This window comes from Rhizobium aureum, from assembly GCF_030182495.1.
Lineage (GTDB): Bacteria > Pseudomonadota > Alphaproteobacteria > Rhizobiales > Rhizobiaceae > Rhizobium > Rhizobium tropici_C.
In genome coordinates, this window is the sequence record NZ_JAQJCI010000006.1 from 114,444 (window position 1) to 171,288 (window position 56,845).

Here is a 56,845-nt window from a genome sequence, read left to right on the forward strand (position 1 = left end):
GTGGACTCGAACCTTCATCTGGTTTGCCCGGCCGTCGGCGGCCAGATGTATCTGCTCGGCACCGACAGGCTGGGACGTGACGTGCTGTCGCGCATCATCTATGGCGCGCGCATATCCCTGACGATCGGGTTGATCGGCATTTCAATCAGTTTTCTGCTCGGCATCGTCATCGGCGGGCTTGCCGGCTATCATGGCGGCCTTTTCGATCTTCTCGTGCAGCGCGTGATCGAGGTGCTGCAGTCGCTGCCGAGCCTGCCCTTGTGGATGGCGCTTGCGGCGATCATGCCGGTAAGCTGGAGCCCGATCATCGTCTACTTCGGCATCACCATCATCCTCGGCATCCTGGATTGGACAGGCCTTGCGCGCGCCGTACGCTCCAAGCTTTTATCCTTGCGCGAGGAGGACTACGTGCTTGCCGCGCAACTGATGGGAGCAAGCACGCCCCGCATCATCGGCCGTCACCTCGTCCCCGGCTTCATGTCGCACCTGATCGCTACCGCAACAATTTCGGTGCCGAGCATGATTCTCGGCGAAACTGCCCTAAGTTTCCTTGGATTGGGCCTTCGTCCGCCGATCACGAGTTGGGGCATCCTGTTGACCGAGGCCAAGAACGTCAGCGTGATCGCCTTCTATCCATGGCTTCTTTTTCCGATGATCCCGGTGATATTGGTTATTCTGGCGTTCAACTTTTTAGGAGACGGGTTGCGTGATGCCGCCGATCCCTACAAATAGCAGGGTGAATGGCGAAGACAGGATTGCAATTCGACGAGCGGTCGCGGATGTCGTTTGCCGACAAACCGCGTTATGACTTTTACCCCCAGAGGTTTTGCCAATGAAGCGGCGCTTAGAAGATGCTCGAATCCTCATGTACAGCCACGACACGTTCGGTCTCGGTCACCTGCGGCGATGCCGGACGATCGCGCATGCACTCGTGGAGGATTATCGCGGGCTGAACGTGCTGATTATCTCTGGCGCGACGATTGCCGGGGCATTCGATTATCGGTCCCGTGTGGATTTCGTCAAAGTGCCGAGCGTGATCAAGCTGCGTGACGGCGAATACACGTCTATGGCGAGCCATGTCGCGTTGCAGGAAACGCTGAAGATGCGGCAGTCGATCATCCGTCATACGGCGGAAACCTTTCAGCCGGATGTTTTCATCGTCGACAAGGAGCCGTTGGGCCTCAAGGGCGAGGTCGAGGAGACCCTGACCTATCTCAAGGCGCGTGGTACGACGCTTGTTCTCGGCATGCGCGATGTCATGGACGCACCGCACCTGTTGGAGGCGGAGTGGAAGAAAAACAACGTGCTGCAGAAGATCGATCAGTTCTACGACAGCGTCTGGGTCTACGGGCCGCCGGATTTCCATGATCCCCTTATCGGGCTCGATGTGCCAGCGGGCGTGCGGCGGAAGATGGAGTTCGTCGGCTTTCTGCAGCGTAGCGTTTCCACTCTGGGCACGAAATCCGAACATGTGCCCGACGAGGACTATATCCTGGTGACGACTGGCGGCGGCGGCGATGGTGCCGATCTCGTCAGCGATGTGGTTGCCGCGTTCGAACAGGACAGCTCCCTCACGCAGAAGACGCTGATCGTCCTCGGCCCCTATATGCCCGCCAAGGAGCGCGGCCAGCTCCTGGAGCGCGCCAGCAAGATCGATTGTCTGCAGGTGATCGAGTTCGACAACAAAATGGAAGAGCTGATTGCCGGCGCCAAGGCCGTTGTCGCCATGGGCGGTTACAACACCTATTGCGAGATCCTCTCCTTCGATAAGCCGGCGCTGATCATTCCGCGCACGCGTCCACGCGAGGAACAGCTGATCCGCGCCCAGCGCGCCAGCGAACTCGGCCTCGTCGATATGCTGCTGCCGGAGGAATCCGCCGATCCGAGGCAGCTTGCCGCCGCCCTGAAGCGCCTGCCGAACCGCGCGCCGCCTTCGGCAAGCAGCAGTAATATGCGCCTTGAAGGCCTGGTGCATATTTCGCGCACCATCGGCGAGTGGTTCGATGATCGCGAGCGCTATACGCCGCTGTCGATCGTTGCAGAATAGAGCATCGGAAGCCGTCGATGCGGAAGAAAATCCTGGTGGTCCTCAAGGGCTATCCTCGCCTGTCGGAAACCTTCATTGCGCAGGAGCTGCTTGGCCTGGAAAGGGCCGGCTTCGACCTGACGCTGATTTCGATGCGCAAGCCGACGGACAAGAAGCGTCATCCAGTCCATGACGAAATCAAGGCGCGCGTCGTCTATCTGCCGGAATATCTGCACAACGAACCGCTGAGGGTGCTGCGGGCCTTCTTTGCAGGCATCGGCAAGCCGGGCTTCAGGCCGCTCGTGAAGCAATTCTGGGCCGACTTGAAGCGGGACATTACCCCAAACCGCGTGCGGCGCTTCGGCCAGGCATTGGTTCTGGCGCATGAATGGCCAGACGGTGGCGAATGGCTGCATGCGCATTTCATCCATACGCCGGCTTCGGTGACCTCCTATGCCAGCATCATGACCGGCATTCCCTGGACCTGCTCGGCGCATGCCAAGGATATCTGGACGTCGCCGGACTGGGAGCTTTCTGAAAAGCTCGACCGAGCCCGCTGGGCGGTGACCTGCACGCGCACCGGCTTCGAGCACATGCGCGATCTGATCCAGGCGGATGACAAGGTCTATCTCAGCTATCATGGCCTGGATCTCGATCGCTTCGCTCCCTTCGCCGGCGAACATTCCGATCGGAACGGCACGGATGCTTCCGACCCCGCCTTCATTCTCAGCGTCGGGCGCGCAGTGGAGAAAAAGGGATACGATGTCTTGCTGAAGGCACTGGCGCTGCTGCCTGGCGATCTCAACTGGCGCTTTACCCATATCGGCGGCGGCGATGGGCTGGCAAAGCTGAAGGCATTGGCCGACACGCTCGGCATTGCCGATCGCATCACCTGGAAGGGCGCGCTGGCCCAGGAGGATGTGCTTGCCCATTATCGTCAGGCCGATATCTTTGCGCTTGCCTGCCGCATTGCGGCCGACGGCGATCGCGACGGCCTGCCGAACGTGCTCGTGGAAGCATCGAGCCAGCGTCTCCCCTGCGTTTCCACCAATGTTTCCGGCGTTCCCGAATTGATCGACGATGGCGAAAGCGGTCTTGTCGTTCCATCCGAGAATCCGCAAGCCCTTGCCGCGGCGCTGGAAGCTGCCATTCGCAATCCCGCGCTACGCCGCGGGCTGGGAGAGGCAGCCGAAAGGCGGGTGCGCGAGCATTTCGACTATCATGCCAGCATCCGGCAATTGACGCGGCTGTTCGAGGAACAGTGGCAAAGGGAAGATCAATGGCGGAAATCCGCATGACGGCCCCGCATTCCCAGCCTTTGCGCGTTTTCTTCTACGTTCAGCATCTGCTCGGCATCGGCCATCTGGCGCGCGCCAGCCGCATTGCCAGCGCCCTGGCGAAGGATGGCTGTGAGGTGACTGTTGTCACCGGCGGCATACCGGTGAGCGGTTTCCCCGCGGCGGATGTCACCTCGGTCACATTGCCGGCCGTCGTCGCTAGCAGCGCCGGGTTTTCCGGGCTGGCCGATCAGGCCGGCAATCCCGTCGGCGAAGATTTTCTGTCGCGTCGTCGCGATCTGCTGCTGGATGCTTTCCGGCAGGCTGCCCCCGATGTTGTCGTCATCGAGGCCTTTCCGTTCGGCCGCAGACAGATGCGTTTCGAGCTTCTGCCGCTGCTCGATGCCGTTGCCAAGGCAGATCCGAAACCGAGGCTTTACACATCGGTGCGCGATATTCTGCAGCAACAGAAGAAACCGGGCCGGGACGAGGAGACCGTCGGCCTGCTTCGCGACCACTTCGATGGCGTGCTCGTTCATGGCGATCCGCATTTTGTCCGGCTGGAAGAAACCTTTCCCCTGACCGAGGCGATCGCCGACAAGATTGCCTATACCGGTCTTGTCGCACCCGCCTTGCCGCCGGAGCCTGTCGAAACCTTCGATATCGTCGTATCGGCCGGCGGCGGCGCTGTCGGGCTTGATCTGATCCGCGCATCGCTGGAGGCGGCAAGCCGCGTGGCGACCGATCGCCGCTGGCTTCTGATTGCCGGGCCGAACCTGCCCGAACAGGATTATGCCGATCTCGCCAGGCGCGCGCCGGGCAATGTCGCGCTCGTTCGCTTCCGCAAGGATTTTCCGTCTCTGCTGCGGGGGGCGGAGCTGTCGATCTCGCAAGCCGGCTATAATACCGTCGGCGATCTTCTCGTTGCCGGTTGCCGCGCCATTCTGGTCCCCTTCACGGCCGGCGGCGAAACGGAGCAATCCGTCCGGGCCGAGCGGCTGGAAAGGCTGGGCTTGGCATTGGCTCTGCCGGAGGCGGGATTGACGAGCGAATTGCTGGTCGCAGCCGTGAAAACCGCGCTGTCGCGCCCCAAGCCGAGCAACCCGGACATCGATCTTGGCGGCGCCGCCAGAACCTCGGCTATCCTGCGTCGAACCATATAGGGAAAAGCCGCGGCTGATATCGGAGGCATCCTGTCGTTTTATCCTCCTGGATTCCTGCAATCTTGTGATATAAATCGAAAAATCGATGAATCGGGAGGAGCGTGGACGAAGGACCGGGCGGTTCCCCTTTTCACAATGGGGCCACGTATCCGCAACGAAATCTTCCCGCATCTCTGCAACATCGGTGCCGGCATCAGGCCGGCGTTGGGCGTTGAATCTGAAAGCCTGCAGTAAGCAATGGAAAAAAGCCTAGCGCGTTACATTTGGTCGAACACCCGGCTGGAGCAGGTCTGGATACTGCTGGTGGTTGCGGCGTCGATGATTCCGTACTTTCTGTCCTTCGACCTGCCGAAGCAGATCGTCAACGGACCGATCCAGGGCAAGGGCTTCGAACATCCCGGCGATACGCAGACGTTCATGCACATTGCCTTCAACATGCCGCTGATCGGCCATGTCGAAGTCTTTCAGGGCGTCCAGCTGACCCGCATGTGGATGCTTGTTGCGTTGAGCATGGTGTTTCTGGCGCTTGTCGTGCTCAACGGCCTCTTCAAGCTCTATATCAATACCTATAAGGGGCGGCTCGGTGAGCGCATGCTGCGACGCATCCGCTTCGAACTGATCGATCGCGTGCTGCGGTTCCCTCCGAGCCATTTCAAGCGGGTGAAGCCGGCGGAAATCGCCACCATGATCAAGGACGAAGTGGAGCCGATGGGCGGCTTCACCGGCGATGCCTTCGTCCAGCCCGCTCTTCTCGGTGGCCAGGCGGTGACGGCGCTCGTCTTCATCATCATGCAGAATTTCTGGCTCGGCATGATCGCCGCGGCCATCGTCGCCGTACAGGCGATCGTCATTCCCCGCATGCGCAAGCGGCTTCTGGAGCTTGGCCGCCAGCGCCAGCTGACGGCGCGCGAGCTTTCCGGCCGCGTTGGCGAAATCGTCGATGGTATCGGCACCATCCACGCCAACGATACCACCAACCTTGAGCGCGCGGACATAGCTCACCGGCTCGGATTGATCTTCTCGATCCGCTATGATCTCTACCAGTGGAAGTTCCTGGTCAAATTCATCAATAACTTCCTCGCTCAGGTGACGCCGTTCCTGTTTTATCTGATCGGCGGTTTCCTGGCCTTGCAGGGCCGCCTGGACATTGGCCAGCTCGTTGCCGTCATCAATGCCTATAAGGATTTGCCGGGACCGCTGAAGGAACTGATCGACTGGGACCAGTCGCGTCAGGACGTTCAGGTCAAATACAATCAGGTGGTCGAACAGTTCAGCGTCGATCATCTGATCGATCCGAAAATCCAGGCGGTTTCGCACGTGCCCGCCGGCCGCATCACCCATTCTCTCGTCGCGACCAATCTGACCATCGTCGATGACAGCGGCGCGCGCGTGCTGGACCACGTTTCGGTTGAAATTCATCCCGGCGAAAGGGTAGCGATAGTTGGCGACAGCGGGGCGGGAGGCGAATATCTGGCGGAAGCATTCGGGCGCCTGATCTGGCCGGACAGCGGCCGCATCTCGATCGATGGCCGCGATATCCTGGAACTGCCGGAATCGGTAACCGGACGACGTATTGCCTACGCCTCGTCCGAGACCTTCTTCTTCCACGGCACGTTGCGCAGCAATCTGCTTTATGGCCTCAAGCATGCGCCACTCATCGCTCCCGTCTATACCGACGATGAGGCCACAAAGGCCAAATGGCGTGTGACCGAAGCGCGGCGCGCGGCCAATCCGGAATTCGATCTCAATAGCGACTGGGTCGATTATGCGGCTGCCGGTGCCACCGGGCCGGATGATATCTATTCGGTGATCCGTCCGGTTCTCGATGCCGTTGCCATGTCGCAGGATATTTTCGACATGGCGCTGCGCTCGAATGTCGATGCGGCAGCACATGAAGATCTGACATCGCGCATCGTCGAGCTGCGTCAGGCATTGCGGTTGCGGCTTGAGGAAGAGAAGCTGGAGGACCTCGTCGTTCCCTTCCAGTTCGATGTTTATAATCCGCAGGCGACGGTCGGCGAAAATCTGTTGTTCGGTACGCTGAAGCGGCCGCAGATGACCAATCGCAAGCTGGCGGCACATCCCTATTTCCAGCAGATATTCGCCGAGACGGGTCTGGTATCGGATTTGTACGATATGGGTCTGGAAATCGCCGAAAACGCTGTCGAGCTTTTCACCGACCTGCCGCCGGACCATCCGTTCTTCCAGCAGCTGACCTTCATGACGGCGGAGGATATTCCGACCTATGAGGCGCTGCTTCAGAAGCTGAACGGCAAGGGATATGAGGCGGCGACCGACGATGAACGCGCGGCCATCATCCGCCTGAGCTTCTCCTATATCGAACCGCGTCACCGCTTCGGTCTTCTGACACAGATGCTGATGGAAAAGATCGTCCATGCACGGGCGAAATTCTACGAGAACATACCAGCCGATCTTGCCAGGGTCATCGAGCGTTATGATCCGGAGCGCTTTACCGCGTCGGCGACCTTGATGGACAACGTGCTGTTCGGCCGCATCGCCCATCAGCAGGCCAATGCGCCCGAGCGTATCCACCAGATCATGTATGATGTCTTCGGTCGTCTCGGCATGCATGACAGCGTCCTGTCGATCGGCCTGGATTTCGATGTCGGCTCGGGCGGCAAGCGCCTGACGAATGTGCAGCGCCAGAAGCTCAATCTTGGCCGTGCTCTTTTAAAACGTGCGGACTACATCATCTGCAATCGTCCGCTGCCGGCGCTCGATCATCGCGTTCAGGAACAGATTGCAAGAGCCATCCTGGGCACATTCGACAGCGACGGATATGCGCCGGCCATCATCTGGGTGCTGTCCAACCCGAGTTTCGCCGAGTTGTTCGATCGTGTTTTGGTCTTCGACCATGGGAGTCTTGTCGAAAGTGGGTCAAGCACCGATCTTTTAGAGAAAAACGGTATGTTCAAAGAACTGTTATCGTAATATCCTATCTCGACAGTGGCGTCTGGGGCCGAACACTGGGGGTACCGAAGCTCATGCTTCTGAAAGACGAAGTTGAAATGCTGAAGCGAGTGCCGATTTTTTCGCGCATCGCGCCCGCGAAATTGAAACTCTTGGCGTTTACGTCCGATCGCGTCAGCTATAATGCTGGCCAAACCCTGTTTCATCAAGGTGATCAGGGAGATGCCGCCTATGTTGTTCTTTCCGGAACTGCTGATATTCTCGTCGATAGCCCGGCCGGCGAGATCAAGGTCGCCGAAGTCGACGTGAATTCCATCGTCGGCGAAATCGCAATCCTCTGTGACGTCTCCCGTACCGCCACGGTAAAGGCCACGTCCAGGCTTGAAGCACTGAAGATCAGCAAGGAGCATTTTCTGAAGCTGCTCAGCGATTTTCCGGAAATGGCTGTCGAGATCATGCGCGTGCTTGCCGACCGTCTCAACCATACGACCTCGGAACTGACCGCCGTCCGCAGCCGCCTCAACCAGCCGCAGTCGATGGCGACGCATTGAGATTGCAGATGGTGTAGAGCGCGCTACGGGCCGGCGCCGAAAAAGGCGAGCCGGGTAAGCGCCGTATAGTGCGATTCCGACACCATCAGAGCGACGAAGACAAGCACCAGGACCGGCGGGACCAGGATGGCGTAGATCAGCGCGAGACGCTCCCAGGCCATGTGCATGAAAATGGCGACGATCAGCCCGGCTTTCAGGATCATGAACAGCAGGATCAGGGACCATCTCAGATAGCCCTGAATGCCGAGATAATCGACAAGGTAGGAGAAGGTGCTGAGGACGAAAAGCAGTCCCCAGACCACCATGTACAGCTTTATCGGATGCTGCTGCCCGGAATGTGTCTGCGTCTCAGCCATGATGCCATCCTCACCACAGATAGAAGAATGCAAAGATGAATACCCAGACCAGATCGACGAAGTGCCAGTATAGTCCCGTGATCTCGACGATCTCGTAACTGCCCTTGCGGCTGGTGAAGAACCCCCGCCTTTCCTGGTCGAAATCTCCCCGCCATACCTTGCGCGCCATGATCAGGAGAAAGAGGACTCCGATCGAGACGTGGGTGCCGTGGAAGCCGGTGATCATGAAGAAGGACGAACCGAACTGCGCCGCTCCCCATGGGTTTTCCCAGGGGCGGACTCCCTCCCTGATCAGCTTGGTCCATTCGAATGCCTGCATCCCGACGAATGTCGCGCCGAGAACTGCGGTTGCCAACATCAGAGCGGCGGTCTTGCGGCGATCACGGCGGTATCCGAAGTTGACGGCCATCGCCATCGTGCCGCTGCTGCTGATGAGAATGAAGGTCATGATGGCAATCAGAATCAGCGGGATTTCCTTGCCTCCGATCGTCAGCGCGAAAACCTCGCTGGGATTGGGCCAGGCGACGATGGTCGACATGCGCGCCGTCATATAGGCCAGGAGGAAACAGCCGAAAATGAAGGTGTCGCTGAGGAGGAAGATCCACATCATCGCCTTGCCCCAGGAGACGTTCTTGAACGCCCGCTGGTCCGATGAAAGGTCAGCCGCGACGCCGCGCAGTCCCACGGGTTGCAGAAGTGGTTCGCTTGTTGGTCTTTCTATGGATTCGGTCATCATCGAGGCTCCTCAACTGACCAACTGACGGCAGAGATCGACGAAACTATTTGCCCAGCCGGCAAAGAGCGCAAAAAGGATCAGCCAGATGACGAGCATGAAATGCCAATAGATGGCGCAGAGATCCACGCTCAGGCGGATTCTCGCCGATACGGTGTTTGTCCAAGCGTGGATCGTCGTCCGTCCGAGCACGAAAAGCCCGCCCAGGATGTGCAGGCCGTGCAGCCCGGTGATCATGTAGAAGAAACTATTCGATGGGTTGTCGGCGAGCACATAGCCTGCCGCAACCAGTTGCCGCCACGCCAAAACCTGTCCAGCCAGAAAGAGAACCGCCAGTGCGAACGCCACTGCAAGCGCCGTGTTCAGCATCTCGCTGCGGTCGAGACGGGCTTCGGTTTTTGCCCATTGCAGTGCGACGCTGCTTGCCGCAAGGGCGGCGGTATTTACCCAGAGCAGTCTTGGGATCGGAATGCTCCACCAGTCGGCGCCGCTAAGGCGCGTAAGATAGGCGCTGATGAGGAGCGCGAACAAGGCGCCGACGACGGCGAGAAAGATGCCGAGACCGACTTTCGCCGTGGTCGCCGATGATCCGCGCATGTCAGGCGCATTGCCTGCGAGGCTCGTTTCCAGCCAGGGTTTCGAGGTCAGCCGCTGCCGCGCCATCCACCAGGCGATGATGCCGGCAATCCCGGCCATGAAGATGAGAATGGCGCTCATGACAACGCCCTTTCGGACGGCCCGACCGAGGCCGGCTGGTTTTGCGGCAAGAAATCCTGATCCGCTCCGGGGACACTGTAATCATACGGCCAGCGGTAGACGATCGGCAGTTCCTTGCCCCAATTTCCGTGCGCGGGCGGCGTCTGCGGCGTCTGCCATTCCAATGTCGTTGCCCGCCACGGATTGCCGCCCGCCTGCCGGCCCCAGCGAAGGCTCCAGGCGAGATTGAACAGGAACAGAAGCTGCGCGGCGCCGACGACCAGAGCGGCAATGGTGATGAACATATTCAACGTATGCGCCGACGGCGGTATGAAGGCCGTTTCGCCCAGCTCGTAATAGCGGCGCGGCACGCCCATAAGGCCAAGGTAGTGCATTGGGAAGAAGATCGCATAGGCGCCGAGGAAGGTGATCCAGAAGTGGATGTGGCCCATCGTCACGTTCAGCATACGCCCCGTAATCTTTGGATACCAATGGTGGATCGCGCCGAAGATCACCAGGATCGGCGCGACCCCCATCACCATATGGAAATGGGCAACCACGAACATGGTGTCGGACAGCGGCACGTCGACGACGACGTTACCGAGAAAGAGGCCGGTCAGTCCACCGTTGATGAATGTGACGATGAATGCCAGAGCAAACAGCATCGGCAATGTCAGATGGATATCGCCGCGCCAGAGCGTCAGTACCCAATTATAGACCTTGATCGCCGTCGGGATGGCGATGATCAACGTCGTGGTTGCGAAAAAGAACCCGAAATTCGGGTTCATGCCGCTCACATACATATGATGCGCCCATACGACGAAACTTAGCGCCGCAATGATGACGATAGCCCAGACCATCATCCGGTAGCCGAAGATGTTCTTGCGCGCATGGGTGCTGATCAGGTCCGAGACGATGCCGAAGGCGGGAAGGGCAACGATATAGACCTCCGGATGGCCGAAGAACCAGAACAGATGCTGGAACAGGATTGGACTGCCGCCACCGTGCTGCAGTTGCTGGCCCATCTCGACAATCGCGGGCATGAAGAAGCTCGTGCCGAGCAAGCGGTCGAACAGCATCATGACGGCAGCGACGAAGAGCGCCGGGAAGGCAAGGAGCGCCATGACGGTCGCGGTGAATATGCCCCATACCGTCAAGGGCATCCGCATCAGCGTCATGCCGCGGGTACGTCCCTGCAGCACCGTCACGACATAGTTCAACCCGCCCATCGTAAAGCCGATGATGAACAGGATCAGCGATGACAGCATCAGGATGATGCCCCAGTCACGCCCTCCCGGCGTACCAGACAGAAGGGCTTGCGGCGGATAGAGCGTCCAGCCGGCTCCCGTCGGCCCGCCGGGCGCGAAGAAGCCGACGACCAGCACGATGACTGCAAGCAGATAGAGCCAGTAGCTCAGCATGTTCGCATAGGGAAACACCATATCGCGCGCGCCGAGCATCAAAGGGATCAGATAGTTGCCGAAACCGCCGAGGAATAGCGCGGTCAGCAGGTAGATCACCATGATCATGCCATGCATGGTGATGAACTGATAATAATGTTCCGCATCGATGAAGGAGAAATAGCCGGGAAAGCCGAGTTGCAGCCGCATCAGCCACGACAGCACCAATGCCACCATGCCGATCGAGATGGCGGTCAAAGAGTATTGAATAGCGATGATCTTGGCATCCTGGCTGAAGACATATCTCGTCCACCAGCTTTTCGGATGATAAAGCTCCACATCCTCGACTTCAGCGGGCCGGATGACCTGCTCGATGCCGGAACCAATCTCGACCATATTCCTTCCTCCCTGTAGCCTCCGATGCGGCATTCCTCCTCAGCGGCGCATGGGGCTTACTTTTGCGCCGACGCCAGCGATTTCGAGAAAGTCGGCTGTTGCTGCAGCCAGGCTTGATAGGCTGTATCGGTATCGACGATGACGGTGCCGCGCATCTGCGGATGACCAACACCGCACAATTCCGCGCAGAGAACCTCGAAGGTTCCCGTTCGCGTCGGTGTGAACCAAAAATAGGTCACCGTGCCGGGAATCATGTCCATCTTTGCCCGGAATTCCGGCACGTAGAAGTCGTGCAGAACGTCGATCGAGCGCAGAAGCATCTTCACCGACTTGCCGGCCGGAATATGCAACTCACCGCCTTCGACGATGACGTCGTCCAGACCCGCAGGATCATTCTTGTCCAAACCGAGCGGGTTGTCCGGAGTAACATCGCGCGTGTTCGCGCGCCCGAGGCGCCCGTCCGCCCCCGGCAGCCGAAAACTCCATTGCCACTGCTGACTGACGACTTCGACCTCGCTGGCATCGGCCGGCACCGTGACGAACTGATTCCACACGAAGAGGCCCGGTGCGAGCATCGCCGCCACACCGATTGCTGTTCCTCCGGCGAGCCACCATTCCAATCTCTTGTTTTCGGGCTGGTATGCCGCCCGGTTTCCTGTGCGGTGCCTGAAACGGAAGACACAATAGGCGATGAACATCACGACAACCGCAAAGACGATGCCGGTGATCCAGAACGTGATGACGATCGTGTTGTCGATATAACTCCAATTCGACGCGATCGGCGTCCACCACCAAGGGCTCAGCAGATGGAATGCAATTGATCCCACCACCAGCAGAACGAGAATCAATACGACAGCCATCGTCTCCTCCTTGACCCGGCCGCGAACGTTTCTGCAATCTCATCGCGAAACGTTTTAGTATTATCTCATGAACAAATCACCCGGGCAATTGCGGCAAAAGTAGTGGTTTATCCAGCAGAGCCGCACGGAGTGCACCAATGCCTCGGCCCGATGGTCGCATCTCGCTATTTGGAGTATTGCTTCAAATAGGCGATCAGATTGGTAATCTCGGTATCGTCCTTCAGTCCGACGAAGGTCATTTTCGTGCCCTTCACCTTCGCCTTGGGGTCGTGCAGATAATCGCGGAGCGTCGTCTCGTTCCAGACGAGGCCGCCCTTGCCCGCCTCCTGCATGGCTGACGAATAAGCGAAATTAGGGTGTGTTCCAGCCGTCCTGCCGAACAGGCCGTTCAGCGAAGGCCCGACCTTGTTTTGATCCGTTTCGGCCACATGACAGATGGCGCATTTCTTGAAAACGGTGGCCCCTGCTGTGACGTCACCTTCCTGTGCAAAGGCGACGAGTGGGAAAGCAACGGCGGGAAGCAGACAGATCGGAAGAAAACGGTAAGACATGGCAATCCTCTTTCTCTCCATTGGTGTTCCAATCTATGTGTCAAACCGCAACCGACGGTCATAAATCTATCAAATCTTGTCGCCTTTGTCGCCTATTCCTTAAATTAGCTAGTCGTCATTCCTTGCGCGGGAGCAATCGGCGATTTCCGACGCGGAGATCTTGAAGACGATGCCCGCTCTTGACGATAAGGTTTTGCCATCGAGTGTCGCTACTCGGCTCTTGACCGTGGAACACCGAACCGGGGCTTCCAAGCAGGTGTGCTTGAGTGCCTGGAAGCTGATATGGGTTCTGTAGACGTCTGCGCCGCTAGCATTGCTTCACAGGAATGCGAGCGGCGCTTATGATCCATTCTCGATCCACACTCTGACGCAAGATCGAGGCGGAGCCTGTTCCAAAGCTAGACCGATCTCAGTTGGACAGTCGCTAGACCTGCCGCTTGGCGGCAGATCTAGCTAATGTCATGTGCGTGTCCATGCCTAAGCGTGGGCATGCGGATGGTGCGCATCCCAGACGACCCATAGTGATGCACCAGCAATGAGCACGCCGAGAACGGTATCCGTCCACATTGCGCTTGCATTGGGGGCAAAACCAAGCAGCCAGGGAGATGCAATCAGCCAAAGACCGAGTACCAGACTGGCCCATTCCTCCCATTCAGCAAATACTGAAAGCGCAGCGACCGCAAACACGCCCAACAGGGCGGCAACGATCCATGCGTTCCAGCTGGGTATCATCTCAGCTGTGAAACCGAAGATCCACGGAGAGACAAACAAGCATGCCGCCAGGATCAGATTTACCCAATCCAGCATTCTCTTTCTTTCCATCAGAGGCATTGCCATAACAACTTCCTCCCAATAAGAAGCCTAGTGTTGGCTACACTTAGCGTGAACTTCACGCCTAAGTATATAAGTGGTTACTTTCGCTTCCATTTCAAGATAACGTGTGAGCGATACTTTCGGTATTATGTCTAAAGTTTCAGCTGTAATGGATGCTGCCGTCCCAGCTCTGCTTTCAAGAAGCGAACAGGCGGGGAAAGATTCCGCCGTAAGGCGCTACATGGCCGTGATGTCCTCCCCCGTTGCTCCGGATGATGCAGATCGCTGAATTTTGGATGAACACCGTCTTCAGCATCCGTTCTGAACACGAGGCCTACAAAGGAGCCGTTCAACCGCGGTGATATCCGCATCGAAGGAGGGGTCAAAATGATCCGCACGTCCATTATCCGCACTCTTCTTGCCGCTGCCGCAGTCGGCGCTGTCGTCATCACCCCGGCGATGGCCAACGACGTGCGCATCGAACAGTATGGCTGGCAGAACTCCGCCGGCGGCGCGCAGAACGGCCACAGGAACCGTGTTCGGTTTTATCAGGACGGACGCTACAATACTGCCATCGGCCAGCAATACGGCCATCGCAACCTGTCTGCCGTCGGGCAGGAGGGCGACAACAACTACGGAGCCACCTATCAGTACGGCAGCCGCAACGTGGCCGGCATAGGACAGTTCGGCTCAAATCACACCGCTATTCTGACGCAGGATGGCAACGGCAACATCGCCGCGGGTGTCCAGGTCGGGCACGGTTGCAACGCCGATGTCAGCCAAGGCGGCAACGGGAATGTAGCCGCGTTCGTCCAGACCTGCCCTTGACCTTTGCGACACGGGCCGGGACCTGTGTTCCCGGCCTCGTTCTTTGCCACGACAAGGAGGCAATCCATGGTTAACTCAGGCAGAGGCTTTCCCATCACCGCAGCGATGATGCTCGCCGGACTGATCGCCGCCGGCGCGAGCGCTGCCGTTCTCGACACGGACAGCTCGGGCTCAGCACCAATTCGCTGCGAAATTCGAGAGAAAATTCAAGGCGATACGATATTTTTGGAGCCGCTTGTGCATTCCGACAGGGAAATGAGTGGCACCTATAGCATCAGCGTATCCGGCGGAGGCGAGGGAGGCTCCTCGAACATCCAGCAGGGCGGTGAATTTTCGGCGGTGGCCGGACGCACGACGTCGCTCGGCCGAATAAGTGTCAGCGCGGGCGGCGCCCTTTACGATGTGAAGCTCAAGGTGACGGTGCCCGGCGGGAACGTCAGCTGCACCAAACAGGTGGCGGGCGTATTCTGAAAGATACTTTAAGTGCTCAAGCAGCGATGGAGCCATTCAGCGATTTCCTGAACCGCTGAATGGCTCTTTTTGTCTGCCTGCCGCAATCAGTTCCCAAGCCCCGTTGGCGGCTTTGGGCCTATCCGCCTTCCTCTATCCGTGCAGTTAAATGGCTGCTGAACATCCTCTTCCAACTTGGTTCAGCTTGGTTTTGCAAAAGTGGCGTATCGGCTGACGACGGCCGGATCAGGAGAGGCAATCATGAATACCAAGCTCGCCAACACTCTAGGAATCGCCACTATTGCCCTATTGCTTGGCGTCTCGGCGCAAGCAGGCTCCGCCATGGCCGGCGGCTCGATCGCATTTTATCTTTCGCCTCGAACGGCACAGGATGCCGAAGTGATGGATTTCGGTTTGCGGGCCTATTCGCTCTACAATGGCCTGCGTGGGGGTGCTCATATCCGTCAGTTCGGCCGAAACAATCTTGCCGGCCTCGGGCAGAATGGACGAGACAATCTCGGTATCGTGCGCCAGGAAGGCAACGGCCATTCCGCGACGCTGCAGCAGAACGGCAGCGATAACTCCTATGGCATCTTCCAGTTCGGAAGAAATACCGACACGCAAGTCGTGCAGAACGGCGACGGGCAAAGTGGGGCGGCGTTGCTGTTTGGTTGGTAGAATTTCGTCGATGAGCTGTGCTTGCCCCGAACGCCAGGACACGGCTTCTCAAAGGCTTTCCAAGCTTTTCCAAAACACCCGACCAGGCACCGTCAATGTCTATTCTGGCGCCGCGATGCTTTACTCTGGGCTATGCTGTGTCGCGGTAGAGAACGCCGATCTTTCAGGAGGTGCAAAAGCAGATTCCGTTTCCCCCCGCGAGGAACGAGATCAATGTCGCTGACAAGCTTTGCGCCGCCCGCGCGACGCTCCAGGGTGATCTTGCGGCTATGGAAGGCTTCCAGCTCGGCACGATGCGCCACGCTTATGATGGTGATCCTCGGCAATTCCCGGATCACCATCTCCATCATCTTGTCCTGGCTCTTCTCATCGAGTGCCGATGTTGCTTCATCCAGCACGATGATATCGGGGTCGTGCAGCAGGAGACGCGCGAATGCGAGACGCTGCTTTTCGCCGCCCGACAATGTCTGGTCCCATGGCGCTTCTTCCTCGATCTTGTCGTTCAGATAATCGAGTTCCACTTTGTCGAGAGCGGCCTTGATCTCATCCAGCGTCCAGCTGTCAGCGGCGCGGGGATAAGCGACTGCCCGGCGAAGTGTTCCGGAAGGAATGTAAGGCCGCTGGGGCAACATGAACAATCGTCTGTCGGCGTGGAAGTTGACACTGCCGCCGCCCCACGGCCAAAGACCTGCAATGGCCCGCACAAGCGTGCTCTTTCCCGTGCCGGATTCTCCGGCGACGAGCACCCGCTCTCCGGGTTCGATTACGACTTGAGTCTCCTTGACCACGGCGGTGCCGTCGTCCAGCGACACGGAGAGATCGTTCAGGCTGAGCATGGCATCACCTTCGGCTTCACCATGCTTGATGCGGCCCATTGTGTCGCTCTTTTCCGCACGCTCAAGCCCGTCGAGCGACATCATCAGCGAAGCGACGCGTCGCGCGCAAGCGTTCCAATCGGCGAGGCGGGGATAGTTGTCGACCAGCCATCCGAATGCGCTCTGAACGATAGCGAAAGCAGAAGCTGCCTGCATGACCTGCCCGAGCGTCATGCTGCCTTCGAGAAATTTGGGCGCGCAAAGCAAAATCGGCACGACGGGCGCAAACAGGCTCGACCCCTGCGACACAAGCGTCGTGCGCATATGTTGGTGCGCAAGCAGCGCCCATTGCCTGAGCACGTTGCCGAAGGTTTTGTCGAGGTCGTTACGCTCCTCCTCTTCGCCGCCGAGCAATGCGATGCTCTCGCCGTTTTCCCGCACATGCGTCAGTGTATAGCGAAATTCGGCTTCCGCCTGATTTTTGATTTCGGAGACATGGACGAAATGGCGGCCGATGACCGCCATCGAGGTGGAGGTGATCGCGGCATAGAGCACCGCGGTGATGACGAGGAAGCCGGGAATTGTGATTGTCGAACCGGCGATTGTCACGGTCAGGGCGCCGCCGATCGTCCAGAGCACCACGATGAAGGTCGAGGCCGACAGAAAGGCCGAAATGACGCCAGCGATGAAATCCACCGGCGCTTCCGTGGCAATCCGCAAATCCTCGGCGATGCGCGCCTCCGGGTTCTTGTGATCGCCACCGATAAGGTTCAGCTGATAGTAGCGGCCGTTTGCCAGCCAGCGCGCGATGAGCGCCGTGGTCAGCCAGGACCGCCAGCGGCGCTGAATTGCCATTCGCAGCGAGACTTGGACGACGACAAGAGCCACGCTTCCGAGCACGAGCGGCAGGAACATGGCGCTTAGAAAATATACGGTATGGGCGTTGCGCTGCTCTATCGCGTCAAAAATTGCGCGATTCCAGATATTGATCCCATACTGGAAGCAGACATTGGTGCCGATCAGGATCAACAGGCCGATTGAACATGGCCACGCAAGTCCATCACCGCCGTTGCCCCAATAACCTCGCGCGCTGATCCAGAAGCGCCTCAGCAAATATCTTTTGCGCGCCTGTTCTGCTTCTTCGGGCGTTAGCTGCGGATCGGGTTCAATGAAACTTGGCGGGGGCTCGACCTCCACAGTCGATGCCTTACCTTGACGCGACCTCTTGGCACCATGCGCTTTGGTACCGTCGACCGATTTCTGTTTGGATTTAGCGTCGGTCATAAGCACGACAACGGCTTAAAAATCAAAAAGTTTCATGGACGGCAGCCTTGAGGAACTGTCCATCGCAATTAGCGTTTCAGTATCAGGAGGAATTTACCATGTGCCCGCAAAAGCCAATGAGCGCACCGCTGTGTGCGCCAGAATTTGGGTTGCCGAACCCTATACAATATTACCCTCAGCCATTGCCCCCTCTCGCCCCTTCAGAAAGCGAGAAAGACGCGTATGAACAGGGAATCAAAGCAGGAAAGCGTGAGGTGGAAAACAAAGAGAACCCCTTTCCCGCTGGCAGCGAACAGGCCAAAGCTTATGAGCATGGCTACCTTGATGGCCAGAAAATCCGATTCGCGGACATGTTTTAGCGATGGACGATTTCGGGCGCCTGCGTGGAAATTGGCACCGGCGTTTTCAGTTTGTTGCGAACCATAGCGACGTTTCGCATTGCCGGGCCTCAAGCTTCGACTTGCTGGGCAAGATCCTGGGACACCGTTCTTGACATGAACGTTTACACTCTCCGCGTCGATATCTTTGTCCAAAGCAAACCGTTCAGTGCGATCGCGTTCCAGGAAAAGGAGCGGTCGCGGACGCCACGGGCAAAGATCCATCTAAATTTCTCCACCTGAAGTCGGTCTGACCGGTGCGAGACAACGATCCGTAGAGCAGCTAACATATCCTTAATCAATCGCAGGTGGAAATGGAATCCGAAACAAAACCAGACGATGGGAGTGATGCTTCAGCGAGAAATGGGTGATCGCAGCGCAGTCGGATTACGGCGATGACGGCAAACAATCGCACGCCGAATTCCTCAGTTCATGCAATCGGCGATGAGGGATATGACAGCCGCCGTCTAAAAGTTTCGCCTCTCACTTTTTTCAGCGTCGGCAAACCTTTGCTTACGTGCTTAGCCGGATGAAAAAAGCTGCGCTTTGATCATGTGTGCTGAGAGATAAGAGAGGTTTAGGCAATTTAAGTAGAGCCAATCTATTTGGGCCGATAATTAGCCGGAAAGATAGCCGGCGGCCGTGCTTGCGCCTGAGATGAAATTCGTTTCTAATTTAACCGGAGATTGAAGATCCTGTTTTTCTGAATTATATTTAAATTTATTGGTGTATAACGTGCCAATGCATATAAGAAATAGACAATAATTACAACTTATCTCATTTAGATTAAAATATTACTTAACATATTGGCAAAACCGCTGCGCTATATTATCTTCCCGCCACTCAATCAAAGGAGGCGGAGCGGGCGGAGGGCGCTTTAAACGATCTATTGTTCTCCTCGAGATCATTTCGTGGGTGTGGCATCGTCGATAGCGATGCACCATAAAATGCAATTTCATCATCAGTGAAGTCTGAAAGTCTTGTACCGGAGTGGACGCGCGCGAGTTGGCTCGCTTGCGCGGCACACCGACCGTGCGGCTGCATCTTATCGAAGGATGCTTGCCTCGTACAAAATAACTGCGGAAAATTCGGAGAGGTTCTCCAAATGCGGTACTATTCCCTGGACGCGATACGCGGCCTTGCTGCTATCGCCGTTGTGCATTTTCATATGGGATTGATCTGGCACGTCGCACCGTTCGGTTATCTGGCGGTCGATTTCTTTTTCGCGCTGTCGGGCTTTGTCACCGAAACGGTTTACGGCCCACGATTCATAGCTGGCATGACGACGCCTGGTTTCTTTGCCGCCAGGCTGAAACGGCTCTATCCGGTCTTCCTTATCGGCATTTTTCTTGGTGCCTTCGTAATAGTGGCTAAGGTATTTGCAGGTATCGACTGCCCGCCAGCATGGGTCGTTCCGCTTAATCTGGCAGTTCTGCCCGCGCCTGTTGCCGGGGACTATTTTCCGGTCAATGTTCCGTGCTGGACGCTCTTTCTGGAGTTCACCGCCTACTTTCTTTATAGCGCGTGTCGGCGTTACCTGACGCCACCGATACTGCTGACGATGACGGCGGTTTCGGGTGTTGCGCTGCTGGCATGGGGCGATGATCTGAACGTTGGCAGCACGTGGGACACCATCCACATCGGCATTGCGCGGCTTGGCTTCGCCTTTCCCTTCGGCGTGTTGCTGGCGCGGCTTGGCGTCAGGCCGTGTTGGCGTACGTGGCTCGCACTATTGCCGCCCGTTTGGCTTATGGTCGTTTTCTATTACTCGCGAGCTGGCACGGATATTGCGCTGTTAACTCTGCCCATGTTGCTCGTCTGGTCCATCGCACTCGAAGTGCCGGCAAAGTTGCAAGCGTTGTCGCGCTGGCTCGGCGATATTTCCTATCCACTCTACATCGTACACTATCCGCTTCTTTCCGTTTTTCAATTCTTCTGTCGGGAGATCGGCGCTGCTGGGCCAATTGCGCAGATGGTCGGCACGGTGGGTCTTCTCGGCGCGGCTCATATGGTGGCGTCTTGGAATGGCCGCTACCGGACTTTTGCAGAAAAAGGCGGCTGACCATGGAAGACGAACCGAAGCTGGGCTCGGCTTGATGGCCATCGGCTTTGCTCTGCCAATCACGATGCGCAAATCGCGGGAATACGCTCCAGCAAATGGAGGAGGCAATGATTTGGAATTTCGAAGTCATTGTGGCCGTTATTGGCAGCCTCGGCGCTGCCGGCTTTGTCCTGTGGCAATTGGCAGACCCAGGTCGCCGCAGAAACGAGACACGCGAGCACAACGACGACACCGGCGCGATTGTGGAAGAGGTGCGGCAAAACCGGAACGAAGACGACTAGGACATCATTTCGCACTTCCGTCGTAACCCGCCGAGCCGCCATGGACGGCGTTGGCTTGTCCGTCGGCGCAATCATGGGCAATCCTCCAAGCCGCGGATTTAATGTCGTAATGCGATACAAATCCGCAGGGCCGCGTATTTTTGTCGAGATGGGCGCCGGCTGGCCGTACATTGGTACTTGCGCAACCATTGGAGGAACTCGGCGGAGTGTTTTCCTCATACGGTGAAACCATGATTATTGCGACGCCGACCGCGAATAATTAGGCCGACGTCTCGTTCATTATACATTGCTGGAACATTGTGAATTCGGAGGAAACCTGCGAACATGAAAGTAGTTTCTTTGCTGGCGGGTGCCTCATGGACAAAAAATCCGACGCGATCGATGTAGAGGTTGGATTACGCATCCGGCTGCGCCGGGAAGAATTGTCAATTGCGCAGGATGTATTGGCCGCGAAGCTTTGCATAAGCCCTCAGCAGCTCGAGAAATACGGGCGCGGCATAGAAAAAATCGGTGCTGGTCGCCTTCTGTGCATCTCTGAAATTCTCGATGCCCCGGCCATGTTTTTCTTCAGAAGCACATTGGTCGATGCCCTTCCTTCTGTGGCGAGACCAGCTGATTTTCAATTTACCAGACATCATGAGGCCGCTTTGCAGACAGCCTTATCGGCGCTTGAGGACAAGCGGCTGCGGGCAAGGATGCTCGCTTTTGTGCAATCAACCGGACCTGACAACGAGCGCTGATCTAGCAAGATGACATTTCATTTAACGACACTCGGCAGTTGCGCCCTTTATGATGAGAAGGGTGATCGCATGAATGTGCCAAAGCAGGCGCTGCTCATGCTAGCCTATCTTTACGATTGTCGACGATCGATGCCGCGGAAGGACCTGGCGGCTTTCCTCTGGCCCGGCGATCTGCAGGCTGCCGGCGCCAATTTGAGGTCGACGCTTCTGCGTTTGGCGACTGCGACGTCCAAATCATCCAGTCCGCTGATCAGCGGTGCCGCGACGAGCCTCGCATTGAACTTCGAGGCGTTGCGGTGCGATCTGGATGCTGTCGAAAATGCATCCGGCATTGCCAGGCTTAGCGCGCTCGCCGATGCCGTCGCCAAGAATTTCCTGCCCGCTTACGGCAACGGCTCCGGATCCGCGGCTGTTTGGGTACGCGACGTGCGGGCGCGGCTCGCAGGGGAGCTGCGAGTGGAATTCTTCAAAACGCTGGGCCAAGCCTCTTGGTCCCAAAATCGCGGCGAATTGAAGCGCGCAGCCATGCTTCTGCTGGACTGGGATCAGACGGATGACGAGGTCAGGGCGGCGCTCGGCGAGAAAATTACGTCTTACAGTCAGTTGATCGGCGGAGCGAAAGATCCGATTTCAAACCAGCCGGCTCAGGATATGCTTCCGGTTGCCGCCGGCAATCCCGTACCGCGTATCGCCCTGCTTCCGGCTGAGACGCTGGAGGATTCGGAACGAGCCGGATCGGTCGCAAATGCGGTTATCGAGGATCTGACGATCAGTCTTTGCGTCGACCGAAGCGTCTCCGTAGTCGCTCCCTATACCGCCGAGCAGATCCGCTCCTCAAACGACAAGGCCGGGCTTCTCAAGCAGCATAATGTGGTCTATGCGCTCGATACGAAGAGAACGGACAACAGCCTGTTCGCCCAGCTGATTTTCATGCCGCGGGATGAAATTGTCTGGGCGACACGCGTCCAGCTGGATAGTGCGGCCATAACGGAGCATCGCAACGCGATCGCTACCGCCATCCAGAACTCCATCATCGAGCGCGTTGGCGCCTTCCACCACATCGTTTCCGATTTCAGCTGTAAGCCTCAGGCCTATTTTGCCTATCTCGAAGGCGTACAATGCCTGTCCCGCCTGAGCCTTCAGAATGTTCGCCGCGCGCGCAAGCATTTTAAAGAGGCTCTCGAGCACGAGCGGGGTTTTGCGGCGGCCCTTGCGGGCATCGCCAGGACCTTGACGATGGAATGGGTTCTGACGGCGCGCGGCGATGGCGACCTGTTGCATCAGGCGGAGAAAATGGCGGCGGATGCAATCCGTGATGACAGCCAGTTCGCCGGAGGCTTCAAGGAAATCGGCGTCGCCCGGCTCTACCGCGGCAATATCGACGGCAGCCTCGAGGCCTTGTCGAATGCTGAAGACCTTAGCCCGCACTATGCGGATGTGATTTGCAGCCACGCCGACAGCCTCACCCATGGCGCCAATCCGAAAGCGGCATTGGAGAAGGTTGCGACTGCTCTTGATCTCAATCCGCTTGCTCCGGACTACTATTATTGGACCGCAGCAGGAGCCAGCTATTTCATTGGAGAATATACCGAAACGCTGGCCTATCTGGACAGAATGAGAGACCCAGGACCAGCAAGCAGGCTTGCGGCGGCAAGTTGGGCAATGCTGGGGGATCTCGCGAAGGCCAAGATGTATCGACAGCGCGCCCTGCGCGACAATCCGAATTTCGATCTTGAGGCATGGCTTGCCATGATTCCAATCAAGGAAAAGTGGCAGATTGAGCATTACAGGGAAGGCCTGTTGAAGGCCGGTTTTTGAGAGGAAGAAATTATGGCAAAGGCAGTTCTGATTGGAATTAAGGGTGAAAAGGGGCTTTGGCTAGCTGACCTCGAAAAGGGGACCATCGTTCGATACACGCGGCGGCTGACGGGCGATCTGGGGAAGGCTGAATCCTGGCGGGGCAAAGGGATCAGAGTGGAGAAAGATGTCGATTTCGCTGTGGCGTTGACGTCGGCAGGCGATGTGGCGTCGGGCCTCTTTGAAGGCTAGGCACTCGTGATCGGTGTCAAACAACTTTAGAGCATGCCCTCCTGGCGAAACCTTGTCGAGGGTTTGGCCCCATCTGGGACGATTTGGCATAACCCGTGTCGGCCGCCAGACCGAGCTCGATCGCATAGGCATTCCCGTCTGGTGCGCCTATGCCCCGAATTCCAGGGCGATCGTCATCGCTCAGGGAAAAGGTCTGGATGACGTCTCTGCGAAAACATCCGCGGTGATGGAAGCGATCGAGCGATCGGTCGCGACCCAACCCTATTGTTCAACGCTCATGGCAAGTCTGAATGATCTTGCCGCAAGCGGTCATGCCACGGATTGCCTGGAAGATCTGCTGGCGATCGGTGCGCAACCGATAGAGGCCATGGAGCAGATCAGATGGTCTCAAGCCCACGATCTGGCCAAGAACGCCTCGATATTCGTACCTTTCGAGGCCATTCATCTTGACCGAACGCATGTCCGCCCACGCTTCTGGGTATCATCGGATGGATTGGCGTCGGGGAATACCTGGCATGAGGCCGTCCTGCACGGGCTGCTGGAGCGGGTCGAGCGGGATGCTTGCGTCCTTTGGAACGTCGGCGAACCGGCGCATCGGCACGAACGCCGGATAGATCCGTATAGCATCGAAGATGAGGGTATTCGCGAGATGTTGGAGAAGATTTTCTCGGCAGACTTCGATCTCGCCCTTTTCGATGTGACGAGCGATCTGGCTGTCGCCTCCATCGTCGCATTGCTGCGGCCGAAAGGCGATGACGGCTCGCTGAGATATGTCGATTTGACCATGGGCGCAGGGGCATCCTTGTCCCCGGAGTTGGCCGCAGCCCGGGCCGTTTCCGAGGCCGTGCAGTCGCGGATGACCTTCATCGCCGGTGCCAGAGATGATCTTGTCCCGGAACTGTTCTCACGCCGCGCCGATCCTGCCCATCTGCAATTGTTCCGGGCTCGATGCACGACGAACCTGAGCGAACTGCCGACGATGTCGGCCGTGTCTGCGCAAGATGCGCTCGACCGGCTTGTCGAGACCCTGTTGGGAGGCGGTATTGACCAGCTTTATGCAATCGAGCTGGCACCCGAATGGCTTCCGGCATCGGTCGTAAAGGTTTTCGCGCCGCAACTCGAACATCCTGACGGGGATCGCCGAATTCGTCTCGGCAGCCGCGCATTGTCAAAGGGTTTCCTGTGAAAGTGTTCTTCGTAGGTCCGAGCTTGCCCGATGCCGAAGCATATGCCGACAGTACGATGGTCATACGACCCCCGGCATGCCAGGGCGACGTTATGAGAGCACTCGAGGAGGGGGCGACCGCTATCGGCCTTATCGACGGTCAGTTCGAATTCGTCGCGCCGGTGTGGCACAAGGAGTTACTCTTTGCCCTCTCCCGCGGTATCCCCGTGTTCGGGGCAGCCAGCATGGGAGCGCTCCGCGCCGTGGAGTGCCGGGCTTACGGCATGGTCGGCGTTGGCCGGATCTTCGATGACTATGCTTCCGGGCGCCGCGAGGAGGACGCGGATGTTGCTCTCCTCCATGGCCCAGCGGAATTGGGCTATCCCGCTTTGTCGGTGCCGCTGGTCAATGTCGATGCCACAATCGAGGCTGCGATCAGCCAAGGCATTATCGGCAGGCAGGAGGCTCTGCAGCTCTCCCAGGCAGCTCGGCGTATATTCTTCAAGGATCGGACCTGGAAGCGCATTGCCGAAGCCGCCGATATGGACACAGGGCAGGTGAGGGCACTTGTCGCAAAAGCGTGGACCGACCAGAAGCGTCTGGATGCGATCGAGCTTGTGCACGCCCTTGCCGAAGCGTCGTTGCAGGCACATAAGTGGGGCTGGTCTTTCAATGCGACACCGCTGTGGCGTAAGCTCTTTCCGCAATTTTACCGAATGTAGTTGATTCTGAATACAGTCTCTGCGTGTGCAACGCTTTTGCAACGACCCTCATCAATCGAAATATGCCAATCTCCCTCCATCAGATCGTTTTGGCGGGGCTTTTAACAGTGAGCGATTTTGGGAAACAGGAACGTGCGGGCGAGATCTTGGCGCTTGTAAAAATGATGCAGTATGCCGGCGGAGTCGCGAGTGATCTCGATGCACCGCAGGCCGTGTTCCTTATAAAGGAGGTGCAAGCCGCACTTCTTTCGATTTTAGAGACCGAGTTCCCGACACTCTTCAGCGCCCATCTGAACGGGCTTGTCGTCGGTGACATGCATGGTCACTGCTAGCAGGTTCTCGTCCCGATGGAGTGGCCTGCGAGAAAAACAAGCTCTGCCGACACAACAGGCATCGCTGCGGATTTCAAGGAACCTCAGGGGAATATGAGGATTGCGGTTATGATGTTTGGAGCAATTATTATTGCATGGCTCGCGATTGCCTGCGGTATCTGCCGTTCGTTGAACTGGCTCTGACTTTGGCCGTGAACAGGTGTCGTGAAATTGTCCCGATCACGCCTGCAAAGATGATCGCTTATCGGGCGTTTATCGGGCCTGTCGGTGTCGAGCCTCATGATGCTTCACACTGCCGAGTGCAATGGCCCATTCCGCAAATTCTATGGGCGCACTCAACGGCTGAAAAAGCCTAAGAGAAACTCAGTCGGCATTGAGCAGTCTCTGCTCATGCCGAGCTTACGTGAGGTTGCCAGCAATCTTGCGGTGGAGGGGATCATGGAAAGGTTGAAACGTTTCGCACAAGGCGATTTGTCACAAAATGAGCTCAAGGTCATAAAGCGAGTATTTGACTTAGTGACGCGGCAGACCTGGTTCGACGATACTCAATACAGCCGCGAGGGGTTTGCCGCCGCGCTGGTCAGCTTGTTTCGATGCGGAATGAATAATCCGACGCAGCTGGAAAGGATCGCGATGTTTTGGGCATTGAGCGATTTTTCCAAGAGCATGTCGCATACCCAACGGACCAAACTGAAGTCACTCTACAGCCAATGCGAGGCAGAGCGGCAAGTCTGCTATTGATGAGATCTGAACTTTGAAGCTTGCTTTGCAAGCCGTCGCCACAGACTGACAACCGTCCGCCGATGCGGGTCGTTTTGCAGCAATTACAGCGCAACAAGCCTCGGCTCGTACTGCTCAACATCGAGGATTACGAACGCCTCATGCGTCAGTCCGATGCTTGTGCAGCCGGCACGAACGATACCATGTCCGACGCTTTGCTTGCCGAATTCGAGGCCGCCGTCGAAGCTTATGCGGATAGTGATGAGGCGAGTCGGTGAGCCGAGGTCAGTCGCTCTCGCTGACGCAATCTTGTCATCGGTTCTTCGCGACCTGCAGGTACGATTTCTTAAATCCCTGATCCGTCGAGTTGCTGGGTATCATCGCCTTCCCACGGTGAGGGCATCGAGGTGCGGTTGAGATTGGCCGACGGCATCGGCATCCAGCACTTCAATTCCGGCTCGGCATATTCGACGATGCGGCCGGGCGCAGAATCAGAGGCGCGCCAGCCTTCCGCACCGAACTGATCGCCATTCGACCAATAGGCAAGGTCAACTTCTGCCGGCCCCTGTTCGGACGGGCGGATCGTGACAAGGATGCGACTGCCGTCTTTCGGTGCGCTTGCCATATGGCGCCAGCGGTCTGCCTCGACCATCGTTTTTCCTCCTGCCTTCTGCGGGTTGCAAGTGTCACCTCGCCATCGAGAATGGTCAACTCAAACTTTGCGGGTATGTGCCGGGGTGTGCCGGACAAGAAACCAAAGCAAAGGACACTTGTCGAAAATGAACTGCCGCTCCTGCGCCGGCACGAGTCGAGTTCGCCTATTTCATAATATCACCTTTGTGCGAGTGATCAGTAACGCCAACTCCTTTCCGGATTAGGGAATCTCTCTTGGTTTGCCGGGTTTGCGATGTAGCGAGCAGAATGGAAAGCGCGATGGCACACAGCATCGCAGCCATTAATATTCCGGGCGGAAAACGAACCATATCGACAACTCAGCTTCCCTCCCATCTAAGGCGATAATTATGGCGTTGCGCTATCAGTTGTGGAGATCTTGTGGAACGGCGCGATCCGCGCAGCAAAGAAAGTTGCCAAGCGTTGAGACGAAAGGACGACTGAGGTGATCAACGAGCCGCTTTGCCATCCGGCATTGCGGCATCCTGCCATCCTTTGACTGCGCTGGTCAGGCTCGTGCCAGCGGCAATACGCATTTTCATCGAGGTCTCGCGTCGAGAGCGGCGACGGTGCATCTGAGTTTCAGATGGGTGGGATCCGTCACATCGAGCTTGTCCCATGGCACGATGTAGCCGCTCGACCGCTCCCTGAAACCGAAGGGGCGCAGGATCGCGTTGCCGATCGCCGTTGCCGATAATCGTTCGAGCAAACCGAGAGCTCCGAGGTGATATTCGACGATGACGAAATCTTCTTCCATAGGTTCCGCCTTGATCTCCTCCAGCCGCCCGATCGGCTGATCATTCACGTCATGAACCTGCGTTCCGAGCAGGAGTTCCAGGTGAATTTCCGTCACGACCGTCCTCCCGGGATGTGGCTGAAGATATGTTGTCTCAGCCATTCCTGCGCCCGCTCAAGCGGTGTCTCGCTATTGTCGACATCGGCTTCGATATCGACGCCCACATCGGTGATTTTCGACCATGGGATCCGGTAGGGACGCCAGCCGTCACCCGCTTGCGCGCGTTGGGAAGAAGCGAGCATCCAGGCATACAGGCGCCGGCTCAATCTTCGCACCAGCGCCGGGGTACCCATTTCGATGAAGGCGATCTTGAGCCGGCCGTCATCTGCGGCCGTAAGCACGATGCCATCGACCTTTCCGATGCGGGCCTGCCGTCGATCGACGACCTGCTTATCCAGAACGTCACAGCCGAGATACATGTCAGCCTCCCAGAATTTCGAGCGGCGTGGTTACAATCGAAAGCACGAACGCCATCGCGACGATAAAGATGACGGCGGCATTGCTGATCCAGCCATTTCTATGCTCGCCCACATAGGCCGGGTCGTTCATGAGAACGAGGAAGGGAACCACGCCGAACGGCAGGCTGAGGGCGCTGAGCGCCATCGAAAAGATGGTGAGCTGGAGAGGATCTATGCCGGCGATGATCGGGATCATGGCAATCAGAAGCGAAGCGGTATAGACGAGGCAGAAGGCGGGATTGTCTTTTGGCTTCGTATTTTCCGACCAGTTCCATCCGAAACCCTGTGCGACCAGATAGGCCTGCGCCAAGCTCACTTCGAGGGCTGCGCCCAGGCAGGTGATGCCGAGGGACATTGCAAAGAGATAGAATCCCCATTTTCCGAAGGCCGGCGTGAGGATCATGGCGATCTGCTCATATCCTTCGATGTCTCCGACCCCTTTGGGGGGATAGATCATCGCAGCCAGCACCATGATGGCGGCGGTGATGATCGCGCCGAAGCTCATGCCGATGATTGCTATCGCGCGATTGGCGCCAAAAAAGCTTTTGTCCCATTCGTCTTCGATGGCGCCCGAGGAATAGAAGTAGAAGAGGTAGGGGGAGATGACTGCGCCCAATATTCCGACGACGATAAAACCGTAGTGGAGGGGATCTTCGCTTGGCAGCGTCGGCACCACGCCTTTTACGACCTCATCCCAAGGCGGTCCCATGACGAACACGGCGACGACGAAGGACAGCGCCAGAAGGCCCAGGGACGATATGCCATTCTCGATGAGGCCGAACGTACCTCGCCACAGCAGCAACCAGACGGCAAATGTCACCGGCAGCGACCACCACTGAAATTTCACGCCTGTCAGGAACTGCAGCGCCAGCGAGATGCCGCCGATTTCGGCTGCAAGAACAAGAAGATTGACGATAAACGCTATGGTTACGGTCAGAAGAAAAACGTTGGAACCGAAGCGGTCCCGAATTCCATCGACAATCGTGTAATGGCTCGCGATTGCAAACCGCCCCGACATCTCGACGAGGAAAATCACGCAGATCGTGCCGAGCACGATGGCCCAGAGAGGCCCGTATCCATGGGCCGCGCCCGCCTGGCTGGAGGTCGCGATATTTCCCGTTTCAAGAAAACCGCCGATGCTCGTGATGACGCCAAGCGATATCTGCAGCAATTTTTTCATTGTGCTGCTCCGGAGCCCGTTTTCAACTTGGCTTCGAGGTTCCGCAAAGCCTCAAGATGCTGTGAAATCGTATCTGTCCGGCCGTTGACGAGGTCGTCATGCGCCGCGCCGATGACCGTGTTCAGCTGATCGGCCACGGTCGCGAAATCCCGCCGAGATGCCGAAAGCTTCGTCGACAGGCTGCCGATCTCTTTTCCGCACCGTTCCATGGTGAGGGCGGTAAAGCTGTTCGGCACCAGCATTCTCACGCGTGCGTCGAGGGCCATGTCCGCCGTTGCACTCCAGGAAAGTACCGAGCGAATTTGGCGTTCGGTTTGTTGTTGTCCGTCGGAGCAGGAGGTCATGCTTGCAAGCAGCAGGGCGACGATAAGAAGTTTCACAGCCAAGGTCCTCATGGATGCCGCCCAGCGCGATATTCCTAATATAATCAAATAGAGGCGAGTGAGTTCCAATCCGATGGCGCGACCGGCGCCAGAACGATCATTGCCCAAGTGTGCGGTGGCCGGTCGTGGGATTCAGAAGCTCTTCGGAAGCCGCAGCGCGCGCTGCTTGCGGAGTGTATCGCGTATTGTTGCGCCGGGCCGCTCTCATCGCGCTCAAACGAAGGCCTTCTTCCGGTTTATCTCGACATGGCTCACCTCCATCAAGGAACGCGGCGCCAAGGACGGAACCTTGAAGCTCTCGAGCGAACCCAGCGTTGAGGCCGAGATATTGATGGCTTCCATCCATGGAGCCATGCTCTGGCGCGAGCTTATGGGGCGCCCGAAGTGTTCGCCACCATTCTGGCGCCGACCCTGCAGCGCCTGTTTCCGACCGTCGCTCGATAGAGGCTTGGGGCGTAACGAAGCCGCCCCAAGGCAAAACTGCATCTCAAAAAACTGCCAACTAGGAGGCTCACAGCGCGTTACGCCGTCCTCCATTGTGCCGACGAGCTCGAGAAGACCTTGGATGGAAGCGGTCGCTACTATGAGAGCATCGATCTGATCGATGCGTTCCATCCGCAGACCATCCTTGTCTATGCGATGAACCCGTCGATCAGAGGATGGATCATCTCAGCAGCCCGTGCATCACAAGATCAATATGCGCTTTCAGATAGGTGGTTTTGTCCAGAGGCTGTCGGTCGTCGAAAAGGAGCTTGAAGAATAGAAAGGCGATGGCGGGCGCCACGACCGCGTCGCAGAACGCCGCCGGTGCCGGACGGAACTCCCCGAGTTTTACCCCTTCGTCGATGAGGGACTGCATTTGACGCTCGAGCGGCTCGATAAATATGTCGTGGTGCCGATCGACGATCTGCGGGAAACGTGAACCCTCGGCAATGACGAAGCGCATCAGCTCCCGCAATTTGCGATCCCTGATTATGAGATCGTAGATGAGCTCGATATTCCCCTGAAGCCGCTCCGTGACGGTCCCTTTCAGTTCGTTTGAGCTTGCCAGCAGATTTTCGAGAGGCTCGGAAATGTGCCTGATCATCGCCTCGAAAAGCTGTTCCTTGGTCTCGAAGTAGACATAGATGGTTCCCTTCGTAACCCCGACCCTGCTGGCAATATCTTCGACGCGTGTAGCGACATAGCCGCGCTCGACGAACTCCTCAAATGCGGCATCCAGGATCTGTATGGGGCGACGGGCCTTTTGCTCCGCGCGCGTCAGCTTTTTTAGATCGGTCATGGTGCCACCTTGAGGGTTATTGACGGTTCGACGTCAAGATAAATTCTATTGACTAATGAGTCAGTCAATAATATTCGTCTCGCCAATGGATGCAAGAGGTCAATCATGAAAACTATCCTTGTCATCGCATGGCTGGGTGCGAGTGCGGTCGCGCTGTCGTCATGCGAAAAGCAGGCCGAGAGTGAGACGAAGCCAAAGAACGTGGAGGCTGTCGTGGCCAAGGTCACGCCGGTCGTGGAAAGCAACGCCATTACCGGCGAAGTGAGCGCCCGCGTCGAAAGCGACCTCTCTTTCCGGGTAAGCGGACGTATCGTCGAGCGCCTGGTTGACGTTGGGACGTCGGTGAAGGCCGGACAGGTGCTTGCGCGCATGGACGCCGAAGAACAGAAGGCGGATCTCGACGTTGCCACTGCGAACCTGCAATCGGCGCTCGCGCAGCAAACGCAGGCCCAATTGGCATTCGACCGCCAGCAGAACCTCTTCAAGACGCAGGTGACGACGCGCGCAGCACTCGATCAAGCCCAGGAAACGTTGCTCACTGCCCAGGGAAGCGTGAAGTCGGCACAAGCTCAGCTCGACACGGCACAGGACGCGCTCTCCTATACGGAGCTACGCGCCGATGCCGATGGTATCATCACCGCCAGAAACGCCGAAGTGGGGCAGGTCGCGCAAGCCGCACAGCTGGTCTTTACGCTTGCGCATGACGGCCCTCGCGACGCTGTCTTCAACGTCTTCGAATCCCTCTATCTCGGGCGAAATCTTGAAAACCAGGTTGCCGTCAGTCCTCTTTCGGCCCCGTCGCACAGGATGGAGGCTTTCGTGCGCGAAATCTCGCCCACGATCGATGCCTCGACCGGAACGATCAGGGTCAAGGTGGGTCTCGAAGCGGCTCCGGATATGCAGCTTGGCGCTCCGGTGGTCGGCGTGTTCCGGTCCACCGCGCGGGACGCGATCGAATTACCGTGGTCGGCAATGGCCTCGAAGAGCGGAAAGCCGGCCGTCTGGATCATCGATCCCGCTTCATCGAGCGTGTCGCTGCGCCAGATCGATGTCTCTGGCTATGAGACAGGCCGCTTCGCAGTGCGCACTGGCGTGTCCCCGGGCGAGATCGTCGTCGTCGACGGTACAAAATTCCTGCGACCGGGCCAGGCCGTCACATACGACAAGGGAGCTGCAAAATGAAAATCCGTATCACAGCCGGCCTTGCGATCCTCGGCTCACTGCTGCTGACGTCCTGCGAGAAGCAGGAGGAAGCCCATTACGAGCCGGCGCGCCCCGTGCTTTCCGTTGTCGTCAAGTCCACCGCGGCTTCCGCACTGACCTTGCCCGGGACGGTCGAGGCCAGGATCGAGACCCAGCTCGCATTTCGGGTTCTGGGGCGCGTCATAGCGCGCAAGGTCAGCGTCGGCGATATCGTCAAGAAGGGCGATGTTGTTGCCGCCATCGACCCGCTGTCGCTGGAGCTTGCAGTGAAAAGTTCGCAATCCGAACTTTCGAATGCCCAGGCGCAGTTGGCGAATGCCGCATCCACCGAAGAGCGCCAGCGCTCCCTGCTCGAGAGCAGATCGGGAAGTGAAGCGGCTTATGAAGAGGCGGAACTTGGGCGCAAGAGCGCCATTGCTTCGGTTGCCAAGGCCCAGGCCAATTTGGACAAAGCGGAAGAGCAACTGGGATATACGCAGCTCAAGGCGGAATTCGACGGCGTCGTGACGGCGACATCCGCCGAAGTGGGCCAGGTGGTGTCCGCGGGCCAAAGCATTGCCACCGTCGCCCGACCCGACCAGCGCGACGTCATCATCGATATACCCGTCGCCAGCTTCGACGGTCTCAAGGTGGGGTCGCCCTTTGAGGTCGCTCTCCAGCTGGATCCAACCATCCGCGCGAGCGGCGTCGTCAGGGAGATTGCTCCGGAAGCCGAGGCGACGACCCGCACGCGACGCACGAAAATCACGCTCATCGATCCGCCGGCAGCGTTCCGCCTGGGCTCCGTCGTCACAGCAACCGCAACTGTCGTCGCAGATCCGATGATCCTGCTGCCCTCTTCATCCGTCCTGATGAAGGACGGAAAGCCGAATGTCTGGGTGGTCGATGCTGCGGCCCGCAAGGTCTTCATTCGCGCGATCAAGATCGATGGAGACCTTGTCGAGGGCGGTTCCGTGAAGATCGCAGAAGGCGTCAGCGCCGGCGAACGCGTCGTCGTTGCCGGAGTTCACAAGCTTGCCGACGGCCAGGCCGTCCGACTGGATTAAGGAAACACCCCGTGAAAAAATTCAACCTGTCCGACTGGGCGCTCGAACATCGTTCGCTCGTCTGGTACTTCATGATCGTCTTCATTCTGGCCGGCGCGTTTTCCTATATCGGGCTCGGCCGCGAGGAAGATCCCGCCTTCACCATCAAGACGATGATCATTCAGGCGCAATGGCCTGGCGCATCGGCCGAGGAAGTCACCAAGCAGGTCACCGACCGGATCGAAAAGAAGCTCGAGGAGCTGGATTCGCTCGATTATACGAAGAGTGAGACGGTTGCCGGCCAGACGACCATTTTCGTCGAGCTTCTGCCGACGACCAAGGCCAAGGATGTCAATGCCATCTGGATGCGGGTCCGCAACCTGGTCGGCGACATCAAGGGAGATTTCCCAAGCGGCGTCGTCGGGCCATTTTTCAACGATAACTTCGGCGACGTCTATGGCAATATCTACGCCTTCACCAGCGATGGGCTGACGCAGCGCCAGCTTCGCGATCTCGTCGAGGATGCGCGGGCAAAGGTGCTGACCGTTCCCAATATCGGTAAGGTGGATATTATCGGTGCGCAGGATGAGGCCATCTATCTCGAATTTTCCACCCGGAAGATCGCCGCTCTCGGGCTCAACCAGCAATCCGTCATCGATACGCTGCAGGCGCAGAACGCCGTCACCCAGTCCGGTTTCGTCGATGCCGGCCCAGAGCGCATCGCCTTGCGGGTCAGCGGACAGTTCACATCGGAGGAAAGCCTTCGGTCGATCAATCTCCGTGTCAACGACCGCTTCTTTCCGTTGACTGATGTCGCGACGATCAAACGCGGTTATGTCGATCCTCCCTCGTCGCTGTTCAGGTTTAACGGGCAGCCGGCCATCGGGCTTGCCATCGGTATGAAGACCGGGGCAAACCTGCTTGAATTCGGCAAGGCGCTTGACAAGGAGATCGAACAGGTCACCGCCGATCTTCCAATCGGCGTGGATGTCCAGCGCGTTTCCGATCAGCCTGCCGTCGTCGACGAGGCCGTATCGGGCTTCACGCGCGCACTGTTCGAGGCGATCGTCATCGTGCTTGCGATCAGCTTCATCAGCCTTGGCGTCCGGGCAGGGCTCGTGGTCGCCATCTCCATTCCGCTCGTGCTGGCGATTACCTTTCTCGTTATGGCATATACCGGCATTTCCATGCAGCGTATTTCGCTTGGGGCGCTGATCATCGCCCTTGGCCTTCTTGTCGACGATGCCATGATTGCGGTGGAAATGATGGTAGCCCGACTGGAAATGGGCGACGATCTGAGAAAGGCAGCGACCTACGTCTACACCTCGACCGCCTTTCCAATGTTGACGGGCACGCTCGTGACGGTCGCAGGCTTCATCCCCGTCGGCCTCAATACCAGCGCTGCTGGCGAATTCACCTTCACTCTGTTCGTAGTCATTGCCGTTTCGCTCCTGGTCTCATGGATTGTTGCGGTGTTGTTCACGCCGCTTCTGGGTGTGACGATCCTTCCGAAGACCATGAAATCTCATCACGAGCAGAAAGGGCGTTTTACACGGGCCTTCGCATGGCTCCTGCGTATGGCCCTGCGCTGGCGCTGGATTACGATCGCCGCCACCGTAATAGGCTTCGCTCTTTCCGTCGGCGGGATGAGCCTCGTGCAGCAACAGTTCTTCCCCTCTTCCGACAGACCTGAGCTGGTCGTCGACTGGAACCTGCCGCAGAACAGCTCGATTTCGGAGACGAACAAGCAGATGGCCAGGTTCGAACGCGAGATGCTGGCGAACAACAAGGACATCGATCACTGGACGAGCTATGTCGGCCAAGGGGCGCCTCGCTTCATCCTGTCCTTTGACGTGCAGACGCCCGATGTCTCGTTCGGTCAAACCGTGATCGTCACCAAGGGACTCGATGTTCGCGACAAGGTCAAAGCCGAACTGCAGGATTATCTGACGAAGACCTTCCCCGGAACCGATGCCTTCGTGAAGCTGCTCGATATCGGGCCTCCGGTCGGCAAGCCGGTGCAATATCGCGTCAGCGGGCCGGATATCCAGAAGGTAAGAGATATCTCGCAGAAATTCGCCGGTATCGTCGGTCAGCATCCTCTATTGTCCAACATGACATTCGATTGGAATGAACCCTCGCGCGTGGTCAAGGTCGATGTGCTTCAGGACAAGGCACGGCAACTGGGCGTCTCGTCGCAGGACATTGCAACGGCGCTGAACAGCATCGTCGAGGGATCCGCGGCCACGCAGATCCGGGATGACATCTATCTTGTCGATGTGATCGGCCGCGCTCAGACCTCCGAGCGAGGTTCGATCGAGACGCTGCAGAACCTGCAGCTCGGCGGTTCCAATGGCAAGTCCGTGCCGTTGTCCGCAGTTGCGAATTTCCACTATGAATTGGAGCAGCCAACGATTTGGCGGCGCACCCGCATACCGACCATCACCATCAAGGCTGCGGTCGTCGGACCAACGCAGCCGGCGACGATCGTCAACGAATTGAAGCCGAAAGTCGACGAGTTCCGCAAGGCCCTTCCAACCGGATACCACATCGTTGACGGCGGTTCGGTCGAGGAAAGCGCGAAAGCGCAGGGGCCGATCGTCGCCGTCGCACCGCTGATGCTGTTCATCATGGCGACGATCCTGATGATCCAGCTGCAGAGCTTCAACAGGCTCTTTCTGGTCTTCGCCGTCGCACCGTTGGCTTTGATCGGCGTCGTCGCGGCCTTGTTGCTCAGCAATGCGCCGCTGGGATTCGTTGCGATCCTTGGCGTACTTGCTCTGATCGGCATTCTGATCCGTAACTCGGTGATCCTCATCGTGCAGATCGAGCACCTTCGAAGCGAGGGCGTGCCACCTTGGCAGGCCGTCATCGAGGCGACGGAGCACCGGATGCGGCCCATCATGCTGACGGCGGCAGCCGCAACGCTCGCGCTGATCCCGATCTCCAGGGAAATATTCTGGGGACCGATGGCCTATGCGATGATGGGCGGCATTGTCGTCGGTACGGTTCTGACGCTGCTCTTCCTCCCCGCCTTGTATGTTGCCTGGTTCCGAATTCCCCGCGACAGCGCGCAGCACTGAAGAGGGGATCCGATGTTGACGGTTGGAAGAACGGGCTTTGCCGTGCTGATGACCCTGTCGGCATTGGCGGGGTGTGCGGGGCGGTTGGAGAATGTTCTCCAGCCGCTTGCGGCGGCAACGCCGGGCACAAGCACCGTTGATATCATGGCAGCCACCACTCGCCGGCCGACCGACAAACCGGGCGAACTCTATTCCGGCGAGCGCGGAACGGCGATATCCTTCAACGATATCGTCGTTTCCATTCCTCCGGATCGAAACCGCAAAATCGGCGAGGTACAATGGCCATCGCATGTGCCGGCCAATCCCGCAAAGGAATTCGCGGTTATGAAGGTCGGGAGGGTGGCATCCGAACGCGACGTTCTTGAATGGTTCAGCAAGAACCGCAACGCCAAGCGGCAGGTCGTCATTTTCGTGCACGGCTTCAACAACACCTATTCCGACGCCGTCTTTCGTTTCGCTCAGATCATGCATGATTCCGGAACGGATGCCGCGCCGATCCTCTTCACGTGGCCCTCTCGCGGCAACGTCTTCGACTATCTCTATGACAAGGAGAGCACGAATTTCTCACGGCGAGCACTGGAGGATCTGATCCTGCAAGCCGCCAAAAGTCTGGATGTCGGGGAGGTGACGATCCTCGCCCACTCTATGGGATCCTGGCTGACGGTGGAGGCGTTGCGTGGCGTCGCCATGCGCAACAAGACGATTCCGGCGAAGGTGAAGAATGTCATCCTGGCATCGCCCGACATCGATATCGACGTGTTCCGCCGGCAGATGATCGAGATGGGGGCGCAACGCCCGCATTTCACGATCTTTTCCTCGACCAAGGACAAAGCCCTGCAGGTTTCGCGATGGCTGTCCGGCGGCGTCAATCGTGTCGGCGGCTTTGACTCGACGCCCTATGCCGCGGATCTAGCGAAGCTCGGGATCACGGTCATCGATACAAGTTCCGTCAAGCCGGACGATGCGCTCGGTCATAATGCGTTTGCGGACAATCGCGACATGGTCCAGTTGCTTGGACGGCGGCTGGCGGGGCAGTCGCTGGATACCGGGCAAGTCTCGCTTGCGGACCGCGTGGGGATGGCGGCCGTTCGAACGGCAGACCTCGCGGGATCGGCAGCGAAAGTCGCAGTCGCAGCCCCCATGTCGATTATCAGCGATGATGCAAGGCAAGTGCTGAAACAGCAATTTTCCTCGGGACCGTCGCCTATCGTCGATGGGCGGATTTCCTACTGAACTGGATTATTCATTTTAGATCCGATCATCCGTCACACCACGGGCCAAGGGCGTTCGAGTGTGATGGCAAGACCACCGGCACGGCAGCCGGAAAAAGCGGCTCGATGATTGGAGCCGCTTCGCAAACCCGCATGCTTTTCACCATCAGCACGGAGGATATTACTCGGCTTTTCGGGCCGGCCGGCCCACCGGGGCGACAAGCACGCTGCCCGGTCCATGCACGGCGGCGAAGAGCAGGCCAGCCACGAACGTAAAGTGATCGACGAAAAAGCCGAATTCGGCCTGGTTACCTGCCCAGTGCGACGGCCCGTGGAATGAGAAGCCAAGGAAGATGACATAGATGGCTGCGATGATCGCCGCCGGGGTGAAGAAGGCTCCGCTGAGGAAGGCTATGACCAGCTGTGCCTCGAGGGCCGCCGCACACCAGGCCAGGAACAGCGGCAACGGAAAGCCGGCGGCTGCGATGTAGCCTGCGGTCGCGCCCATGTCCATGAACTTGAATGATACAGCCATCAGGAAGACGGACGCGAAGATCAGGCGGGCGATGAGAATGGCGGCGGTCTGCCAGGTCGATTGAGTATTTTCCACGATATTCCTCCGGTTTGAAATTGGTTGATGCCCCAAGGACGGTCGATGGAGGGACATACCGACAGAGGTCGGAAATTTTTCGGGCTATGTGTCGTTGGAGGCGTCCCGCTTCATGAGCGCCGGTAATCGAGTGAGATCGGGTCGCGCACCTGGGACATTGCGCATTCGGATGGATCGTTTTGAATACACTGCGATGTCGCCGCAAGCGGAGGCCGTCACAACACAGTCTCGAACAGGGGAACCAATGCCGCGCCGATGGCACCGGGGGAATCGGTCATCTCCGCTACGGTCAGCTTAGGCATGTCCCGCAATGCGCCATGGCGAGGCAGATTGTTGATCTCGGTCCGTTCGATCATCATTCTTGCCAGCCGATGCGGAAGCTCGCCGCCGAGCACGATCAAGGCGGGGTCGAATACCGCACAGATCGCGTTGATGGCGCGATTATGCGCCGGCATCACGCGATCGACCCATTCGGCGACATCATTCGAATTCAGCAGTTCTTCGCGTTTGAGATCCCGCAACGTCAGATCCGCGTATCCTTTGGCGCGAAGGTGTTCCAGCAGGACACCAAGTGCCGGGCGGTCGCCGTAGTCTTGACGCTCGAAGAGAACCGAAAATTCGCCGGCATTGCCGAAACTGCCGCGAAACGGCATGCCTCCGGAAACTAGACCGCCGCCATAACCATGAAGATGCGCGATATAGGCGAAGTCCGGAGCATCGCGGCCGACGCCAAAGATCGCCTCCGCCAGGGCCGCGGTCCTGGCAACATTATCGGCCCAGACCGGCAAGCCAAGCTGCTTGCCGACAATCGGCGCCAGGTCGATCAATGACCAGTGCGCCAGCGGCAGCGGACAATTGAAGGCTGTTTCCAGCATGCGGTGGCCGGAGACTGCCAAGCCGATACCGAGGATATCGCTGCGCTTGGCGTGTTGGCGAATAAGAAGGTCTTCGAGCGCGGCTTCGATCCGGTCCAATTCAGCCGGAAGCGAGGACCCTGCCTGTGGAATTTCCACGTTTTCCAAAGGCTCTCCGAAACCCATGAGGCAAAGGCCGATTGAGCCGACATTCACTGAGATTCCGAGTGTCAAGCACCAGTCTCTGCACAGCGTCAGTCCAGGGCTTGGCGGTCCGGGACGACGGGCTTCCGATGCGGAAAAGGCAATCATGCCTCGATCATGCAGCCGCCCGACAATTCGATGCAGGGACTGTTGAGTGAGGTCGAGCGGCTCGGTCAGATCGGAACGCTCGATACCGGGAGCCTTCCAGATCAGCCGCAGCAGATCCCGTTCGTTGCGGGAAGCCACGCGTGGAGGTTGAAGATCCCGCAAGAAATGGACGGCGACATGGTCTAGCGGATTATACTTCATTTTTTGACCATTTTAATTTACACTATAAGTGTGAATCTTTTAAAGGCGCTTGTTTTTGTCAAGCTGAGAAACCCGATCCCCGATCTGCCGGTCCTGCTTACTTCATCAAGATCGGCCCGGCCAGCGGAGATCGCGCCAATCCCGTCCCGGTAAAAGGGGCGGTATCGGAGCATTCGGGGCATCATATCGGCGTTGCGACATCCCAGGCGAGATGCGCGAATGATGAGTAGGTAAGGGGGGTAAGAGCCAAGCTGCATGGTATCGTTGAGCCTCGACAATGTTGCGCGCTCCTATGGCGCGTTATCTTTTGATTTCACGCCGACGCATAAGGGCAGTGATTTCGAGTCGATGGTCGAGGCGTTTTCAGGAGCCTATGGCGTCTTTGACGCCAAGCCATTGGGCAAGGACCGGGCTTTTACCTGGGCGGCGGATCTCAGAAGAAGCGGGTCCCTTACAGCGGTCCATTCGGCATATGAAAGTCCATGGGAAGTCCGGACGCTCGATGAAACCCCGCAACATCTTGGGCTTTATATCCCCCGCGCAGGTTCGTTGCGGCTGAGCATTGGAAGAAGGGTCGCCGAAGGTGGCGCCGGGCATATTCTCATGGCGAACAACCATGAGGCTCGCGATCGCTTGCTTCTGGGCGAGCCGATTAGCCTGGACGCTCTCTTGCTGGACTGGAAAGTCGTCAAGCGAATGCTGGCTTCACTTCTGGAAACGCCGATCCTCGATTCGTTGGATCTGGAACCCGTTCTCGATCTTGCAACACCCGCCGGCCAGCTCATCGGCAACCTGGCACAAACGATCATCCAGGGCATGCGCAATGATGGGCCGCTCTTATCCTCCCCACTTGCCGTGTCGGCGATGAGCGAAACGCTTGCCGATCTTGTCATCAGATTTGGCCAGCATCGTCTTTCCTGCCATCTGAGCAAGGAGAAGGTGTCGATGATCGCGCCGTGGCATGTGCGCCGTGCCATAGACTATATGCACGCCAATATTACCGAGCCCTTCACCATGTCGATGGTGGCGGACGATGTCGGCGTTTCGCTTCGTGCCCTGCAGATGGGGTTCAAAGCATTCAGAAAAACGTCGCCGGGTGCCTATCTGCGCACAATCAGGCTGAAAGCTGCGCGCGATCAATTGCGAGATCCGTTGAATCGGCAATCCGTTCGCGAAGTCTGCGCGACATGGGGTTTCTTTCATCCGGGCAGGTTCTCCATTATCTATCGCAGCATGTTCGGAGAGAGCCCAAGCGACACGCGCGCGAATGCGGTGGGGCTGCGTTGATAGCCATACCATCCGCGGGACGGTTATCGTTCCCTATTGGCGGAAAGGCTAGACGTCCGAGAGGATTCTCGTGGCTGCTACAGCCGCGTTAAGGGCCATGACTGCATCGGCATCGGTCCGGCTCGGTTCCGGGTGACCAAAGAAATAGCCCTGAACCTCGCTGCATCCTTCGGTCAGAACGCATTGAAGATGCGCTTCCGTCTCCACGCCCTCGGCGACGGTCGTGACACCAAGCCGCTTGCCGAGATCGGCAATCGCCCGGACGACAGCAGCAGATTCCGGGCGCTTCACGGCATCCCTCACGAACGAACCATCGATCTTGATCTTGTCGAAGGGGAAGGCTCGCAGATGCGTGAGGGACGAGTAACCGGTTCCAAAATCGTCCAGTGCCACACGAACCCCCAGGTCGTGTATACGGCGCAGATCTCCAATGCCCCCTTGCTCGTCATCGAAGATCGCAGTTTCCGTCACCTCAATTTCGAGCCGTTCCGGCGAAAGGCCGGAAGATGCCAGCGCCGACAACACCGTGGAGACGATCGTGCCCTTGCCGAGTTGGCAGGCCGATACATTGACGGCCACGCGCGCGCCATCCTCCCATTGGACGGCATCCCGACATGCTGTCCTCAGGACGAACTCGCCAAGCTGCTCGATCAATCCGTTCTGCTCTGCGACTGGAATGAATTCCGCAGGTGAGATCCACCCCCTTTGCGGGTGATGCCAGCGGATCAATGCTTCGCGTGCCGTGACCTTGTTGCTGTCGATATCGACGATCGGCTGATAGAAGACGAACAATCCCCGGCCGTCCCGCAAGGACGCGCGTAATGTCGTTTGAAGCTGAATGCTTTCCTGGATTCGATTTTCCATCTCTTCGGAAAACACCTTATACGCGCCCTTGCCGGCGGCCTTTGCCGCATAGAGGGCGATGTCGGCCCGAGCGAGCAAAGCTTCTCCCGTTTCTCCATGCATTGGCGCGTGCACGATGCCGATCGATGCGCCGATTTGAACCTGATTTGCTTGGTCGAGATCGAACGGCATGGAGAGGGCATCGATGATCCGGCCGGCCAGCCGCGCCACCCCCAAGGGGTCGGCATATGGAACCAGAACGGCAAATTCATCGCCGCCGAGCCGGCCGATCGTCATGGCGGGGGCTGCGCAAATGGCGCGCAGTCGATCGGCGACCGCTTTCAGCAGGGCATCGCCGATGCGATGGCCTTTGGTATCGTTGACCAGCTTGAAGCCGTCTAGGTCTATGAATAGCAGCGAAGACCCATGGTCCACCGCGCCGAGGCCCGCGTCAAATTGCGCATTGAACGTTGTACGGTTTGCGAGTCCCGTCAGCGTGTCGTAATGCGCGAGCTGGCGTATACGTCCCTCTGCCTCCACTTCCTTGGTGACGATCGCCCAGCTGAGCATCGGCCCCAGAAAGCTTCCGTCATCGGCGGTGATTGCCGAAATCCTGAGGTCGAGCACTTCCGGCCCGAGCTTGATGCGGGCATTATGAGGCAGATTTGCCGGATCTGCGAGAATGCGGCGTTGATGCTCCGGATTCCTATGGAAGACATCGATCGAGGTGCCAAGCAGTTCGTCTGCCTTTATCGGCAGCAGATGCTCGATCTTGCGTATGAGGTGTTTGGAGGTCTCGTTGGCGTAGTTGATGATCAGCGTTTCGGGCTCAACCGTCATCACGGCGACAGGCATGTCATCGATCATCCGCAGCAAACGGCTTTGCGCTTCCTCGCGTCGACGCGCTTCCGTCTGCGTATTCACCATGCGCGCAAAATCGCGATAATTGATGTTGAGGATGACGAGCATGCCAATCGATACCAACGCGATGTTGATCGCGGTCGCAATGAAGGTTGGCTGTCCGGTCGCACAGAAGAAGATGATGAAGGCGCCATTGACGATTGCAGTCACGGTTATGGCTGCCGAGCGAAGATGCATTAGGCTGAAGATGCAGGAAATCACCGTGATGGCCATGTAAAAGGCCAAATGCGAACGGGTATATGCATCGCCGTAGGGAAAGAGCAGGAACGACCAGGCGGTAAAGGTAAGGGCAATTGCGAAAGCAAGGCGATTGGTCCGTCTCAGAGCATGCAACGCCACCTCCGGCGTTGGATCCATGTGACGCGACCGCCACCAATGGCGGACGCGGAATATGGATGCCAATGTAAGGACAACAGGAGCTCCAATCGTGAGCCAAGCCGGGGCAATCATCATGTGCGTCGCGGCAACCGCCCAGGTGCTCGACATCAGGATGAAGTACATCATCGGCATCTGGCGCGAGAAAGCGCGGTATTGTGCTTTCAACAGCTCGGGATTGTCGACCGGTACCGCCATAAATCGCCGAACGCTGTCGAACATCTGCCACATGGAGGCCTTTCCATGTATTCCAAATGGTCCATGTGCCATCTCGCTTGGGCGTTGTGCGACAGTCATGAATGCAACAATTTACTGATTGATAGGGCCACGCGACCGCAGGCGGTCGCGAAGAACCACCCGAAGATAAGCGTCAACCATCCAGGATTGAGTTGCGCAAGCGATTCCCCGAATTCTTGGGTTCCAGCGTTCAGGCAGTAGGAGACGGTAGCCAAACTTATCACGACCCAAACAATCCATGACAGATTGAACATGAACTCGATTTTATTGCGCTGTTCTGCCCGCTGTTGCAAAAGAACAAAGCTGATTACGGGGATGCTTGCGCCCATCAAGACGAAGGGTGTCCATGAGGGGGAGAATGCATGTGGAAAGCCAGCCATCAATAAAGCGGCGGCGGCAATCGGCCCAAGAAATAGGAGGGCCGCGCTCAATGGCGATGCAGACAGATTGCTTGTCAAGCTATTCGAGTCATCAACTTCCGATAGCAATACTTCCGTATTCTTATCTGCGCTCTTCAATTGCTTCCCCGATGATTGTGAATGCTTGTTGTTACGTGATCGTCCCTTCGGATAGTTTTAGAGTGGTTGCGAAATGTTAATGATCTGTTGGTGTTTCCCGAACCGATGGCGTGGCGTCGTCACACGGTTGGATTGTTGCGTTACTTGGATATCTATTTCGTAAAATGCAGGTTTAAGCCGGCGCTATGTTCACGTCCTCTGATGGACCCGATGCCGAAATTCTCGATGGTGACGGCTTCAATTTTGGGCGGCATTTGCGAAAGCCGGCGCAATAGGGCGCAGGTTGCCCGCAATCGCGTCCGGGCCGAGGCCAGGAAAGCGTGTCCCTTGCCGCCTCGTTGGCCTGCAAAGGCGGAGTAAGGATCAAGCGATCGATGTTCTCCCTCCGCTTTCGTGTCATGCCAAGAGACGTCCACCGCCGCGCCTGGCGAATGCACCAACCATGCTTGGGCATCGATTCCACTGGTTTCAGCGGGTGGAGAGGGCCGGCGGTGGCGGTGGGGTGGTCGAGCCGGAGGCGAGTGAGCGCTGAACCATGACCGTGTCGGCCCAGCGGCCGTAGCGATAGGCAACCGCCGGCAGCAGGCCGACGCGAACGAAGCCGAAGCGTTCGTGCAAGGCCAGCGAAGCGACATTGTCTGCGTCGATATAGCCGATCATCTGCCGGAAGCCGGCCGCAGCGCAGGCGTCCATCAGCCCGCGCATGAGCAGGCTCCCGACGCCCTGGCCGACATGGTCGTGATGCACATAGATCGAATGCTTGACGGTGTAGCGATAGGCCGGGCGCTTGCGGAACAGCACAACATAGGCATAGCCGACGACCTTCTCACCTTCGATCGCAACGACATGCGGGAAGCGGCGGTCCTTCAAATTCTTGCGCCGTTCGCGCAGATCGTCCGGTTGCGGCGTGTCGCTATCATCAACCCCAGCCTCGACGCCACGGTGAATATGGCGGCGATAGATCGCCAACATCGCATCGACGTCGCTCTCCCGGGATGGGCGAACGACGATTGTTTTATCCTGCTTCATGACCAATCCGAACTTTCGAGCCTATTCCGCGACGACGTAGGTATAGAGTCGGATTTTGCCGGATGCGTCGATCTCGCGATAGAGCCCCTGGATCTCCACCTCGAAGCCGGGGAAGGTGTTGAAGCAGGTCTCGAACATCTTGAGATAGTCGATCATCGGCTTTGCCTGCTCCGTCAGGCGCTCGCCGGGCACGATGGTCGCGATCCCCGGCGGGTAGACGACGAAGGGTGTCGTTGCGATGCGGCCGGCAATGGCGTCGATCGGCAGATAGTCCACATCGTTGCGCACCAGGCAGCGTGCGGCATCATGCGGCGACATGGCCATCGGCGGCAGGTGGTCGGCGGAAAACTGCTTCGTCTGGAGCGCGCTGACATCGGCCTGGCGGAAGAAGTTGTGCATGTCCCTGCACAGATCGCGAAGCCGCACGCCTGCATAACGGCCCGGACGGCGCCGGTAGAATTCCGGGATAGCTTCCTCCAGCAAAGCATTGTCGTCATGGAGTTTCTTGAAGGCGACGAGGCCGCTGATCAAAGTGCCGGCCTTGCTGGCCTCCACACCGGGCGTGAGCAGGAACAGCAGCGAATTGAGGTCGTTCTTTTCCGCAACGATGCGGTTTTCGCGCAGATATTGCGCGACCACGGGCGCCGGTATGCCGTGCTCGGTGTATTTTCCGCTCGCCCGGTCGAAGCCGGGGGTGAGCAGGGTGAGCTTGTTCGGATCGGTCATGGCAAAGCCCGGCTCCATCGCCGAAAAACCGTGCCATGCCGCGCCCGGCGTCAGATGCCAAAAGGCTGCATTGGTGGCAAGCTGGTCCGTGGCAATACTCTCCCACGCTACGTCATGCACCGCGCCTGGGCTGGAGACATCCGGGATCGCCACCCGGTCCGGCACGAAGGGCTCGAAGAACCAGCGGCGCTCCGGACGATGTTCCTTCTCCTCGAATTCGCGGCGCACGGCGCGGATCTTCTTGCGCAATTCGATGCCGAGGCGGATCGTGTCGTCCCAGAGCACTTCGCCCGAGCGGCCCTTCATCATCTGCGCGCCGACATCGAGAGAGGCAAACAGCGGATAGAAGGGCGAGGTCGAGGCGTGCTGCATGAAGCTTTCGTTGAAGCGCCGGTGCTCCACGCGGCGCTTCTGGCCGGTGATGTGCCTATCCTTCATGTGAATCTGCGAGGCCTGCGAGAAGCTGGCGAGCTGCTTATGGGTCGATTGCGTGGCGATGATACCGGGCGCATCCGGGCCGAGGTCCGAAAGACCCATGGCAAAGCGCCCGGCATAAAGCGGATGAAACTTCATGAAGCCCGCCCATGCCTCGTCGAAGAGGATGTAATCGCACAGGTGGCCGATGCGCTTGAGGATCATCTCGGCATTGTGGATGGTGCCGTCATAGGTGCATTGCTCCACGACAGCGACGCGGAACGGGCGCGGCTTCTTGTAAGCCTCCGGATCTTTCACCAATGGATGCGTGCGGATGCGCTCGCGCAGCGCGTCCTCGTCCATTTCAGCGAAATCCATGGGGCCGATCAGCCCATAAAGATTGCGTCTGGTCGGCAGATAGACCGGAATGCCGCCCGAGATCATCAGGGCGCCGTGATGGGCGGCCTTATGATTGTTGCGATCGAACAGCACGAGATCGCCATCGGTGACGAGGGCTGACAGAGCAACCTTGTTGGAGGTGGAGGTGCCGTTCAGCACGAAATAGGTCTTCTCGGCGCCGAAGATCTTGGCCGCTTCCTTTTGCGCGGCGAGAGCCGGTCCCTCGTGGGTCAGAAGGTCGCCGAGGTCGAGCACGGAATTGTCGAGGTCGTCGCGAAACACCGCTTCGCCCAGATGCTCCATGAAGACACGGCCGATGGGGCTGCGGCTGTAGAAGATGCCGCCATTGTGGCCCGGGCAGGTCCAGAGATGGTTGCCCTCCTCGGCATAATCGACCAGCGCACCGAAAAACGGCGTCTTCAGCGTTTCGGCATATTGCTTGAGCCGGCTGATGAGGCTCTTGGCGATGAAGGCGGGCGTCTCTTCGGACAGGAAGACATAGCCGTCGATGAAATCGAGGACCTCGACCGGCACATCCTCGAAGCGCTTGCGGCGGATCAGCAGGATGATCGGGAATTCGAGGCCGCGCCGGCGCATGAGGTTGATGAGGGCGGCCGTCTTGCCTTCCAGGCCTTTCTTGCCCCAGTCGACCAGCATGCAGCCGATCGCTGCGTCCGTCTGCACGGCGATCTCCGCATCTTCGAGATTGCGCGCGCGCACCACTTCGAAGCCGGAGCGTTCTATCTCCTCGACGATCTGGTTGTAGCGGGCACCCTCCAGATCCTCATTGTCAAAGGTGGGCGTTGCGAACAGAAAGTTGAAGCGTCTGAAATAATCCATCTGGGTACCCGCTTTTGATCCGGCACGAGGTGTCGACGTATTTCATGACATGGATGTGACAAAATATCGAATGTCCGAAACATGCAAACAGAATGGCATTTCTGCCATTCATGTCGTCTCCCTGTGGATTTTACTTTTTCATTGCAATCCGGAAAATGTCGTGTGTCCGTTAGGTTTAGGCGCTAAATCCGGATTAAGCGCATCGATGAAATCGAAAAGTCACTCGGCGCCGATCAAAACCAGACACGGCGACGCGATCTTATGAAGCGGTATGTTAGCGTGGGCCGGGTCTCTGGCGACTTTCTCTATACAAATCATCAGGTCCGCTGCTTTGCCGACATCTCGCCCAGCCGTTCTGGCAAGTATATCCCTTGCCAAAGCCACCTGATCACCTCTTCGGCTGTTCTCCCATTGGGCCAGGGTCGAATGGCCGGTCAGTCGACCGGCTGAAACAGAAGTCGCGATGAATGCCGATAGCCCCAGGATGAGCAACATGCGTCTTTTCACGTGATTTCCTCTGCATGCCCGATCTTAGCCTATGACGTCGAATTGCTATGACAACGGCACAAGATGTCAATGATGTGCAGCCGCATTCACCTGTCGGGACCCCGCATCTCTGCCGCCCGTTCCGCAATCACTTCGCTCCTCCCATTTGAAGGCATCAAGGAAGAACCGCAGATCGAAATTTCAGCTTGCCGTTTCAATCGAAATCAGTAGCTATCGCTGCTTCGGCTTTGCCGCCATTCCTTGATTTGTTCGCTTGATTGCGGGCTTCTCAGCAGCCAGATGCGCTGACGGCATCTCGGGTGTTGCCGATCGGATATCGTTGGTGATCGATTGTGCTGCTGCGATCACGGCTTGCCTGATCTCTGCCACGCGCTTCTCGTCGACGCCCGTGACGAAAGGAACGCTGACGGCTGCAATGACCGTGTCCTGGTGATCCCTTACGGGGGCCGCGATTGCATGGACGCCGGACATCTGCTCGCCCATGTCCCGCGCCCAATTCTGCTTGCGGATCAGCGCAAGCTCTTCGAGCATTTTGTTTGGGTCCGTAATCGTCTGGTTGGTAAAGCGCTCCAGCTTCGTCAGGCGCCGCTCAATGTCCTCCTGCAAGGAGAAGGCAAGCAGGATCTTGCCGGCGGCACCCGCATGAAACGGCAGCCGCTGGCCTGCCGTTGCCGAGAGCGCATATTGGCCATGGCCCTGCGCCGAGGCAACAACCAGGATATTGTCACCTGAGGGCACCGTCAGCTTGCTGCCTTCGCCAAGAAGTTCGGAAATCCTGTTCAGATGCGGCTGCGCGATCGCCAGGAGATCGTAACTTGCAACGGTGGGAGCGACATGGGCTGCAAGTGTGAGAAGGCGCCTGCCGAGCGTATAGCTTCCCGCTGGTGAGCGATGCACGAAGTCATGGGCGCTCAGCGTATTCAGCATGCGGTAGACGGTGGTGCGCGACAGCTTCACTGCCTTGACGACATCCCGGATCGTCGCGCCCTCAGGCGTGCGCTCCAGCAACGCGAACACCTCCACCATCTGTTCGATGACGGGGATACGATACTTTTGCGCGGCGTCTTCACTAATGTCTGTCATAGAAATCCTGCCAAGCCTACCAGGCAATACCCAGCCTTCCTTAAGCAATCCGTGGAGTTCACGCAATCGCGGCTCCCTTCCATTGACTCCGACATGAGAATGCCGGTAAATTCTTAGATGAACTTATATCAGTTCAAATAAGAAACGTCATGTCGATTTAATCGCGGCACAGCGTTTCGAAAAAGACGCCGGATCGGAGGTTTGGCGAGTGGCTGCGCCGGCACGCGCGGCGAAACGGAATTACGGAGGAGGATGCAATGAAGAGTGTGAAATCGATCGGACATGTGGCTGTCAGCGTAAAGGACATCGACCGCTCGCTTGACTTCTATGTCAACAAGCTGGGCTTCGACGAAATGTTCCGGCTCGATCGTGACGGCCGCCTGTGGATCGTCTATCTGCGGATCACCGACACGCAGTTCATCGAATTGTTTCCGGAGGGCGTCGGCGATGGCGCACCGCCATTTGCCAATGTCGGATACAATCATCTCTGCCTCGAGGTTGAGAATATCGATGAGGCGATCGCCGATATCACCAGCCGCGGCGTCGTCCTGACGGCGGAAAAGAAGCTCGGTGTCGACAACAATTACCAGGCTTGGATCGCAGATCCGGAAGGCAACCGCATCGAGCTGATGCAGCTCGGCGCAGACGCCATGCAGACGGCCGCTATTCGCCGCATCAAGGGACTGGTCTGAGCCATGGATCTTTTCAGGCATCTCGGTCATATCGCATTGCGCGTCAATGATCTCGACAAGTCGCTGGCCTTTTACCAGAAGCTCGGCTTTCGCGAGATGACGCGTCTGCTCAATGATCAGGGCGAGGCGTGGATCGTCTATTTGAGGATCAACGACGATCAATATCTCGAGCTTTTCCCGAAGGGGATAAAGCGGCCGGAAGCCGGCCCGGACGTCATTGGCATCTTCCATATTTGCCTCACCGTTGAAGACATCGACAAGACGTTCGAAGAGCTTGCGAAGGTGGGCATTCACCCCAGTAAGCCAAGGCCGACGAAGATCGGCATCGATGGCAATCGCGGCGCATGGATCGAGGATCCCGATGGCACGCAGATCGAAGTCATGGAGATGGCGCCGGATTGCATTCAGCTCCAGGCCATCAGGAGATTGCATGATGAATCAGCCTGAACGGGCTGTTGTCTTCCTCGATAGCAGATAATCCAAAAGGGCCCGGCGGTTATCTGCCGGGTTCTCTCGTCGCGGGGTTTAGAGCGTTTCTGCTTTTCTTCGAATTGCGAAAACGCTCCAGCTTTTTGTCCCAACGCAATTCCGGACGGAAAACCGTTATGCGCTTTTCTTGGAATTACTCTAGAAGATCTGGTCATAGGCGTCCTGCATCGCCCGCACGAACTGGTCGTCCGTGCGCTTCGGATCGCTCCAATATTTGTCGGCTTCCTGCCAGATGGTGCGATACCAGTCGGCATCAGCCGTATTGAAGGGGTTGGAGACCTGCTTTGTCGGGTCTTTCAGCGTTTCCAGAACGAGCTTGTTGCAGGCATCGAGATTCGTCGTATCCGCGTCGATACGAACAGGGCTTGCGCCTTTCTTCAGGACGAATTCGGCATTCAGCTTCGGGTCGACATCGAGCTTGGCGAAGTCTTCCTGGGCCTTGGCGGTCTCGGCATTATTGGTATTGAGGAAGCCCCAGGAATCGACCGTCACGACCACGGCCTTGGTTCCGGGGATATTCATGCAGTCGAAATCCTCGCCAAGCTTCTGGTGGGCGGCCAGGAACTCACCCTTCATCCAATCGCCATGGATCTGCAACAGAGCCTTGCCGGTGATGACCAGATTGGTCGTATCGTTCCACTGGCGGTTGGGCGAGCCCGGATCGGTGTGCTCGGCAATCTGGCGGAAGCGCTTCAGCGCCGCGCGCATTTCCGGCGTATCGATGACGGTGCGGTCGGGCTTTTCACCGTAGAACCGATTGTAGATATCGGGGCCTTCTTCCGATGCGATCAGTGCCTGCAGCAGATAGGCCTTCTGGAACTGATCGCCGCCCTGGGCGATCGGGATGTAGCCGGCGGCCTTGACCTTGTCGAAGGCCGCGAAGAGGTCGTCGAGCGATTTCCAGGACTTCGGATCGACGCCGGCCGCTTCGGCGACATGCTTGTTGTAATAGATCATCCCGTCGATATGCACCGTTGCCGGCGCCTTCATGATTTCCCCGTCCACGGTGATGTTCTTCAAGACGGACGGCGGGAAGTTCTTCGTGGCGCCGATGCTGTCGAACAGCTTGGTGAGCGGTACGCCGAGGCCTTGCTTGTTCAGATCCCGATAGATGCCGGGATCGGAATTCATGAAGATCGCGGGCGGGTTGCCGCCGGTGATCATGTTCATCAGGCTGACATTGGCGCCGGAGTCATGGGCGATGGACAGGTCTTTCCATTGGTGACCGTCCTTGGCCCACGCCTGCCGCAGAACGGTGAGCGCCGCGATCTCAGATGGTTTCGACCAGGTGTGATAGACCACGACCTCATCTGCCCAGGCGCTTGCGGCAAGAGTGGTCGCGGCAAGCAAGAGGGACAGCCTCTGCAGGGATTTCCATTTCGTCATGCAATATTCCTCCCTTTCTTGATCTGGTCACAGCCGCTGGCCGGTCGGAGCGTCAAAGACGTTCAGCTTGGTGAGCGGCAGATAGACGGGCAGAGCTGGCTGGCTGCGATAGCGATTTGCGTCACGCCCATCGATGCGTACGGCGATGCTCTTTCCCGACATGGTCAGGAAAGCGAAGGCGTCAGGCCCGGATTTCTCGAAATATTCAACCGGGCAGTCGAAGCGAACGGTGTTTCCCGCGTCCTGACGCTCCTCGATCAGAAGCTCTTCGGCCCGGAACCCGATCTTCACGGGTTTGCCTTCGGCAGCCTTCGCCTTCCACTTGTATTCGCCAAGCCCGATGCGGATGCCGCTCTTCTCATCCACCGCAACGAGGTCGCCGCCGTCACGACTGACGGTGCAGTCGAGCAGGTTCATGGCCGGGGAACCGACAAAATCGGCGACAAACAGATTGGCCGGCTCATTGTAGATTTCATCAGGCGTGCCGAATTGCTGAATGACCCCCTTGTTCATCACGGCAATCTTGGTCGCCATGGTCATCGCCTCGACCTGATCATGGGTCACGTAGACGACGGTATTCTTGAGCTGGTTATGGAGCTTCTTGATCTCCATGCGCATTTCGTTGCGCAGCTTGGCGTCAAGGTTGGAAAGCGGCTCGTCGAACAGGCAGACGCCATATTGCTTGACAAGCGCCCGGCCAATCGCGACACGCTGGCGCTGGCCGCCGGAAAGCTGCGAGGGCTTGCGGTCGAGAAGATGTTCGATCTGCAGCAGCTTGGATGCCCAGGCGATCCGCTTGTCCGCCTCTTCTTTCGTGATGCCGCGCGAAGACAGTCCGAAATTCATATTCCCGCGTACTGTCTTGGTCGGATAGAGCGCGTAGGACTGGAAGACCATGGCAAGGCCGCGATCCTTGGGATCGAGGTAGCTGACGTCCCGCTCATCGATGAGGATTTCACCGTCGTCGATTTCGAGCAGGCCTGCCAGAAGATTGAGAAGCGTTGTCTTGCCACAGCCGGAAGGGCCGAGCAGCACCAGAAATTCGCCGTCGCCGATGCTGAGGTTCAGGTTCTCGATGACCGTGAGAGCGCCGAATTTCTTGACGATATTGTTGAATGCGATGGAAGGCATGCCCCTATCCCTTGATGGCGCCGGCGGTGATGCCCTGCACGAAGAACCTGCCGAGGACGAAGTAGATGACGAGCGGCGGCAGGGCCGTGAGCAGCGCCGAGGCCATGTCGACCGCATAGTTCTTGGCGCCCGTGGTCGTCACCGTGATGTTGTTGAGCACGACCGTCATCGGCTGTGCGTCCTGTGCGCCGAAGGTCAGGCCGACCAGAAAGTCGTTCCAGATGCCGGTGATCATCAGGATCAGGACGACGATCATGATATTGCCCGACATCGGCAGAACGATCTCGAAGAAGATCCGCCAGAAAGAACCGGAATCGATCATGGCGGCCGCGATGATCTGCGGCGGCATGCCCCGGAAATAATTCCGGAAGATCAGTGTCAGGAAGGGCAGGGACAGGACGCTGTGAATGACGGCGATGCCAAAGGTGGTGCCGTAAATATGCAGCGCGCCGGTGATCTTGATCAGCGGATACATGATGATCTGGAACGGCACGAAGGCGCATATGAAGAGAACGAACAGGAAGCCGTTCGCCCATTTGACATTCCACAGCGCCAACCCGTAGCCGGTGACGATCGATAGCGAGATCGTCAGCACGAGGCTCGGGGCAAGAATATAGAGCGAATTGACGAAACCGATACGCACGCCGTTGCAGTTCATGCCGGAACAGGCCTGCGTCCAGGCATAGGACCAGGCTTCGGTCGTCCACGGCGAAGGCAGGGAGAATATCTGCCCTTCGCGGATCTGATCCATCGTCTTGAAGGACGTCACGACGATGACATAAAGCGGAACCGCGAAAAACGCGGCTGCCATCAGCAGGAAGATGAAGATCACCACCCGGCTTGGCCGGATCAGCGGGCGCCGGCGCGCTTTCGTTTCTCGACCGGATTGCGCTGCGGCGGAAATTGCCGTCATGCCGCCCTCCTTTGCCTGATAGCCGTGATGACGACGAGCGGCAGGAAGAGGGCGAGAGTCGTCAGCAGCATGACGGCCGCGCCCGCAGAGGCGAAGCCGAGATTCTGCTTCTGCCAATAGGCGTCGATCACGAAATAGGCCGGCATGACCGATGCGCCGCCTGGTCCGCCATTGGTCATTGCGACGATGATGTCATAGGCCTTCACCACGCCGATGCAGAGCAGGATGATGCAGGTCAAGAAGGTGAGTTTCATCATAGGGATGATGACCTCGATATAGAGCCGCCAGAAGGGGACGCCATCGAGGCGCGCGGCCTGCCAGATCTCGGTGTTGATCGACTTCAGGCCGGCAAGCATGAGCGCCATGAAGAAGCCGGTCGATTGCCAGACCGCCGCCAGGATGACACCGAACATGACCGTGTCCTGGCTTGCGAGCCAGTTGAAGGAAGCGCTCTGCCAACCCATCGAGTGAAGCACGTTCTCGATGCCGAGCTCCGGATTGAAGAGCCAGCGCCAGACGAGCCCGGTGACGATCAGCGAAACGGCGAGCGGATAGAGAAAAACCGTGCGGAAGATGCCTTCCCCGTGCACCTCCTTGTCGATCAAGGCGGCAAGGATAAAACCCGTTACGATCGACAGCAGGCTCCCCACGGCAAAGATGGCGAGGTTCTGCAGGGACAGGATCCAGGAAGGATCGTGGAAAAGCCGCCAATATTGCTTCCAGCCGACGAGTTCATAGTCGGGAAAGCGCCTCGATGCCGTGAAGGAGAGATAGACGGTCCAGCCTATCGCTCCAATGAAAAACACAAGCGTCAACAGCGCCGCCGGCGCAACAGCCAGATGCGGGACGACGCGGCTCCATCGGATTCCCATGAGCCTCCTCCTCAGGCCGCCAGCGTTCCGCTCCTCCAGCTCGCCGCAGACCTGTTCTCATATGAACAAGATACAGTTCACAATAGACCAACTATAGGAATCAAAAAATCGGGATGTCAAATGACAATTGGCCGTCCCTCTGAGCTGTTGCCCGCTGACGTTGGATCGGGGCGAGGCGGGCAGCCAATCAATCGAAGAATGTTTGGTCGTCTTCCGCGAGATATAGTCTTGCGCGTTCGGGTAAGAGGTCGACGCCCATGCCTGGTCGTTCGATGACATCGACAAAGCCATCCTTGACGATCGTCTGCGGCAGGCCCTCGACGATGTCGTACCACCAGTCCGGGTCGCCGGTCGTATACTCGAAGGCGATGAAATTGTGAGGCAGGGTGGCGCATACCTGGATGAGCGCGCCGAGGCCGAGCAAGCCGTTCGCCGTCCCGTGCGGCGCCATCATGATCGAATGAAGATCGGCATATTCGGCGATCCATTTGAGTTCGGCGATGCCGCCGACATCGGCCGGATCGGGGCCGACGACATTGACCGCTTGGCCTTCGATCAGTTCCTTGAAGTTCTGGCGCAGATAGATTTGCTCGCCGGTATGGATCGGCGTCGTGCTCGCGCATGTCAGTTCACGATAGACGCCGGCATTGACCCAAGGCGTATAGTCGCCGGAGAGCAGGTCCTCGATCCACAGCAGATGATAGGGCTCCAGCATGCGGGCAAGACGGATCGCATCGGACAGCATCCATCCCGGGCCGCAATCGAGCGCCAGCCCGATCCTGTCGCCGGCGACTTCCTTCATCGCGGCAACACAATCGACCAGATGGCGCAGGCCCTTTTCCGTGATCGGACCACGGTCGAGTGCGCCGTGGAAGGGGCTGGCATTGGGTTCGCCGTAATAGAAATCCGGAATCCGCTTCATCGGTGAATGGAAGCCGATCGGCTGTTTGATGATAGTGAATCCTTCAGGCAGATCCATCATCTTCTTCAGATCGTCGGCCATGTGCTCCGGCTCGTAACCGCTGATTGGAAAGCGAATGGAGCCGTTGTAGACGCGAATGCGGTCGCGCACGCGCCCACCAAGCAGTTTGTGCACCGGCAGGTTTGCCGCTTTGCCCGCTACATCCCAGAGCGCCATCTCGATGACGCTGACGGCCGCGCCCCAGGGCTTGAAGCTTCCGCGCTGGCGGATCTTCAACATGACACGCTCGACATTGGTCGGATCCTCGCCGATCAGCGCCTCCCGGAAGGCAAGGATATGCGGCTTTAGATAGGGCTTCCACGTTTCGGCCTGGCCATAGCCGGAAACGCCTTCATCGGTGACGATGCGCACGATCGGGCTCTTGCCGATGATGGCGCATTTGAGGTCGACGATCTTCATTTCCGCTCCTCTTCATATCGGCGTCATAGGAGGCGCCGCCCCCTCCGCGGCGTTGCCGCCTGGATCCACCCAGCGGCGATTGACAAACCTGCGAGCCTTCTATTATCATTCATTAGAGAACTGATAAAGTTCAAATAGGAAACGATCGTGGAGGCGGCGGTTTCCAGACGCGCTTGCAGAATGGGCTCAGCTGGAGGAGGCAGGCCATGGTTACGCAGCATGCGGACGTCGCAGGCAGGGCCGAGCGGTTCAACAAACTTTATACCGCGGCAGTCTATGATATCCTCGACGAGATGGGGTTGCCCAATCAATGCATGGATCTCGGCATTCGGCCGCTCGACCGTGCGATGCGCATCGCCGGCCCTGCCTTCACGGTCGCCGCGACGGTCGATATGCGTACCGATGAGGAATATGATCTCGAAGAGGTCAAAACCTTCACCTTCTTCCGCCGCATGTATTCAGGCTGTGTCGTGCTGATCTCAGCCGCGGGCGAATGCAAGGCCGGTCACTGGGGTGAGTTGATGAGCACCGCTTCGAAGGCGCGTGGCGCAGTCGGCGTCGTCGTTGACGGCGGAATCCGAGACGGCAATATTCTCATGGGAATGGAGGACTGGCCGGTCTTTACCCGCTATCTCTCGCCCATCGAGTCGCGCGGCCGCACCCGCATCAGCGGCATCGAGGTCCCGATTTCCGTCACCGGCACCTTGACCTCACAGATCAGGGTCAACCCGGGCGATTGGCTTTTCGGCGATATGGATGGCGTGATGGTCATTCCCGCCGATAGGGTCGACGCCGTTCTGGCACGCGCGGAAGAGGTTCTGACGATCGAAAACAGGTCGCGCGACGAGATCCGTGCCGGCGGCGATGTCGCCGACATCTATGCGAAATACGGACGGCTTTGATCCGTTCGCTGACATCAAGACAGGTAAGCGGCTTGCGAGACCTGCGGCCGGGAGGAAGCCATGAAAATTACGGCGCAGAAGGTCTTCGTCGCAAATGTTTCGCGGACCAACTTCGTCTTTGTGAAGCTCTATACCGATGAGGGGCTGGAGGGCGTCGGCGAGGCGACACTCGAATGGAAGACCAAGACGGTCGTCTCCGCACTGGAGGAGTTGGAACGTGTGCTGATCGGGCGCGACCCGTTTGCCGTCGATGCGATCGTCGAGCAGCTGCATCGCGATTCCTATTGGCGGACAGGCGCGGTCTTTCGCACCGCCCTCGGCGCGATAGAGGCGGCCCTTCTCGATATCAAGGGAAAGGCACTCGGGGTCCCGGC

At 58.0% G+C, this 56,845-nt stretch carries 54 protein-coding genes and 3 pseudogenes (2 of these 57 only partly in view); 30 read left to right on the forward strand and 27 right to left on the reverse strand.

Annotation, left to right across the window (positions count from 1 at the left end; all coding sequences use genetic code 11):
* The 6 genes from PH552_RS16710 to PH552_RS16735 form a co-directional block, all read left to right on the forward strand.
* Positions 1-732, forward strand: the 3' portion of a protein-coding gene (locus PH552_RS16710; RefSeq protein ID WP_112342427.1) for an ABC transporter permease. Its footprint begins 444 nt before the window's first position; only the last 732 of its 1,176 coding nucleotides appear in the window; its start codon lies beyond the left edge, outside the window; the stop codon is at positions 730-732.
* Between the two features lie 100 nt (positions 733-832).
* On the forward strand, positions 833-2,047 hold the full coding sequence (locus tag PH552_RS16715) for a glycosyltransferase family protein (RefSeq protein ID WP_112342426.1): 1,215 nt from the start codon (positions 833-835) through the stop codon (positions 2,045-2,047).
* 17 nt (positions 2,048-2,064) lie between these two features.
* The gene (locus PH552_RS16720; RefSeq protein WP_112342425.1) at positions 2,065-3,324 is read left to right on the forward strand and encodes a glycosyltransferase family 4 protein; all 1,260 of its coding nucleotides are present in this window, start codon (positions 2,065-2,067) and stop codon (positions 3,322-3,324) included.
* Positions 3,321-4,466, forward strand: a complete 1,146-nt coding sequence (locus PH552_RS16725; protein ID WP_112342506.1) for a glycosyltransferase family protein — start codon at positions 3,321-3,323, stop codon at positions 4,464-4,466. Before PH552_RS16720 ends, PH552_RS16725 begins: the two co-directional genes overlap by 4 nt.
* Before the next feature lie 237 nt (positions 4,467-4,703).
* The gene (locus tag PH552_RS16730; protein WP_112342424.1) at positions 4,704-7,418 is read left to right on the forward strand and encodes an ABC transporter transmembrane domain-containing protein; all 2,715 of its coding nucleotides are present in this window, start codon (positions 4,704-4,706) and stop codon (positions 7,416-7,418) included.
* 53 nt (positions 7,419-7,471) lie between these two features.
* Positions 7,472-7,948 carry a cyclic nucleotide-binding domain-containing protein gene (locus PH552_RS16735; protein WP_112342423.1) on the forward strand — a complete coding sequence of 159 codons (477 nt, stop codon included), beginning with the start codon at positions 7,472-7,474 and terminating at the stop codon, positions 7,946-7,948.
* A gap of 23 nt (positions 7,949-7,971) precedes the next feature.
* On the opposite strand, the gene PH552_RS16740 is transcribed toward PH552_RS16735, so the two are convergent.
* The 7 genes from PH552_RS16740 to PH552_RS16770 all read right to left on the reverse strand — a co-directional run bounded on the left by PH552_RS16740 (position 7,972) and on the right by PH552_RS16770 (position 13,777).
* A complete protein-coding gene (locus PH552_RS16740; protein ID WP_112342422.1) occupies positions 7,972-8,304 on the reverse strand; it encodes a cytochrome C oxidase subunit IV family protein in 333 nt (110 codons plus the stop codon).
* Positions 8,305-8,314: 10 nt separating this feature from the next.
* A complete protein-coding gene (locus PH552_RS16745; RefSeq protein WP_112342505.1) occupies positions 8,315-9,037 on the reverse strand; it encodes a heme-copper oxidase subunit III family protein in 723 nt (240 codons plus the stop codon).
* Between the two features lie 12 nt (positions 9,038-9,049).
* Positions 9,050-9,754, reverse strand: coding sequence for a cytochrome c oxidase subunit 3 (locus PH552_RS16750; protein ID WP_112342421.1), 705 nt, complete (start codon positions 9,752-9,754; stop codon positions 9,050-9,052).
* Positions 9,751-11,529: a cytochrome c oxidase subunit I gene (locus tag PH552_RS16755; RefSeq protein ID WP_112342420.1), complete on the reverse strand. Its 1,779-nt coding sequence runs from the start codon at positions 11,527-11,529 to the stop codon at positions 9,751-9,753. The genes PH552_RS16750 and PH552_RS16755 overlap by 4 nt, the downstream gene beginning before the upstream one ends.
* A gap of 56 nt (positions 11,530-11,585) precedes the next feature.
* A complete protein-coding gene (locus PH552_RS16760) occupies positions 11,586-12,389 on the reverse strand; it encodes a cytochrome c oxidase subunit II (protein ID WP_112342419.1) in 804 nt (267 codons plus the stop codon).
* A gap of 164 nt (positions 12,390-12,553) precedes the next feature.
* Complete coding sequence (locus PH552_RS16765) at positions 12,554-12,940, reverse strand: c-type cytochrome (protein WP_112342418.1); 387 nt, start codon at positions 12,938-12,940, stop codon at positions 12,554-12,556.
* Positions 12,941-13,417: 477 nt separating this feature from the next.
* Positions 13,418-13,777, reverse strand: a complete 360-nt coding sequence (locus tag PH552_RS16770; RefSeq protein WP_112342417.1) for an SPW repeat protein — start codon at positions 13,775-13,777, stop codon at positions 13,418-13,420.
* A 363-nt stretch (positions 13,778-14,140) separates the two neighbouring features.
* On the opposite strand from PH552_RS16770, the gene PH552_RS16775 reads away from it, so the two are divergent.
* The 3 genes from PH552_RS16775 (at position 14,141) to PH552_RS16785 (ending at position 15,709) form a co-directional block, all read left to right on the forward strand.
* The gene (locus PH552_RS16775) at positions 14,141-14,581 is read left to right on the forward strand and encodes a curlin (RefSeq protein WP_112342416.1); all 441 of its coding nucleotides are present in this window, start codon (positions 14,141-14,143) and stop codon (positions 14,579-14,581) included.
* Between the two features lie 66 nt (positions 14,582-14,647).
* Positions 14,648-15,052, forward strand: a complete 405-nt coding sequence (gene csgH, locus PH552_RS16780) for a curli-like amyloid fiber formation chaperone CsgH (protein ID WP_112342415.1) — start codon at positions 14,648-14,650, stop codon at positions 15,050-15,052.
* A gap of 240 nt (positions 15,053-15,292) precedes the next feature.
* Positions 15,293-15,709, forward strand: a complete 417-nt coding sequence (locus PH552_RS16785) for a curlin (protein WP_112342414.1) — start codon at positions 15,293-15,295, stop codon at positions 15,707-15,709.
* 92 nt (positions 15,710-15,801) lie between these two features.
* Here PH552_RS16785 and PH552_RS16790 read toward each other — a convergent pair whose 3' ends face one another.
* On the reverse strand, positions 15,802-17,808 hold the full coding sequence (locus PH552_RS16790) for an ABC transporter ATP-binding protein/permease (RefSeq protein ID WP_112342413.1): 2,007 nt from the start codon (positions 17,806-17,808) through the stop codon (positions 15,802-15,804).
* A gap of 200 nt (positions 17,809-18,008) precedes the next feature.
* Positions 18,009-18,410 (reverse strand): hypothetical protein, encoded by a 402-nt coding sequence (locus tag PH552_RS16795; RefSeq protein WP_285166181.1) that lies wholly within the window; start codon positions 18,408-18,410, stop codon positions 18,009-18,011.
* Positions 18,411-19,290: 880 nt separating this feature from the next.
* Here PH552_RS16795 and PH552_RS16800 point away from each other — a divergent pair.
* The 10 genes and pseudogenes from PH552_RS16800 to PH552_RS16845 form a co-directional block, all read left to right on the forward strand.
* Positions 19,291-20,247 carry an acyltransferase family protein gene (locus PH552_RS16800; RefSeq protein WP_112342411.1) on the forward strand — a complete coding sequence of 319 codons (957 nt, stop codon included), beginning with the start codon at positions 19,291-19,293 and terminating at the stop codon, positions 20,245-20,247.
* Between the two features lie 107 nt (positions 20,248-20,354).
* Positions 20,355-20,528: a hypothetical protein gene (locus PH552_RS16805; protein WP_162736958.1), complete on the forward strand. Its 174-nt coding sequence runs from the start codon at positions 20,355-20,357 to the stop codon at positions 20,526-20,528.
* Positions 20,529-20,884: 356 nt separating this feature from the next.
* Positions 20,885-21,268: a helix-turn-helix domain-containing protein gene (locus tag PH552_RS16810; RefSeq protein WP_112342409.1), complete on the forward strand. Its 384-nt coding sequence runs from the start codon at positions 20,885-20,887 to the stop codon at positions 21,266-21,268.
* 69 nt (positions 21,269-21,337) lie between these two features.
* Positions 21,338-23,086: a hypothetical protein gene (locus PH552_RS16815; RefSeq protein ID WP_285166183.1), complete on the forward strand. Its 1,749-nt coding sequence runs from the start codon at positions 21,338-21,340 to the stop codon at positions 23,084-23,086.
* 12 nt (positions 23,087-23,098) lie between these two features.
* Positions 23,099-23,317 carry a hypothetical protein gene (locus PH552_RS16820; RefSeq protein WP_112342407.1) on the forward strand — a complete coding sequence of 73 codons (219 nt, stop codon included), beginning with the start codon at positions 23,099-23,101 and terminating at the stop codon, positions 23,315-23,317.
* 13 nt (positions 23,318-23,330) lie between these two features.
* Positions 23,331-24,503, forward strand: a complete 1,173-nt coding sequence (locus PH552_RS16825) for a YcaO-like family protein (protein ID WP_112342406.1) — start codon at positions 23,331-23,333, stop codon at positions 24,501-24,503.
* Positions 24,500-25,204: a TfuA-like protein gene (locus PH552_RS16830; protein ID WP_113249744.1), complete on the forward strand. Its 705-nt coding sequence runs from the start codon at positions 24,500-24,502 to the stop codon at positions 25,202-25,204. The genes PH552_RS16825 and PH552_RS16830 overlap by 4 nt, the downstream gene beginning before the upstream one ends.
* Before the next feature lie 62 nt (positions 25,205-25,266).
* Complete coding sequence (locus PH552_RS16835; RefSeq protein WP_210278962.1) at positions 25,267-25,536, forward strand: hypothetical protein; 270 nt, start codon at positions 25,267-25,269, stop codon at positions 25,534-25,536.
* 279 nt (positions 25,537-25,815) lie between these two features.
* Positions 25,816-26,277 carry a hypothetical protein gene (locus PH552_RS16840; RefSeq protein ID WP_145644634.1) on the forward strand — a complete coding sequence of 154 codons (462 nt, stop codon included), beginning with the start codon at positions 25,816-25,818 and terminating at the stop codon, positions 26,275-26,277.
* Positions 26,278-26,363: 86 nt separating this feature from the next.
* A pseudogene (locus tag PH552_RS16845) lies at positions 26,364-26,534 on the forward strand (type II toxin-antitoxin system prevent-host-death family antitoxin); the annotation flags it as partial.
* Positions 26,535-26,602: 68 nt separating this feature from the next.
* Here the strand turns inward: PH552_RS16845 and PH552_RS16850 are convergent.
* From PH552_RS16850 to PH552_RS16870, 5 genes are all read right to left on the reverse strand, one after another.
* Positions 26,603-26,908: a hypothetical protein gene (locus tag PH552_RS16850; RefSeq protein ID WP_112342402.1), complete on the reverse strand. Its 306-nt coding sequence runs from the start codon at positions 26,906-26,908 to the stop codon at positions 26,603-26,605.
* Between the two features lie 558 nt (positions 26,909-27,466).
* A complete protein-coding gene (locus tag PH552_RS16855) occupies positions 27,467-27,781 on the reverse strand; it encodes a PRC-barrel domain containing protein (protein ID WP_112342401.1) in 315 nt (104 codons plus the stop codon).
* Positions 27,778-28,143 (reverse strand): hypothetical protein, encoded by a 366-nt coding sequence (locus tag PH552_RS16860; RefSeq protein WP_112342400.1) that lies wholly within the window; start codon positions 28,141-28,143, stop codon positions 27,778-27,780. The genes PH552_RS16855 and PH552_RS16860 overlap by 4 nt, the downstream gene beginning before the upstream one ends.
* A gap of 1 nt (position 28,144) precedes the next feature.
* Positions 28,145-29,362, reverse strand: a complete 1,218-nt coding sequence (locus tag PH552_RS16865; protein WP_112342399.1) for an Nramp family divalent metal transporter — start codon at positions 29,360-29,362, stop codon at positions 28,145-28,147.
* Complete coding sequence (locus PH552_RS16870) at positions 29,359-29,853, reverse strand: hypothetical protein (RefSeq protein WP_145644633.1); 495 nt, start codon at positions 29,851-29,853, stop codon at positions 29,359-29,361. Before PH552_RS16870 ends, PH552_RS16865 begins: the two co-directional genes overlap by 4 nt.
* Positions 29,854-29,956: 103 nt before the next feature.
* Here PH552_RS16870 and PH552_RS16875 point away from each other — a divergent pair.
* Together PH552_RS16875 and PH552_RS16880 are read left to right on the forward strand one after the other, a co-directional pair.
* Positions 29,957-30,189, forward strand: a pseudogene (locus PH552_RS16875) (TetR/AcrR family transcriptional regulator); the annotation flags it as partial.
* Positions 30,190-30,261: 72 nt separating this feature from the next.
* Positions 30,262-30,390, forward strand: a pseudogene (locus PH552_RS16880) (molybdopterin-binding protein); the annotation flags it as partial.
* Between the two features lie 19 nt (positions 30,391-30,409).
* Here PH552_RS16880 and PH552_RS16885 read toward each other — a convergent pair.
* Positions 30,410-31,027, reverse strand: a complete 618-nt coding sequence (locus PH552_RS16885) for a TetR/AcrR family transcriptional regulator (protein ID WP_112342397.1) — start codon at positions 31,025-31,027, stop codon at positions 30,410-30,412.
* Positions 31,028-31,132: 105 nt separating this feature from the next.
* Here PH552_RS16885 and PH552_RS16890 point away from each other — a divergent pair, with 105 nt between their 5' ends.
* From PH552_RS16890 to PH552_RS16905, 4 genes are read left to right on the forward strand one after another with little or no spacing between them, the layout of a single operon-like run.
* A complete protein-coding gene (locus tag PH552_RS16890; RefSeq protein WP_112342396.1) occupies positions 31,133-32,209 on the forward strand; it encodes an efflux RND transporter periplasmic adaptor subunit in 1,077 nt (358 codons plus the stop codon).
* The gene (locus PH552_RS16895; RefSeq protein ID WP_112342395.1) at positions 32,206-33,276 is read left to right on the forward strand and encodes an efflux RND transporter periplasmic adaptor subunit; all 1,071 of its coding nucleotides are present in this window, start codon (positions 32,206-32,208) and stop codon (positions 33,274-33,276) included. Before PH552_RS16890 ends, PH552_RS16895 begins: the two co-directional genes overlap by 4 nt.
* 11 nt (positions 33,277-33,287) lie before the next feature.
* Complete coding sequence (locus PH552_RS16900) at positions 33,288-36,338, forward strand: efflux RND transporter permease subunit (protein ID WP_112342394.1); 3,051 nt, start codon at positions 33,288-33,290, stop codon at positions 36,336-36,338.
* A gap of 12 nt (positions 36,339-36,350) precedes the next feature.
* Complete coding sequence (locus PH552_RS16905) at positions 36,351-37,571, forward strand: alpha/beta hydrolase (RefSeq protein WP_245430355.1); 1,221 nt, start codon at positions 36,351-36,353, stop codon at positions 37,569-37,571.
* A 159-nt stretch (positions 37,572-37,730) separates the two neighbouring features.
* On the opposite strand, the gene PH552_RS16910 is transcribed toward PH552_RS16905, so the two are convergent.
* Together PH552_RS16910 and PH552_RS16915 are read right to left on the reverse strand one after the other, a co-directional pair.
* Positions 37,731-38,162: a DoxX family protein gene (locus PH552_RS16910; protein WP_483315498.1), complete on the reverse strand. Its 432-nt coding sequence runs from the start codon at positions 38,160-38,162 to the stop codon at positions 37,731-37,733.
* A gap of 212 nt (positions 38,163-38,374) precedes the next feature.
* Positions 38,375-39,526, reverse strand: coding sequence for an ROK family transcriptional regulator (locus PH552_RS16915; protein ID WP_112342392.1), 1,152 nt, complete (start codon positions 39,524-39,526; stop codon positions 38,375-38,377).
* A 255-nt stretch (positions 39,527-39,781) separates the two neighbouring features.
* On the opposite strand from PH552_RS16915, the gene PH552_RS16920 reads away from it, so the two are divergent.
* A complete protein-coding gene (locus tag PH552_RS16920; RefSeq protein ID WP_113249743.1) occupies positions 39,782-40,813 on the forward strand; it encodes a helix-turn-helix transcriptional regulator in 1,032 nt (343 codons plus the stop codon).
* Positions 40,814-40,861: 48 nt separating this feature from the next.
* Here PH552_RS16920 and PH552_RS16925 read toward each other — a convergent pair whose 3' ends face one another.
* From PH552_RS16925 to PH552_RS16945, 5 genes are all read right to left on the reverse strand, one after another.
* On the reverse strand, positions 40,862-43,183 hold the full coding sequence (locus tag PH552_RS16925; protein WP_245430354.1) for a putative bifunctional diguanylate cyclase/phosphodiesterase: 2,322 nt from the start codon (positions 43,181-43,183) through the stop codon (positions 40,862-40,864).
* 62 nt (positions 43,184-43,245) lie between these two features.
* Complete coding sequence (locus PH552_RS16930) at positions 43,246-43,707, reverse strand: hypothetical protein (RefSeq protein WP_112342390.1); 462 nt, start codon at positions 43,705-43,707, stop codon at positions 43,246-43,248.
* Positions 43,708-44,175: 468 nt separating this feature from the next.
* Entirely contained in the window at positions 44,176-44,736 is a 561-nt protein-coding gene (locus PH552_RS16935) for a GNAT family N-acetyltransferase (RefSeq protein WP_112342501.1), read from the reverse strand.
* 21 nt (positions 44,737-44,757) lie between these two features.
* Positions 44,758-47,115 (reverse strand): Orn/Lys/Arg family decarboxylase, encoded by a 2,358-nt coding sequence (locus PH552_RS16940; RefSeq protein ID WP_112342389.1) that lies wholly within the window; start codon positions 47,113-47,115, stop codon positions 44,758-44,760.
* 717 nt (positions 47,116-47,832) lie between these two features.
* Complete coding sequence (locus PH552_RS16945; protein WP_112342387.1) at positions 47,833-48,705, reverse strand: IclR family transcriptional regulator; 873 nt, start codon at positions 48,703-48,705, stop codon at positions 47,833-47,835.
* Positions 48,706-48,962: 257 nt separating this feature from the next.
* Here PH552_RS16945 and PH552_RS16950 point away from each other — a divergent pair, with 257 nt between their 5' ends.
* Together PH552_RS16950 and PH552_RS16955 are read left to right on the forward strand one after the other, a co-directional pair.
* Positions 48,963-49,397, forward strand: coding sequence for a VOC family protein (locus tag PH552_RS16950; RefSeq protein WP_112342386.1), 435 nt, complete (start codon positions 48,963-48,965; stop codon positions 49,395-49,397).
* A 3-nt stretch (positions 49,398-49,400) separates the two neighbouring features.
* Entirely contained in the window at positions 49,401-49,844 is a 444-nt protein-coding gene (locus tag PH552_RS16955) for a VOC family protein (protein WP_112342385.1), read from the forward strand.
* Positions 49,845-50,024: 180 nt separating this feature from the next.
* Here PH552_RS16955 and PH552_RS16960 read toward each other — a convergent pair whose 3' ends face one another.
* From PH552_RS16960 to PH552_RS16980, 5 genes are all read right to left on the reverse strand, one after another.
* Complete coding sequence (locus PH552_RS16960) at positions 50,025-51,272, reverse strand: ABC transporter substrate-binding protein (RefSeq protein ID WP_112342384.1); 1,248 nt, start codon at positions 51,270-51,272, stop codon at positions 50,025-50,027.
* 27 nt (positions 51,273-51,299) lie between these two features.
* Positions 51,300-52,403 (reverse strand): ABC transporter ATP-binding protein, encoded by a 1,104-nt coding sequence (locus PH552_RS16965; protein WP_112342383.1) that lies wholly within the window; start codon positions 52,401-52,403, stop codon positions 51,300-51,302.
* Between the two features lie 4 nt (positions 52,404-52,407).
* The gene (locus tag PH552_RS16970) at positions 52,408-53,316 is read right to left on the reverse strand and encodes a carbohydrate ABC transporter permease (RefSeq protein ID WP_112342382.1); all 909 of its coding nucleotides are present in this window, start codon (positions 53,314-53,316) and stop codon (positions 52,408-52,410) included.
* Entirely contained in the window at positions 53,313-54,188 is an 876-nt protein-coding gene (locus tag PH552_RS16975) for a carbohydrate ABC transporter permease (protein WP_112342381.1), read from the reverse strand. Before PH552_RS16975 ends, PH552_RS16970 begins: the two co-directional genes overlap by 4 nt.
* Before the next feature lie 187 nt (positions 54,189-54,375).
* On the reverse strand, positions 54,376-55,569 hold the full coding sequence (locus PH552_RS16980) for a mandelate racemase/muconate lactonizing enzyme family protein (protein WP_113249742.1): 1,194 nt from the start codon (positions 55,567-55,569) through the stop codon (positions 54,376-54,378).
* 206 nt (positions 55,570-55,775) lie between these two features.
* Between PH552_RS16980 and PH552_RS16985 the strand changes: the two genes are divergently transcribed.
* Both PH552_RS16985 and PH552_RS16990 read left to right on the forward strand, forming a co-directional pair.
* Positions 55,776-56,471 carry an RraA family protein gene (locus PH552_RS16985; RefSeq protein ID WP_112342379.1) on the forward strand — a complete coding sequence of 232 codons (696 nt, stop codon included), beginning with the start codon at positions 55,776-55,778 and terminating at the stop codon, positions 56,469-56,471.
* A gap of 60 nt (positions 56,472-56,531) precedes the next feature.
* Positions 56,532-56,845: the 5' end (the start) of a mandelate racemase/muconate lactonizing enzyme family protein gene (locus PH552_RS16990; protein WP_113249741.1), read on the forward strand. The gene runs 874 nt beyond the window's last position; only the first 314 of its 1,188 coding nucleotides appear in the window; the start codon lies at positions 56,532-56,534; its stop codon lies off the right edge, out of view.

What these genes read in the sequence shown, in the direction of transcription:
- PH552_RS16715 (WP_112342426.1), top strand. Translation starts at nt 833, where the DNA reads ATGAAGCGGCGCTTAGAAGATGCTCGAATCCTCATGTACAGCCACGAC.
- PH552_RS16720 (WP_112342425.1), top strand. Translation starts at nt 2,065, where the DNA reads ATGCGGAAGAAAATCCTGGTGGTCCTCAAGGGCTATCCTCGCCTGTCG.
- PH552_RS16725 (WP_112342506.1), top strand. Translation starts at nt 3,321, where the DNA reads ATGACGGCCCCGCATTCCCAGCCTTTGCGCGTTTTCTTCTACGTTCAG.
- PH552_RS16730 (WP_112342424.1), top strand. Translation starts at nt 4,704, where the DNA reads ATGGAAAAAAGCCTAGCGCGTTACATTTGGTCGAACACCCGGCTGGAG.
- PH552_RS16735 (WP_112342423.1), top strand. Translation starts at nt 7,472, where the DNA reads ATGCTTCTGAAAGACGAAGTTGAAATGCTGAAGCGAGTGCCGATTTTT.
- PH552_RS16740 (WP_112342422.1), bottom strand. Translation starts at nt 8,304, where the DNA reads ATGGCTGAGACGCAGACACATTCCGGGCAGCAGCATCCGATAAAGCTG.
- PH552_RS16745 (WP_112342505.1), bottom strand. Translation starts at nt 9,037, where the DNA reads ATGACCGAATCCATAGAAAGACCAACAAGCGAACCACTTCTGCAACCC.
- PH552_RS16750 (WP_112342421.1), bottom strand. Translation starts at nt 9,754, where the DNA reads ATGAGCGCCATTCTCATCTTCATGGCCGGGATTGCCGGCATCATCGCC.
- PH552_RS16755 (WP_112342420.1), bottom strand. Translation starts at nt 11,529, where the DNA reads ATGGTCGAGATTGGTTCCGGCATCGAGCAGGTCATCCGGCCCGCTGAA.
- PH552_RS16760 (WP_112342419.1), bottom strand. Translation starts at nt 12,389, where the DNA reads ATGGCTGTCGTATTGATTCTCGTTCTGCTGGTGGTGGGATCAATTGCA.
- PH552_RS16765 (WP_112342418.1), bottom strand. Translation starts at nt 12,940, where the DNA reads ATGTCTTACCGTTTTCTTCCGATCTGTCTGCTTCCCGCCGTTGCTTTC.
- PH552_RS16770 (WP_112342417.1), bottom strand. Translation starts at nt 13,777, where the DNA reads ATGGCAATGCCTCTGATGGAAAGAAAGAGAATGCTGGATTGGGTAAAT.
- PH552_RS16775 (WP_112342416.1), top strand. Translation starts at nt 14,141, where the DNA reads ATGATCCGCACGTCCATTATCCGCACTCTTCTTGCCGCTGCCGCAGTC.
- csgH (WP_112342415.1), top strand. Translation starts at nt 14,648, where the DNA reads ATGGTTAACTCAGGCAGAGGCTTTCCCATCACCGCAGCGATGATGCTC.
- PH552_RS16785 (WP_112342414.1), top strand. Translation starts at nt 15,293, where the DNA reads ATGAATACCAAGCTCGCCAACACTCTAGGAATCGCCACTATTGCCCTA.
- PH552_RS16790 (WP_112342413.1), bottom strand. Translation starts at nt 17,808, where the DNA reads ATGACCGACGCTAAATCCAAACAGAAATCGGTCGACGGTACCAAAGCG.
- PH552_RS16795 (WP_285166181.1), bottom strand. Translation starts at nt 18,410, where the DNA reads ATGGATCTTTGCCCGTGGCGTCCGCGACCGCTCCTTTTCCTGGAACGC.
- PH552_RS16800 (WP_112342411.1), top strand. Translation starts at nt 19,291, where the DNA reads ATGCGGTACTATTCCCTGGACGCGATACGCGGCCTTGCTGCTATCGCC.
- PH552_RS16805 (WP_162736958.1), top strand. Translation starts at nt 20,355, where the DNA reads ATGATTTGGAATTTCGAAGTCATTGTGGCCGTTATTGGCAGCCTCGGC.
- PH552_RS16810 (WP_112342409.1), top strand. Translation starts at nt 20,885, where the DNA reads ATGGACAAAAAATCCGACGCGATCGATGTAGAGGTTGGATTACGCATC.
- PH552_RS16815 (WP_285166183.1), top strand. Translation starts at nt 21,338, where the DNA reads ATGAATGTGCCAAAGCAGGCGCTGCTCATGCTAGCCTATCTTTACGAT.
- PH552_RS16820 (WP_112342407.1), top strand. Translation starts at nt 23,099, where the DNA reads ATGGCAAAGGCAGTTCTGATTGGAATTAAGGGTGAAAAGGGGCTTTGG.
- PH552_RS16835 (WP_210278962.1), top strand. Translation starts at nt 25,267, where the DNA reads ATGCCAATCTCCCTCCATCAGATCGTTTTGGCGGGGCTTTTAACAGTG.
- PH552_RS16840 (WP_145644634.1), top strand. Translation starts at nt 25,816, where the DNA reads ATGATGCTTCACACTGCCGAGTGCAATGGCCCATTCCGCAAATTCTAT.
- PH552_RS16850 (WP_112342402.1), bottom strand. Translation starts at nt 26,908, where the DNA reads ATGGTCGAGGCAGACCGCTGGCGCCATATGGCAAGCGCACCGAAAGAC.
- PH552_RS16860 (WP_112342400.1), bottom strand. Translation starts at nt 28,143, where the DNA reads ATGTATCTCGGCTGTGACGTTCTGGATAAGCAGGTCGTCGATCGACGG.
- PH552_RS16865 (WP_112342399.1), bottom strand. Translation starts at nt 29,362, where the DNA reads ATGAAAAAATTGCTGCAGATATCGCTTGGCGTCATCACGAGCATCGGC.
- PH552_RS16885 (WP_112342397.1), bottom strand. Translation starts at nt 31,027, where the DNA reads ATGACCGATCTAAAAAAGCTGACGCGCGCGGAGCAAAAGGCCCGTCGC.
- PH552_RS16890 (WP_112342396.1), top strand. Translation starts at nt 31,133, where the DNA reads ATGAAAACTATCCTTGTCATCGCATGGCTGGGTGCGAGTGCGGTCGCG.
- PH552_RS16895 (WP_112342395.1), top strand. Translation starts at nt 32,206, where the DNA reads ATGAAAATCCGTATCACAGCCGGCCTTGCGATCCTCGGCTCACTGCTG.
- PH552_RS16905 (WP_245430355.1), top strand. Translation starts at nt 36,351, where the DNA reads ATGTTGACGGTTGGAAGAACGGGCTTTGCCGTGCTGATGACCCTGTCG.
- PH552_RS16915 (WP_112342392.1), bottom strand. Translation starts at nt 39,526, where the DNA reads ATGAAGTATAATCCGCTAGACCATGTCGCCGTCCATTTCTTGCGGGAT.
- PH552_RS16920 (WP_113249743.1), top strand. Translation starts at nt 39,782, where the DNA reads ATGGTATCGTTGAGCCTCGACAATGTTGCGCGCTCCTATGGCGCGTTA.
- PH552_RS16925 (WP_245430354.1), bottom strand. Translation starts at nt 43,183, where the DNA reads ATGTGGCAGATGTTCGACAGCGTTCGGCGATTTATGGCGGTACCGGTC.
- PH552_RS16935 (WP_112342501.1), bottom strand. Translation starts at nt 44,736, where the DNA reads ATGAAGCAGGATAAAACAATCGTCGTTCGCCCATCCCGGGAGAGCGAC.
- PH552_RS16940 (WP_112342389.1), bottom strand. Translation starts at nt 47,115, where the DNA reads ATGGATTATTTCAGACGCTTCAACTTTCTGTTCGCAACGCCCACCTTT.
- PH552_RS16945 (WP_112342387.1), bottom strand. Translation starts at nt 48,705, where the DNA reads ATGACAGACATTAGTGAAGACGCCGCGCAAAAGTATCGTATCCCCGTC.
- PH552_RS16950 (WP_112342386.1), top strand. Translation starts at nt 48,963, where the DNA reads ATGAAGAGTGTGAAATCGATCGGACATGTGGCTGTCAGCGTAAAGGAC.
- PH552_RS16955 (WP_112342385.1), top strand. Translation starts at nt 49,401, where the DNA reads ATGGATCTTTTCAGGCATCTCGGTCATATCGCATTGCGCGTCAATGAT.
- PH552_RS16960 (WP_112342384.1), bottom strand. Translation starts at nt 51,272, where the DNA reads ATGACGAAATGGAAATCCCTGCAGAGGCTGTCCCTCTTGCTTGCCGCG.
- PH552_RS16965 (WP_112342383.1), bottom strand. Translation starts at nt 52,403, where the DNA reads ATGCCTTCCATCGCATTCAACAATATCGTCAAGAAATTCGGCGCTCTC.
- PH552_RS16970 (WP_112342382.1), bottom strand. Translation starts at nt 53,316, where the DNA reads ATGACGGCAATTTCCGCCGCAGCGCAATCCGGTCGAGAAACGAAAGCG.
- PH552_RS16975 (WP_112342381.1), bottom strand. Translation starts at nt 54,188, where the DNA reads ATGGGAATCCGATGGAGCCGCGTCGTCCCGCATCTGGCTGTTGCGCCG.
- PH552_RS16980 (WP_113249742.1), bottom strand. Translation starts at nt 55,569, where the DNA reads ATGAAGATCGTCGACCTCAAATGCGCCATCATCGGCAAGAGCCCGATC.
- PH552_RS16985 (WP_112342379.1), top strand. Translation starts at nt 55,776, where the DNA reads ATGGTTACGCAGCATGCGGACGTCGCAGGCAGGGCCGAGCGGTTCAAC.